This window comes from Vibrio sp. TRT 1302 (assembly GCF_050113875.1).
GTDB lineage: Bacteria > Pseudomonadota > Gammaproteobacteria > Enterobacterales > Vibrionaceae > Vibrio.
The window spans coordinates 1-57,518 of sequence record NZ_JBNJOF010000013.1; the positions used below are offsets into that span (position 1 = coordinate 1).

The 57,518-nt window shown below is 43.4% G+C and carries 56 protein-coding genes, 1 tRNA gene, 1 other RNA gene and 2 pseudogenes (1 of these 60 running past the window's edge); 35 read left to right on the forward strand and 25 right to left on the reverse strand.

Annotation, left to right across the window (positions count from 1 at the left end; all coding sequences use genetic code 11):
* From ACQEXP_RS14500 to ACQEXP_RS14570, 15 genes and pseudogenes are all read left to right on the forward strand, one after another.
* Positions 1-1,233 (forward strand): S-type pyocin domain-containing protein (locus tag ACQEXP_RS14500; protein ID WP_426970622.1); only part of this gene is annotated, 1,233 nt, incomplete at its 5' end.
* Complete coding sequence (locus tag ACQEXP_RS14505; RefSeq protein WP_426970624.1) at positions 1,234-1,491, forward strand: bacteriocin immunity protein; 258 nt, start codon at positions 1,234-1,236, stop codon at positions 1,489-1,491.
* A gap of 22 nt (positions 1,492-1,513) precedes the next feature.
* On the forward strand, positions 1,514-1,705 hold the full coding sequence (locus tag ACQEXP_RS14510; RefSeq protein ID WP_426970625.1) for a hypothetical protein: 192 nt from the start codon (positions 1,514-1,516) through the stop codon (positions 1,703-1,705).
* Entirely contained in the window at positions 1,702-1,956 is a 255-nt protein-coding gene (locus ACQEXP_RS14515) for a bacteriocin immunity protein (RefSeq protein WP_426970627.1), read from the forward strand. The genes ACQEXP_RS14510 and ACQEXP_RS14515 overlap by 4 nt, the downstream gene beginning before the upstream one ends.
* 60 nt (positions 1,957-2,016) lie before the next feature.
* A pseudogene (locus ACQEXP_RS14520) lies at positions 2,017-2,415 on the forward strand (S-type pyocin domain-containing protein); the annotation flags it as partial.
* Positions 2,416-3,286: 871 nt separating this feature from the next.
* Positions 3,287-3,673, forward strand: a complete 387-nt coding sequence (locus tag ACQEXP_RS14525; protein ID WP_426970629.1) for a hypothetical protein — start codon at positions 3,287-3,289, stop codon at positions 3,671-3,673.
* 55 nt (positions 3,674-3,728) lie between these two features.
* Positions 3,729-3,884: pseudogene (locus ACQEXP_RS14530) on the forward strand (hypothetical protein); the annotation flags it as partial.
* Positions 3,885-3,937: 53 nt separating this feature from the next.
* Positions 3,938-4,195, forward strand: coding sequence for a bacteriocin immunity protein (locus tag ACQEXP_RS14535; RefSeq protein ID WP_269378432.1), 258 nt, complete (start codon positions 3,938-3,940; stop codon positions 4,193-4,195).
* A 90-nt stretch (positions 4,196-4,285) separates the two neighbouring features.
* Positions 4,286-4,501: a DUF7683 domain-containing protein gene (locus tag ACQEXP_RS14540; RefSeq protein ID WP_426970631.1), complete on the forward strand. Its 216-nt coding sequence runs from the start codon at positions 4,286-4,288 to the stop codon at positions 4,499-4,501.
* 41 nt (positions 4,502-4,542) lie between these two features.
* A protein-coding gene (locus ACQEXP_RS14545; RefSeq protein ID WP_426970633.1) for an IS3 family transposase occupies positions 4,543-5,699 on the forward strand; the annotation gives its coding sequence in 2 pieces (ribosomal slippage) (positions 4,543-4,780 and positions 4,780-5,699; 1,158 coding nt in all).
* 467 nt (positions 5,700-6,166) lie between these two features.
* Entirely contained in the window at positions 6,167-7,051 is an 885-nt protein-coding gene (locus ACQEXP_RS14550; RefSeq protein ID WP_426970635.1) for a sce7726 family protein, read from the forward strand.
* Entirely contained in the window at positions 7,012-7,917 is a 906-nt protein-coding gene (locus tag ACQEXP_RS14555) for a sce7725 family protein (protein ID WP_426970637.1), read from the forward strand. Before ACQEXP_RS14550 ends, ACQEXP_RS14555 begins: the two co-directional genes overlap by 40 nt.
* Before the next feature lie 58 nt (positions 7,918-7,975).
* A complete protein-coding gene (locus tag ACQEXP_RS14560) occupies positions 7,976-8,953 on the forward strand; it encodes an RES family NAD+ phosphorylase (protein WP_426970638.1) in 978 nt (325 codons plus the stop codon).
* Positions 8,954-9,062: 109 nt separating this feature from the next.
* Positions 9,063-10,745, forward strand: a complete 1,683-nt coding sequence (locus tag ACQEXP_RS14565) for an AAA family ATPase (protein ID WP_426970640.1) — start codon at positions 9,063-9,065, stop codon at positions 10,743-10,745.
* Complete coding sequence (locus tag ACQEXP_RS14570; protein ID WP_426970642.1) at positions 10,745-11,635, forward strand: hypothetical protein; 891 nt, start codon at positions 10,745-10,747, stop codon at positions 11,633-11,635. Before ACQEXP_RS14565 ends, ACQEXP_RS14570 begins: the two co-directional genes overlap by 1 nt.
* 177 nt (positions 11,636-11,812) lie before the next feature.
* Here the strand turns inward: ACQEXP_RS14570 and ACQEXP_RS14575 are convergent, their stop codons facing one another.
* The 5 genes from ACQEXP_RS14575 to smpB form a co-directional block, all read right to left on the reverse strand.
* On the reverse strand, positions 11,813-12,937 hold the full coding sequence (locus tag ACQEXP_RS14575; RefSeq protein WP_426970643.1) for a site-specific integrase: 1,125 nt from the start codon (positions 12,935-12,937) through the stop codon (positions 11,813-11,815).
* Between the two features lie 278 nt (positions 12,938-13,215).
* The gene (locus tag ACQEXP_RS14580; RefSeq protein ID WP_426970645.1) at positions 13,216-13,833 is read right to left on the reverse strand and encodes a site-specific integrase; all 618 of its coding nucleotides are present in this window, start codon (positions 13,831-13,833) and stop codon (positions 13,216-13,218) included.
* 142 nt (positions 13,834-13,975) lie between these two features.
* Complete coding sequence (locus ACQEXP_RS14585; RefSeq protein WP_426970647.1) at positions 13,976-14,506, reverse strand: DUF6538 domain-containing protein; 531 nt, start codon at positions 14,504-14,506, stop codon at positions 13,976-13,978.
* A gap of 96 nt (positions 14,507-14,602) precedes the next feature.
* Positions 14,603-14,969: a transfer-messenger RNA gene (ssrA, locus tag ACQEXP_RS14590) on the reverse strand.
* 66 nt (positions 14,970-15,035) lie between these two features.
* Positions 15,036-15,521 (reverse strand): SsrA-binding protein SmpB, encoded by a 486-nt coding sequence (gene smpB / locus ACQEXP_RS14595; RefSeq protein ID WP_269378159.1) that lies wholly within the window; start codon positions 15,519-15,521, stop codon positions 15,036-15,038.
* 118 nt (positions 15,522-15,639) lie between these two features.
* Between smpB and ACQEXP_RS14600 the strand changes: the two genes are divergently transcribed.
* Positions 15,640-16,083: an SRPBCC family protein gene (locus ACQEXP_RS14600; protein ID WP_269378160.1), complete on the forward strand. Its 444-nt coding sequence runs from the start codon at positions 15,640-15,642 to the stop codon at positions 16,081-16,083.
* Entirely contained in the window at positions 16,073-16,426 is a 354-nt protein-coding gene (locus tag ACQEXP_RS14605) for an RnfH family protein (protein ID WP_269378161.1), read from the forward strand. The genes ACQEXP_RS14600 and ACQEXP_RS14605 overlap by 11 nt, the downstream gene beginning before the upstream one ends.
* Before the next feature lie 176 nt (positions 16,427-16,602).
* Here ACQEXP_RS14605 and bamE read toward each other — a convergent pair whose 3' ends face one another.
* The 3 genes from bamE to nadK all read right to left on the reverse strand — a co-directional run bounded on the left by bamE (position 16,603) and on the right by nadK (position 19,909).
* Positions 16,603-16,962: an outer membrane protein assembly factor BamE gene (bamE, locus tag ACQEXP_RS14610; protein ID WP_138971746.1), complete on the reverse strand. Its 360-nt coding sequence runs from the start codon at positions 16,960-16,962 to the stop codon at positions 16,603-16,605.
* A gap of 175 nt (positions 16,963-17,137) precedes the next feature.
* On the reverse strand, positions 17,138-18,802 hold the full coding sequence (gene recN, locus ACQEXP_RS14615; RefSeq protein WP_426970650.1) for a DNA repair protein RecN: 1,665 nt from the start codon (positions 18,800-18,802) through the stop codon (positions 17,138-17,140).
* A 222-nt stretch (positions 18,803-19,024) separates the two neighbouring features.
* Complete coding sequence (nadK, locus tag ACQEXP_RS14620; protein WP_269378163.1) at positions 19,025-19,909, reverse strand: NAD(+) kinase; 885 nt, start codon at positions 19,907-19,909, stop codon at positions 19,025-19,027.
* Positions 19,910-20,053: 144 nt separating this feature from the next.
* On the opposite strand from nadK, the gene grpE reads away from it, so the two are divergent.
* The 4 genes from grpE to dnaJ all read left to right on the forward strand — a co-directional run bounded on the left by grpE (position 20,054) and on the right by dnaJ (position 25,690).
* Entirely contained in the window at positions 20,054-20,653 is a 600-nt protein-coding gene (grpE, locus tag ACQEXP_RS14625) for a nucleotide exchange factor GrpE (protein WP_269378164.1), read from the forward strand.
* 286 nt (positions 20,654-20,939) lie between these two features.
* Positions 20,940-22,217, forward strand: coding sequence for a dicarboxylate/amino acid:cation symporter (locus ACQEXP_RS14630; protein ID WP_426970743.1), 1,278 nt, complete (start codon positions 20,940-20,942; stop codon positions 22,215-22,217).
* Between the two features lie 223 nt (positions 22,218-22,440).
* Entirely contained in the window at positions 22,441-24,351 is a 1,911-nt protein-coding gene (gene dnaK, locus ACQEXP_RS14635) for a molecular chaperone DnaK (RefSeq protein WP_269378165.1), read from the forward strand.
* Between the two features lie 196 nt (positions 24,352-24,547).
* On the forward strand, positions 24,548-25,690 hold the full coding sequence (gene dnaJ, locus ACQEXP_RS14640) for a molecular chaperone DnaJ (protein WP_269378166.1): 1,143 nt from the start codon (positions 24,548-24,550) through the stop codon (positions 25,688-25,690).
* A gap of 43 nt (positions 25,691-25,733) precedes the next feature.
* On the opposite strand, the gene ACQEXP_RS14645 is transcribed toward dnaJ, so the two are convergent.
* The gene (locus tag ACQEXP_RS14645; protein WP_426970651.1) at positions 25,734-26,156 is read right to left on the reverse strand and encodes a type IV pilin protein; all 423 of its coding nucleotides are present in this window, start codon (positions 26,154-26,156) and stop codon (positions 25,734-25,736) included.
* 96 nt (positions 26,157-26,252) lie between these two features.
* On the opposite strand from ACQEXP_RS14645, the gene ACQEXP_RS14650 reads away from it, so the two are divergent.
* The 6 genes from ACQEXP_RS14650 to tadA all read left to right on the forward strand — a co-directional run bounded on the left by ACQEXP_RS14650 (position 26,253) and on the right by tadA (position 30,784).
* Positions 26,253-26,774, forward strand: a complete 522-nt coding sequence (locus ACQEXP_RS14650; RefSeq protein WP_426970653.1) for a GspH/FimT family protein — start codon at positions 26,253-26,255, stop codon at positions 26,772-26,774.
* Positions 26,761-27,399 (forward strand): PilW family protein, encoded by a 639-nt coding sequence (locus ACQEXP_RS14655; RefSeq protein WP_426970655.1) that lies wholly within the window; start codon positions 26,761-26,763, stop codon positions 27,397-27,399. Before ACQEXP_RS14650 ends, ACQEXP_RS14655 begins: the two co-directional genes overlap by 14 nt.
* Positions 27,399-27,857 carry a hypothetical protein gene (locus tag ACQEXP_RS14660; protein WP_426970657.1) on the forward strand — a complete coding sequence of 153 codons (459 nt, stop codon included), beginning with the start codon at positions 27,399-27,401 and terminating at the stop codon, positions 27,855-27,857. Before ACQEXP_RS14655 ends, ACQEXP_RS14660 begins: the two co-directional genes overlap by 1 nt.
* Positions 27,847-28,227, forward strand: coding sequence for a type IV pilus modification PilV family protein (locus ACQEXP_RS14665; protein WP_426970659.1), 381 nt, complete (start codon positions 27,847-27,849; stop codon positions 28,225-28,227). Before ACQEXP_RS14660 ends, ACQEXP_RS14665 begins: the two co-directional genes overlap by 11 nt.
* A gap of 290 nt (positions 28,228-28,517) precedes the next feature.
* Positions 28,518-30,077, forward strand: a complete 1,560-nt coding sequence (locus ACQEXP_RS14670; RefSeq protein ID WP_269378172.1) for an AbgT family transporter — start codon at positions 28,518-28,520, stop codon at positions 30,075-30,077.
* A gap of 167 nt (positions 30,078-30,244) precedes the next feature.
* The gene (tadA, locus tag ACQEXP_RS14675; RefSeq protein ID WP_426970661.1) at positions 30,245-30,784 is read left to right on the forward strand and encodes a tRNA adenosine(34) deaminase TadA; all 540 of its coding nucleotides are present in this window, start codon (positions 30,245-30,247) and stop codon (positions 30,782-30,784) included.
* 54 nt (positions 30,785-30,838) lie between these two features.
* Here the strand turns inward: tadA and ACQEXP_RS14680 are convergent, their stop codons facing one another.
* Together ACQEXP_RS14680 and mltF are read right to left on the reverse strand one after the other, a co-directional pair.
* On the reverse strand, positions 30,839-30,976 hold the full coding sequence (locus ACQEXP_RS14680; protein WP_269378174.1) for a hypothetical protein: 138 nt from the start codon (positions 30,974-30,976) through the stop codon (positions 30,839-30,841).
* Between the two features lie 212 nt (positions 30,977-31,188).
* Positions 31,189-32,739, reverse strand: a complete 1,551-nt coding sequence (gene mltF, locus ACQEXP_RS14685; RefSeq protein ID WP_426970663.1) for a membrane-bound lytic murein transglycosylase MltF — start codon at positions 32,737-32,739, stop codon at positions 31,189-31,191.
* Positions 32,740-33,048: 309 nt separating this feature from the next.
* On the opposite strand from mltF, the gene purL reads away from it, so the two are divergent.
* Positions 33,049-36,945, forward strand: a complete 3,897-nt coding sequence (purL, locus tag ACQEXP_RS14690) for a phosphoribosylformylglycinamidine synthase (RefSeq protein WP_426970665.1) — start codon at positions 33,049-33,051, stop codon at positions 36,943-36,945.
* 222 nt (positions 36,946-37,167) lie between these two features.
* The gene (locus tag ACQEXP_RS14695) at positions 37,168-37,482 is read left to right on the forward strand and encodes a DUF3622 domain-containing protein (protein ID WP_138971760.1); all 315 of its coding nucleotides are present in this window, start codon (positions 37,168-37,170) and stop codon (positions 37,480-37,482) included.
* A 62-nt stretch (positions 37,483-37,544) separates the two neighbouring features.
* Here ACQEXP_RS14695 and ACQEXP_RS14700 read toward each other — a convergent pair whose 3' ends face one another.
* The 3 genes from ACQEXP_RS14700 to ACQEXP_RS14710 all read right to left on the reverse strand — a co-directional run bounded on the left by ACQEXP_RS14700 (position 37,545) and on the right by ACQEXP_RS14710 (position 38,715).
* Entirely contained in the window at positions 37,545-37,736 is a 192-nt protein-coding gene (locus tag ACQEXP_RS14700; protein WP_269378177.1) for a DUF4250 domain-containing protein, read from the reverse strand.
* Positions 37,736-37,942 carry a YaeP family protein gene (locus tag ACQEXP_RS14705; RefSeq protein WP_269378178.1) on the reverse strand — a complete coding sequence of 69 codons (207 nt, stop codon included), beginning with the start codon at positions 37,940-37,942 and terminating at the stop codon, positions 37,736-37,738. Before ACQEXP_RS14705 ends, ACQEXP_RS14700 begins: the two co-directional genes overlap by 1 nt.
* A 119-nt stretch (positions 37,943-38,061) precedes the next feature.
* Positions 38,062-38,715: a tellurite resistance TerB family protein gene (locus ACQEXP_RS14710; RefSeq protein WP_426970669.1), complete on the reverse strand. Its 654-nt coding sequence runs from the start codon at positions 38,713-38,715 to the stop codon at positions 38,062-38,064.
* A 267-nt stretch (positions 38,716-38,982) separates the two neighbouring features.
* On the opposite strand from ACQEXP_RS14710, the gene ACQEXP_RS14715 reads away from it, so the two are divergent.
* Entirely contained in the window at positions 38,983-39,282 is a 300-nt protein-coding gene (locus ACQEXP_RS14715; protein WP_426970671.1) for a hypothetical protein, read from the forward strand.
* A gap of 2 nt (positions 39,283-39,284) precedes the next feature.
* Positions 39,285-39,656: a hypothetical protein gene (locus ACQEXP_RS14720; RefSeq protein WP_426970672.1), complete on the forward strand. Its 372-nt coding sequence runs from the start codon at positions 39,285-39,287 to the stop codon at positions 39,654-39,656.
* Between the two features lie 140 nt (positions 39,657-39,796).
* Here the strand turns inward: ACQEXP_RS14720 and purN are convergent, their stop codons facing one another.
* Both purN and purM read right to left on the reverse strand, forming a co-directional pair.
* Complete coding sequence (purN, locus tag ACQEXP_RS14725) at positions 39,797-40,438, reverse strand: phosphoribosylglycinamide formyltransferase (protein WP_331417701.1); 642 nt, start codon at positions 40,436-40,438, stop codon at positions 39,797-39,799.
* 24 nt (positions 40,439-40,462) lie between these two features.
* Entirely contained in the window at positions 40,463-41,503 is a 1,041-nt protein-coding gene (purM, locus tag ACQEXP_RS14730) for a phosphoribosylformylglycinamidine cyclo-ligase (RefSeq protein WP_426970674.1), read from the reverse strand.
* A gap of 176 nt (positions 41,504-41,679) precedes the next feature.
* Between purM and upp the strand changes: the two genes are divergently transcribed.
* On the forward strand, positions 41,680-42,306 hold the full coding sequence (upp, locus tag ACQEXP_RS14735; RefSeq protein ID WP_269378182.1) for a uracil phosphoribosyltransferase: 627 nt from the start codon (positions 41,680-41,682) through the stop codon (positions 42,304-42,306).
* 141 nt (positions 42,307-42,447) lie between these two features.
* On the opposite strand, the gene rluF is transcribed toward upp, so the two are convergent.
* From rluF to ACQEXP_RS14750, 3 genes are all read right to left on the reverse strand, one after another.
* The gene (gene rluF / locus ACQEXP_RS14740) at positions 42,448-43,473 is read right to left on the reverse strand and encodes a 23S rRNA pseudouridine(2604) synthase RluF (RefSeq protein WP_426970676.1); all 1,026 of its coding nucleotides are present in this window, start codon (positions 43,471-43,473) and stop codon (positions 42,448-42,450) included.
* 95 nt (positions 43,474-43,568) lie between these two features.
* Entirely contained in the window at positions 43,569-44,150 is a 582-nt protein-coding gene (smrA, locus tag ACQEXP_RS14745; protein ID WP_138971768.1) for a DNA endonuclease SmrA, read from the reverse strand.
* 159 nt (positions 44,151-44,309) lie between these two features.
* Positions 44,310-44,450 carry a DUF3149 domain-containing protein gene (locus ACQEXP_RS14750; RefSeq protein WP_011078358.1) on the reverse strand — a complete coding sequence of 47 codons (141 nt, stop codon included), beginning with the start codon at positions 44,448-44,450 and terminating at the stop codon, positions 44,310-44,312.
* 265 nt (positions 44,451-44,715) lie between these two features.
* Between ACQEXP_RS14750 and ACQEXP_RS14755 the strand changes: the two genes are divergently transcribed.
* Positions 44,716-44,792, forward strand: a tRNA-Pro gene (locus ACQEXP_RS14755).
* Positions 44,793-44,857: 65 nt separating this feature from the next.
* Here the strand turns inward: ACQEXP_RS14755 and ACQEXP_RS14760 are convergent.
* Complete coding sequence (locus ACQEXP_RS14760) at positions 44,858-45,724, reverse strand: TraB/GumN family protein (protein WP_426970678.1); 867 nt, start codon at positions 45,722-45,724, stop codon at positions 44,858-44,860.
* A 402-nt stretch (positions 45,725-46,126) separates the two neighbouring features.
* On the opposite strand from ACQEXP_RS14760, the gene ACQEXP_RS14765 reads away from it, so the two are divergent.
* A complete protein-coding gene (locus ACQEXP_RS14765; protein WP_426970680.1) occupies positions 46,127-48,778 on the forward strand; it encodes a beta-N-acetylhexosaminidase in 2,652 nt (883 codons plus the stop codon).
* A 67-nt stretch (positions 48,779-48,845) separates the two neighbouring features.
* Here the strand turns inward: ACQEXP_RS14765 and ACQEXP_RS14770 are convergent, their stop codons facing one another.
* The 5 genes from ACQEXP_RS14770 to nagA form a co-directional block, all read right to left on the reverse strand.
* A complete protein-coding gene (locus ACQEXP_RS14770) occupies positions 48,846-50,237 on the reverse strand; it encodes a peptide MFS transporter (RefSeq protein WP_269378187.1) in 1,392 nt (463 codons plus the stop codon).
* 293 nt (positions 50,238-50,530) lie between these two features.
* Complete coding sequence (gene asnB / locus ACQEXP_RS14775) at positions 50,531-52,195, reverse strand: asparagine synthase B (protein WP_269378188.1); 1,665 nt, start codon at positions 52,193-52,195, stop codon at positions 50,531-50,533.
* Positions 52,196-52,407: 212 nt separating this feature from the next.
* Positions 52,408-53,994, reverse strand: a complete 1,587-nt coding sequence (locus tag ACQEXP_RS14780) for a cation:proton antiporter family protein (protein ID WP_269378189.1) — start codon at positions 53,992-53,994, stop codon at positions 52,408-52,410.
* 86 nt (positions 53,995-54,080) lie between these two features.
* Positions 54,081-55,295: a DNA-binding transcriptional regulator NagC gene (nagC, locus tag ACQEXP_RS14785; protein ID WP_138971774.1), complete on the reverse strand. Its 1,215-nt coding sequence runs from the start codon at positions 55,293-55,295 to the stop codon at positions 54,081-54,083.
* A gap of 2 nt (positions 55,296-55,297) precedes the next feature.
* A complete protein-coding gene (nagA, locus tag ACQEXP_RS14790) occupies positions 55,298-56,434 on the reverse strand; it encodes an N-acetylglucosamine-6-phosphate deacetylase (RefSeq protein ID WP_426970682.1) in 1,137 nt (378 codons plus the stop codon).
* A 481-nt stretch (positions 56,435-56,915) separates the two neighbouring features.
* Here nagA and nagE point away from each other — a divergent pair, with 481 nt between their 5' ends.
* On the forward strand, positions 56,916-57,518 hold the 5' portion of the coding sequence (nagE, locus tag ACQEXP_RS14795; protein ID WP_269378191.1) for an N-acetylglucosamine-specific PTS transporter subunit IIBC. It continues 972 nt past the right edge of the window; 603 of the gene's 1,575 nt are visible here — the first part of the coding sequence; it begins with the start codon at positions 56,916-56,918; the stop codon falls past the right edge of the window.

Consider the following 57,518-nt stretch of genomic DNA (forward strand, 5'->3'; position numbering starts at 1 on the left):
CCGCGAAGCATTCAAAAAGAGCCTGTTTACGAGATACCACCGGAGAGCCCAAAGCGATTTAATCAACCTTTAAACACTTTCTATAACTACACAGAGCGATGTTTAGTTGATACCTCAATCGCATCGATCAACCGTCCAGAGTTGATTGAAAAAGACATACCCGTCGTAAATCTGAAAATAGTGTCTACCGAATCGAAGGCAACCGATTATGGCAAACTGGCATTTTTAGCGTTGCCAGCGAGTACGACCAGTTCTAACCTTGGGATTATCAGTACCAACACCACTTCTACGCTAGGGCAATGGAGTATCACAGGTGAGGCACTCAGCAGCTTTGCCCGCGTCGGTGGCGGTTTAGTTGCTGCTTTGTGGCCTTCTCAGCTTGGCGATGGAACGATAGATGGCAACTCTGAGCTTGCCACGGGTGACACAGTTACGATGCGTGTTCGCTTCAATATGTACACCGATAAAAATGGCAAGCAACAAATCGTTGGTATCAAAACGGGTGAAGGAAGCGCATACGGTGATCGTGTGGCGAAACGTGAGGCTGTGCAGCAAGGTCAACACTTTATTGCTGAGTTGGATAACGGTATCACTATTACGTGGACACCTGACGGCTCAACGGATGTACTCACACCTGATACCGTCTTCCCTGAGAATGACCAACTGGATGTTCACAATATCTGGGTTCGCCCAATTGAAGAGCATGAACAAGAAATTGGCACGGTTCTCTACCCTGAGGACGATCTAGTCGAATATATTGTGACTTTCCCTGCGGATGCGGGGTTGTCTCCACTTTACCTAGTATTCCAAAAAACGGCGCGTGATGAATCTGGGGTTGTAACTGGTACAGGTAAAGACGTTGAGTGGGTCGATGGTTATTGGCTTGGGGAAGCTGCGAATGCCGGTCAAGGGCAGTATATTCCAACAAAAATTGCGGATGCGCTAAGAGGAAAAGAGTTTAATAGGTTTGCTGATTTACAAACTGCTATATGGAAAGAGGTATCCAATTATCCTGATTTATTGGAACAGTTTTCTAAAACTAATCAAAACGAGATCCTAAAAGGAAATGCACCATTTGTCATACCAAAACATAAATGGGGAAAACTTGACCGCTATGCACTACACCATAAGAAGGAGATTCAACATGGCGGAGAGGTTTATAATATTGACAACCTAGGTGTAGTAACGCCACGACTACACTGGGGCGAAATACATAGAAAGGGAGATAAATAGTTGAAAAGTAAGTTGATTGATTATGCTGAAAGAGAGTTTCTTCAACTCATTCAGAACACTCATAATGGAGTTGCAACGGATCAAGAAGTTGAAGAGCTAGTTAGTTTTTTAGACACTACTGAGCATCCTGAAGGTTCTGCGTTGTTAACTCACCCTAAAATGGTTGGGATAGAGGATACTCCAGAGGCAATGATTGCTGAGTTAAAACGTTGGTATACCCAAAAAGGGCAACAATGCTTCAAAGACCAACATAGATGACAGAGAAGATTCACCAGAAGCAGTGATTGAAGAATTGAAACGTTGGTACAAAGAACAAGGAAGGCCGTGTTTTAACGACTCAATTGGAGGGCGCAAGTCTTTTGAATTGCATCATAAAGAAGAAATACAACATGGTGGTAAAGTTTATCATGTTGATAATATAGGAGTTGTTACACCAAGGCACCATATTGATATCCATAAGGGGCTCAAATGAGTAAAAATACAATAGTAGATTACACCGAAGTTGAATTTTTAGATTTATTGAAGAAAATAACTAAAGCTGACGCGCCAAGTGAGAAAGCTCTTGATGAGCTAGTTGACCATTTTGAAGTGATCACTCAGCATCCTGATGGTTCAGACCTGATTTATTACCCTGAGAACCCGGAAGATGGAACACCAGAGAATATTGTTAGAATTGTCAAAGAATGGCGTTTGTCGCAGGGCTTACCTTGCTTTAAGAGTTAAGTCGTTTTTTAACAGATAACATATACCTTCAAATTGGCGCTCGATGGCAACTCTTAGCTTGCTAAGAGTGACACCACTACGATGCGTGCCCGTTTCAATATGTACAGCGATAAAAATGGCAAGCAACAAATCGTTGGTATAAAAACGGGAGAAGGAAGCGCATACGGTGATCGTGTGGCGAAACGTGAGGCTGTGCAGCAAGGTCAACACTTTATTGCTGAGTTGGATAACGGTATCACTATTACGTGGACACCTGACGGCTCAACGGATGTACTCACACCTGATACCGTCTTCCCTGAGAATGACCAACTGGATGTTCACAATATCTGGGTTCGCCCAATTGAAGAGCATGAACAAGAAATTGGCACGGTTCTCTACCCTGAGGACGATTTAGCCGAATATATTGTGACCTTCCCTGCGGATGCGCGGATGCCTCCTCTGTATTTAGTTTTCAATAAACCTAAGGTAAAGCCATTGGAATTAGGAACTTACGGTGATCTAGCGCCTAGAAGTAAAAAAGATGGTATGGATATTGACCATATTCCATCTCAGGCTGCTTTAAGAAGAGCAACAGACAGTGCATTGCAGGGGCAAGCTCTTACTAAAGAGGAAGAACGTACGTTAATTAATACTGCTGCAATTGCTATACCTCAGGAGGTTCATCGAAAGTGTAGTGAAACATACGGTGGTAGAAATCAGGCAGATAAGCAGAAAATTGATGCAATGGATATAAAGTCGGCGGTTGACTCTAATTTTGACGCTATTAAAGAGTGTTTGAACAATGAAGGCTATAGTGATGAAGATATAGAAAAGGCCAGAACTCAAATACATGAAATTAATATTAAAAATGGTTGGCATAAAATGAGTGCGTACAAAAAATTTCTCGGAAAAAAATACAATGAATTACTCAAACAGGCGAACTTTTTAGCTTTGATTAGTGGTAATTTTCCAGAAGTATTGAACTCTAATAGTGATGCATTTTACATATGTGTTCGCTCATCTGGTATCGAGTTTAGGTTTGATCGCCAAACTTATGAGCTAACTACTGTTGTTGTGACTAACTCAGCTTTTTATGAGGATGAGCTTTATTTGGTAGCAAACCGTTTTCAGGTAAGAAATGTTCTTGGTTTACCGTCAAATGAACGGCCTGAGAAAAATATCCCTGTTCTTGGGAGAGTCGGCGCAATGGATGAGTATACAGATGAGAGAGGGGTTTCTACACAAGTAGTGTATAGAGTAGGGTCTGATGATATTGAAAGGGTACATTATCAAAAAAGGAGTATATGCCCGTAATCATTGAACTATCTGAATATATTGAAGAAGAGTTACTATGAGTTGGTATGAGATTATTGCAATTATTTTAGGTATGACTTTTGGTGGATATTTAGTTCTTTGGTCTATCCCTGGTGTAATTATGCTCTCTATGGTTTCATTAGGTGATATTGAAAAAATTGTATTTATTGATAAGCAGTTAGCCAAGGATTTAGATAAATATTACGACGAACAAGGATATATGAAATGGAACTATCAAATGTCCTACGCAATTGGCACTCGATTGATGGGTTACTGGCTTGCTTACCCATTTATCAGACACAGAGTGACCACTAAATCTAAAAAATTCAGACTGTTTATGTGGGTTAATTGTATTGGCATATGGATCTTCTTTATCACTCCATGCTTTACTCTATTGGTGAAATGGCTGGAGAATATAGGTTAATCATTCACTGAAGCTGCATATGGATTTACAAAATGTCATATAGAAAGAAGTCGCCAATAGTCCAGAGTTATTTGAGCAATTTGATAAACGGAATAAAAGCCAAATAACTATAGGAAAAACCCCCATTTCAGCACGTCAATTTCATAAGGGCGCTCGAAAACGTTATGAAATACATCATGTAGAAAAATTCAACATGGTGGAGAAGTTATAACATTGACAATTTAAGAATAAATACAGTCAAAATCCATATAAGGATTTACTTAAATGAAAAATAGTTTACAGGAATACACCGAATCAGAATTCTTAGCTCTTCTAGTTAAATCAGAAGACATTGATTTCGGAGACAAAGAATTGGAAGAGCTTGTTGGTTTTTTTAACGAAAAAATAGATCATCCAAATGGAAGTGAGCTAATCACACATCCAACTATGTTAGGAATAGAAGATTCATCAGAGGCAATTATTGGAGAGTTAAAACGTTGGTTCAAAGAACAAGGAAAGCCGTGTTTTAAAGACTCAATGTAATGATTCGAAAGGGGGGGGGGAAGGAGAACCGTGGCGGTTCACAGGGAAACAGACGAAGGATGCAGAACCTTCACGAAAGGTAGAAAAGTAATGAAAGTTTTAGTTGAAGCGTTTGACAAAAAAAGTGAGCTTTTGATATCGGAAATCAAAGTGCAAAGTTCATATGTTGATCAGGTCTCAAAAGTACTAGATTTAAGTGACGATGATCTCCGGTTTCTATTAGTTGGTGCTGGTGGATTTGATATCTCGATCGATCAAGTTAAGGCAATTGAGACAATAATTGGTGAATCGCCACTGATTTCCTAGACGCCTTTTAGTTAGATAAACTAGCTAAAAAAGAGGTGTCCATGAGCCATAAACGTTACCCTGAACAATTCAAAATCGAAGCAGTGAAACAAGTCACTGTTGCCGGCCATTCTGTTGCTGATGTTGCTCAGCGTTTAGGTACCACCACACACAGTCTTTACGCCTGGATTAAGCGCTATGGTCCTGACGCTGAGGAACACCTTCAGCAGTCTGCTGAGTCCGCAGAAATTCGACGATTACAAAAAGAGCTTAAGCGTGTTACTGAAGAACGTGACCTGTTAAAAAAAGCCGCGGCGTACTTCGCAAGCCACCCCGAGTAAGATACGCCTTTATCCAAGAACATCATCACGGTCACTCTGTGCGACATCTGTGTCAGTTGTTTGATGTTCATCCGAGCGGGTATTACGCGTGGAGGAGCTGCGCAAAGTCGAAGAGACAACGTGACAATGAACGACTTACAGGCCAACTCAAACAATGTTGGCTTGAGTCTGGTGGCGTCTATGGATACCGCAAACTCCATCGAGATCTGCGTGATCTTGGCGAGCAATGCGGTATTAATCGTGTGCATCGCCTGATGCAGCGAGCAGGACTGCGAGCGCAAGTTGGCTATCGAAAACCGAGAGCTCCTAGTGGTGAACAACACGTTGTTACGCCAAATCGTTTAGAACGGCAATTCGATCCATTAGCGCCCAACATGGCTTGGGTAACGGATATTACGTACATCAAAACGCATGAAGGCTGGCTCTATCTTGGCGCTGTAATGGACTTGTTCTCACGACGAATAATTGGTTGGTCAATGGGCAGTCGTATCACCAAAGAGCTTGCGTTAGATGCTTTACTAATGGCGGTATGGCGTCGTAAACCTGCTGGCAAAGTATTGGTTCATTCAGATCAAGGCAGCCAATACACGAGCCATGATTGGAGTGAGTTTCTAAGCGCTCATGGTTTGGAGGGTAGCATGAGCCGTCGAGGCAACTGCCATGATAACGCAGTAGCAGAGAGTTTCTTTCAACTGCTGAAACGTGAACGAATTAAGCGAAAAATCTATGCGACCAGAGACGACGCAAAGATGGATGTGTTTAATTATATAGATATGTTTTACAACCCGAAACGACAGCATAGTTCCAATGATGGGCTATCACCGTTAGAGTATGAACGTCAGTATTTTAATGAGGCTAAAAGTCGTCTACAGAAGTAGTGGCGATTCAATAGGTGCACATACAGCATGTCTATTTTGGATAGTTCGGATAGCTCAGTAGAGCAACTGGACAAAACGGTCCCCACGCTGGAAAACATAGATCTTCTGATGTCATTAAAGCATCAAAAAGCGAGAGAAATCGCTACTGTTATTGCTAGTAAGATTGAGAAAAGTCTTGAACCGTTTCATCTATAGTCATTGCAGGTGCTAGGCGACCCAAATGCAACTCTAAATAGAGTTGCATTTTTTGTTTAAGTGTCGGTTCTCTCGTAAGTAATGCTATTTGGCGTTAAGTCCCTTACTTTACCTAGACGTACTTAGTTCATTCAATTTTCGGGCTATTTAATCTTGAAATCGAGACTAACTACACATACATGGGTGACAACTTGCAAAAATACAAAGTGATTGAGCTATCGTATTAAATGAGTATATTAACCCCCGAAACTTTCCCATTGGAGCTAACATCAATGTCTTTAAGCGCTCGAGAAGCCGCTAAGCTGTTTAATAGTAATAGGTTATCTGCACTTGCGGATGGAGACCTATCATTTGTTGAACGTGTAGGCTCTGACTTTTTGGGAGGCGATGTCAGTCAGATGGATATTCTTTCCATTTATGAGAACGTTTATTGTCGACTGAGCAAAGAGTATCGTTCTGAGTACTACTTCAAGAACATTATCGCAAAGAGGAGGTTGCTTGGTAAACACTCACTTAATACAGCTACTATGTTGTCGGAGTTTAGGGTTGGAAAAAGCAAAGCCGACTGTGTAATTGTTAATGGAAAAACAACATGCTACGAGATAAAAACTGAGTACGATAATCTAAGTCGATTAGATGAACAGTTGAACGACTACCTCAAGTTATTTGATGAAGTTTTTGTTGTATGCTCCGGCAAAAACTTAAGTAATGTTCTGGCCAATACCGATGAGCGAGTAGGGGTGCTTGAGCTTACCCAAAAAAGTTTCTTAAGTGAGAAACGTCCTGCAACTCCAAGAGAAAAGCCAATAGACATAGATGTGCTTATTAAATCTCTACGCAAAGAAGAGTACATAGAGCTGGTGAGAAAAACAGTAGGAGAAACACCTAATGTTCCTAACAGCCGATTGATGAGTACCTGCACTTCCTTGTTAAAAACTATAGATTCGTCAAACATTGCAACTTGTTTCATTGAAGTGTTGAAGGAAAAGCGTTTAAATGATGCTAATTTAATCAATGCGTTACCTGATTATTTGATTAATGCAGCTATCAGTTATCAATTTTCAAGTGTTCAAGCTGAGGCTCTAAAGCAAATATTTGGTGCTAACAAGGAGCTTATATGTACTTACCCTACCTCAGAGGAAAACAATTTGAATTGATAGCTGTTCGAGAACTTGCTCAGATTGTATCGAGCAATGTTTTTAAACCTATCATTGAGCCAGTTAGAGATAACCTAACCCCTCTTTTCAGAACGCTAGAACAACTAGATAAAGCAGAGATCACACCAATCATAGTGATCAACCCAACGGTTGGAGATTTAACAGAATCATCTTCTAGCTTGCTTCAAGAGTTAAGTGGAAAAAATTACCTTCCTTGTATTGTTGTTAGAAATGGTGACATTGAGCAAGCTCGTAAACTTATTCGTCTTGTTACTGGAAAGTTTGTTGTGCAGATTTGTGATGGCATTGATCATGACGCACTTGAACTGGCTAGAGATGCTGAACTAACGATTGTTGATGAGGGCGATGCGCTTGTTGCGACAGCCGCGTTAGAAAAAGTTGTTTTGCTTCGAGATTCATTCAAGAAACAGAAGCGAAATGCTGACTATGGTAAAGAATCTTCTTTTCCCTCTCCTCACAAGGCTCTTAAGTTTTCTCCTCCTCATAATGTGATTGGCTTTAGTGACTATACGGTCATAGGAAGTGAATATTCTGAATCAGGTGGCCCTGCGTATGTTGTCACTATCCATTTGTCATATATTGACTACGATCGATTTGATAGCATATTTGTGAGACATTACTCGTCTGAAGACGATGGTACTCCTACTAACCCTGCTGGTAAGTTCATCGAAGCTTTAAATAAGTTAATAGCGGATTATGAAGGTGGGATTTTTTATGAATCATCTGCTATTGAAGAGTATAAAAAGCTACATGCCAATGAGCACTTTCCGGGGCTAGGTCAGGTTAAAAAGCTCTCCATTAAACATCATGTAGAAACTGTTTGCACTTACCTTGAAGGTGAATAACGTGCAGCGTTATTGTTGTTCCGAGTGTTTTAGTGACGTCGCAGTAAAAGAACTTATTGTGAGAGAAGCTCAGTTCGGAGATTGCTACTTTTGCAATGCCGAACAAGTTTCAGTCATTCAACCCAATATGTTAAACGGGTTATTTGAATTGGCATTAAGCTGTGTCCATGAAGCAGATACGGGAGCACACTTATCTAAAGTTTATTGTGATGAGCTTAAGATAGTATCAGAGCGAGTTAACAAACCAATTGAGTTGCTAGACTCAATATTGGGTGAGAGTTTAACTGCTAAAAGCTATGAACTCGTTGAATCTCTTTTGGAGTATAAAGAGCAGTGGGGAGAATTTAAAAAACATCTGATCAACGAGAATCGTTTTTTCCCTAAGAGTTCACTTTACGGTCAGATTTTTACTAGTGGGGAAAATCATCCTTCCCCTGAAGCTCTTGCGTTTTTGAATGCAGTAGATTCTCTATCACGAGATAAGCACAAAGGCTCAGAGTTTTACAGAGCTCGTATATCTGGAACACCTTTGTCTGCAGATGATATGGGATCCCCTCCTAAAGAACTTGCAACGGCAGGTCGTGCCAACCCTGTTGGGATTCCTTACTTGTATCTATCGGAAGATGAAGCAACTTGTTTTCGTGAGATTAGGCCGAGTAATGGGGCGACAATTTATTTATCAAAAGTAATAGCTAAAAGTGACTTAAAGTTAATAGACCTCACTAACCCTAAGCACCGAGTAGCTCTACTGAAATTCGAAGAAAGTGAAATTAACTCTGTCCTGAAGTGCCTCCACCTACTTGAAGAGTTTGCGATGGAGCTTTCTGTACCTGTATTGCCAGAAAAATCCCATTTAGACTATATCCCCACGCAGTTTATTTGTGAGTTTTTGAGAACTATCAAAGTCTATGATGGTTTGATTTTTAATAGTTCATATGGGGATGGAAAAAATATTGTTCTTTTTTCTGATGAGAAGGTATATATAGCTAATCCAACTGTAAAAACAGTTTGTTCAGTAGATGTTAAGGTCAAATAGGCATTTCATTAGTAAACACTATAATTGATGATTTTCAATGATCTAAAATAGTTGTTATTGAATGTCGTGTCTTATTTTAAAATTATGCATCTATAGGAGTTTTATAGATATGAAAGTGTACTTGTCAAATAGTCTTGATATAGGTGAATATAATGGTTTTCATTTGCTTCAAGATCATATTGGTACGAGCTTTACCGTTCCTTGGAATGACTATGATTTTATTGTTAAATTTAATCTTTATTATGTTGGTGCTGGACAAAAGTATAAAATAGGCACACTCAGGTTTTTAATAGATGGCGAGATGAATACACGTGAAGCTTTACTATCTCGAAGTGAGGAAGGAGGGGGTGATATAATTGATATTACTTCCACTCTTGATAGTATTTCCGGTGTGTCAATTGGTATTAAAATTGACTATTATAAAAAGCTAAGAACTAGCTTAGGCGGACATCGTGGTAGAATAGAATATATTTTAAATAAGTTAAAAGATGCAAGCTTTAATTATCAAAATATAGACAAATATTCTTTGTTTGAAGGATATGAATCGACAATAATGAGAGAAGGTCCTACGGTACAAAGCATATTGCACAAGGGGTATTCGATAGCTGTTGGTACCTATTCTAGAAAGGATAGAGTCTGTTTTTCTATTAAGTCCAATGATTATAATATCGAGCCAGTCGAATTTGACTTCAATAACTCAAAAGATATTGGTAGAACTAATATTAATTTGATTATTGGTGAAAATGGCTCAGGGAAAACACAAGTTTTAAGCACACTGTCGGACCTAGTATCTGGTTTGAAGGATAGTAATGAACAGCTTCCATTTTTTCACAAGCTAATTGTTTCGGCGTACTCTCCTTTCGAGAATTTTTTAACAAGAAATGAATTGTTGGATAAAATCGATGAAAGTAAAGGTGTAGCAGAAAACGACGATGATGATTATACTGAGCGTCGTAATCTTTCTGTTAATAAATACTCATATATAGGATTCAAAAATAACGAAGGGATCTTTGACCTTAACTGGCCAAAACATGTAAGTATAAGTTCCATTATTAATATAATGGAGTTAGACTGGGATGATTATTGGCTAAATGATAGAAAAAGTCGATTTAAGATACTTCTAGAAACATTGTCTCTTTCTATTAATTTTGATGATATTGCTGTTAAATGCCATGACAAAGAGAATGAATATTATTTCAAGTTTAAAGAAGAAAATGCTCTAGGGTATCGTTCGCATGAGAAGTTTTTTTTAAGAGAAGAGGGTCTAATATTTCTAAAAGATGATGAACCTTTAAACCTTAGTTCCGGGCAAGAAATATTTTCTTATATGATTCCGGCGATTGTTGCAGAAATTGAAGAAGAAAGTCTTCTTATACTTGATGAGCCTGAATTATACCTTCATCCAACTTTAGAAGTGGGTATAATTAATATGCTAAAGAGCCTTCTTACCCGTACAAAGTCTTACGCTGTGATTGCAACACACTCTTCTTTATTAGCTCGTGAAGTATCAAAAGACGGTATTGCTATACTTAGGAGAAAACCTAAAGGTAATACAACCTTCTCACGCCCTAACATGCAAACGTATGGTGAAACTCTAGAGGTTATTATTGGAGAGGCATTTGATGATTATTACTATCCTAAACCATTCCAGAATGAAATAGACAAGTTAAAGTCAAATAGTAATGTCGATGATTTTCTTTCTAAATACTCTAAATACTTAGGTGATGAGGCAATAGTTTATGCTTTATCTAGTAAGTCAGATGATGAAGAAATTGAGATTAGAGGTCGTTAATGAAGTATTTAGCGTATCTAAGGAAAAATAATGGAAATCAGATTCTTTCTTTAGTGCTTAATGAGTCTAAAAAGGACGGAATAGAAGAAGTAAAAAAGGTAAAGGATAGAATTACTATAGCTTATGATAATTATAATGGATTTATATCTAGAGGGCGTATTGAGCCAGAAAAGCTTACTTTAAAGAAAGAAAAGAAATTTCTAGTTAACTTTTATAGTCCGACACCTGTTTGTATTTCTAATTATCTTGACAAAAGAAGACATCATCATGGTTTACTAGAGTGTCCCTTTTGTGGATATCCATTCTCACCAGATACTTTAGATCATTTTCTACCTAAGAATGATTGGCCAGAATTTTCAATACTTCTCAATAATCTAGTGCCTCAATGTAGAAATTGTGCTCCCATAAAAGGTGATGACTATTATTGTAAGGATAACAAGGACGCAATGTTTTTGCATCCTATGTATTATAAATCTTTATCAGAAGTTAACTTTGTTATTGATGTTGAGTTTGATGATTCTAGTAATATGTTCGATTTTGATATCTATATTACTTTACCTGAAAATCTTCGTAAAAATAAATACATATGCTCAAGAATATCATCTCACTTTAAAGCCTTGAAAATTAAGTCAAGAGTTGTTTCCTATTGTCATTCTGAGGTCAAGCATTGGGAAAATCTACTCAGAAGTAAGTATTTCGATCTTAATAAATCTCTTGAGGCTACAATTAATGAGAGGGTTGCTTCAGATATACATAAGAACTGGAAGACAGCTTTATATATTGGCATTAAATCGAATGATAAAGCAATGGAGTATTTGCATAGTCTCCGCCCTGAAGTAAAAACCACTACTAGTTTCCCCAAAAAATCATTGGTTAGAATGGATATCTAGATCGTATATTGATTTTATTTTTTTGGGGTTGATTAGATATATATGGCTGTAAAATTATGGTCTTATAATTGCTGGTTGTAAAATGAGGACGGTGGTTAATAGTTCAATAATGTATGTTGAGGATAATTACTTCTTGGAGTATGTACAGCATACTCCAAGACCGTCGACAGGAAGTTTTTAGGTGTAGTTCTTTATAGAACTGGCGTGAGACGAGCTGATTTTTTCGATTATAGGAGCAAGTAATTTGGTATTATACTGTTTTCCATATAAATCGAGAGACAGGGAATTATGCTCATGTCCTACAAGTGCTTCTATAATCTCTTTTGGTGTTTGTAACTGTTTAAGCTCGTTAATGAATGTATGTCTAAATGAATGAGCATCATATCCCTTACCAAGCCCAATTTTTGCTCTTCTCCTAGCAAACCATTTAGAGACATTATGTGAATAGTAGCCATTAACAAGAGGAAGCTCTTCAAACAACTTTTTATTACGACAAGAGACAACAAAGTTTAAAAAGCCCTTGTTAATCAGATCGCTATGAATCGGAACTGTACGGTTTGAAGACGAGTTCTTTGTACTTTTATCTTCACCATTATCTCTGATAAGTATGCATGGAACATCATCTACAATAGCAATATCACTACTGGATAGCTGGCATAGTTCATTTAGACGAGCTCCTGTATACCTCAGCAATAGGGGGATCCAGTAGTAATAAGGATGCACATACTTGTGCTTGGTGTAATCCTCCATGCTAAATACTCGTTTAAGGTGTTCGTCTTCCAAAGCGTAACGTTGATCTTCATGGCTAGGTGGAAAAGTAGGCAACTTATAAAAAGCATTTTCGGTCACGTAACCATGTACTTTGGCCCAGTTCATAAAAGTTGAAAACTTTTCAATACTGCCTTTAATCGTTCTATTTGAAATGGCCGGTTTTGGGATAGATAAGGCCATATTTTTATGAATGATCTCGTAGCCTTTAAGTGAGCGAAATTCATCATATTTATTCGCGTTTTTTGGGAAGTAGGCCAGAGCATCCCTTACTTGCTCAGCAGATACTCTATCAATTTCTTCTAAATCAGTGAAGCCAATAAGGTCTAAGATGCGTGAAACAATCTTATGATCTTGGTCTATCATCTTCTTTTTGGTCTTACCGAATGCTAGTCGTGACTTTCTATATAAGTCATTTATCTCATAGCTAGTCTTATCTTTACGCTTTTTTGCACTTTTGGGTTTTGGCGGAGTTAGATCGGGTATTTTGGGTGCCTCTTGGCGGTTTCTAGCCTCAATATCTAAACTTTTCACAACATCTTCCAAGTTATTTCAATGATGAAATGGATACTAATCTGCGTTTTAGGCAGGTTCAAATTCGTGTGAAATTGCTTTTGAGGCTGTTTCTGGGCACTAATGTACATACAGATGAGATAAACCTTCTCTGATACTAATACCCCGATATAGCAGGGTATTTCTAGTAGCTTAGGGAGCGTCTATCTTTACACACCTCAATTGAACTATTTTTTACAAGCAGCAGAGTCTTAAAATTCCTTTAATCTAGTTTAAATAATGTGAATTAAGTCTAATTCTTAACCTTTGATGTTCAAGCGATGATAGGGGAGGACCTTGTTTAAAGCTGAAACATCTAGTGCATTTATTGCTTGGGCAAGTATTTCGATGTTGTAACCCTTACCATAGCGATCATAGGTAATATTATTGAGAGAGTGCCCTAGTAGAGAGGATGCAACTTTATGGTCGACAAGTGCGTTCTTAAGCTCTGTCGCTACTGTATGCCTAAAGGAGTGAAAGTCATGCCCTCTTTCAAATCCAAGCTGTGTCTTGAACCGCCCATACCATTTAGAAGGGGCTGAGCCATACCCATCTCTTCCCAGCCGGAGTTCTGAAAAAAGTCTCCCATTGTTTCTTTCTTTTACAAATTCGAGAAAGCCTAAATTAATCAGACGATTATGTATTGGGACTAGCCGTTTACTTTCTGCATTTTTTAGCTTCTGGTCTTGTTTGTCTGCAGCAATGGAAATACACCATATGTCGTTGATACGCACGATATCATCTGCATATAGCTGACATAGCTCGTTAAGCCGAGCACCAGTGAGTTTTGCTAGTAAAGGCAGCCAATAATAGTGAGGGTGTAAAGGTTGAGTTTCCGTGAATATACAGTGCTCAAAAACTGTCTTTAGTTGAGTCAATGAGTAAGCACTCTTTGCTTCAGAGTCTTTATTCGTCTTTCTAAACTTGATTCCTTTAAAAGGGTTAATGTCTGTGAACTCATTCGCTAAGCACCACTCGAAAAATGATGACGCTTTCTGAATGTAATCTTTGACACTTTCGTTACTTAAAGTTGGCTTTCCCTATACGTTTGTTAATATTGATTGCTTCGCGAGCTGTTAGCCCTCGGAACTCACGGTGCTTTCGGACATTTGTAGGGTAGAGTCTTAAAGCCTGTTTAACAGCCTCAGCTTCAGCTCTTCGTATGCTTTTCAAATTCGATTTATTTATGAGACTTAAAATCGTGGTGCACTGAGCCTTTAGGCTATCTGCGGTTTTTAGGGAGACGTGGTCTAGCTTATATAGGTAAAACTTTTCGAGTATTGAAAATGGGCATGTATCGGGCTTTGTCGCTTTCTTTTCTATGGCTGGTGACTTTGACACTGACCAAAGTTCATTCCGTGAGAGCTGGCCCATCACTTTCTTTCTAATGGATAGCTCTAACTCAAGGGCTAAAAGCTTAGCTTCGTGCTTACAAGATGTCTTAAGCGATCTTTTTATTTCAGATCTGTTTTCAAATAGAGGACGTTGTTGGCGAGGAAGCTGATATCGGAAATACCAGTTACCTGATTTTGATAAGGTCAAATATCGCATGTTTAGTACCAATTTTTAGTACAAACAGCTCAGATATTGATTGTTAAAATACAAAAAGGGCGATAACTCAAAGAGTTACCGCCCTTTCCAAACGTTTGGTGGAGCTGGCGGGAGTTGAACCCGCGTCCAAAAACCATTCATCATTGGTACTACATGCTTAGTCGATCTTTAAATTCACCAAGTACCTGCGAACCGACACGCCAGTAAGTGACTATCCTGAATTATAATTCGCCGTTCATCTCTCAGGCGGGAGAATCCGGGCTAGCGCGTTTGGGTTTGATCCCTCGTTGGTCCCCGTCTTACGTGCGGAAGCTAGGGCGAGAGAGCTCTGAGCAGGGTATTAAGCTGCTAGTGCGTAGTTTTCGTCGTTTGCGACTATTTTTTTGCGGCTTTTTACGTGGCCAACCGCCCCACGGCATGCACCTCAGACTGCAAAATTCCTGTCGAATCCTAAATCAGCCCCAAGTGTTCTTCGCATAGTACCAGAAAAGTGTTACCTGTCTAGACTTGTGCGTTTAAGTGCTCAATATTAGCGCAGTGAGCTCTTCATTACGCGCGCTTTTTCGCGTGCCCAATCTTTTTCTTTAAGATCATCACGTTTGTCGTGCAGTTTCTTACCTTTGGCGACACCAATCTTCATCTTGACCCAAGAACGTGACCAATAGAGTGAGAGTGCAGCCAGAGTCATACCTTCGCGGTTGATACGACCCATTAGGTTGTCGAGTTCACGACGACTAAGCAGCAGTTTACGAACGCGAGTAGGGTTAGCCACCACGTGAGTAGATGCTTGGTTTAACGGAGTAATAGTCATGCCACTAACAAAGGCTTCACCATCGCGCATAAACACGTAGCTTTCTGCGATGTTAGTTTTGCCCTGACGAAGTGACTTAACTTCCCAGCCTTGAAGCTCCATACCTGCTTCTATTTCATCGTCGATAAAATATTCGTGGCGAGCTTTCTTGTTGACAGCGATGGTATTGCTACCCGCTTTTTGTTTGGATTTTTTCTTTACCATAATGGGTGCATTATACGGCTAGGATTTGACTTAGGAAATCCCTTTATTTGCGCTTAGTGCAAATAAAAGTAAAATTGCACCATGCTTGAGGTTCAGGCGGATGTTATGAGGAGTCAATATGAAGCAAGTCAGCCGTTCTGCGTTGGTATCATTTAGTGCAGAACAGATGTTCGATCTGGTGAATGATGTGGCGAGTTACCCAGAATTTTTACCAGGGTGCTCGGGTTCACGTGTGATTGAATCGAGCTCAGACGCGATGGTCGCTTCTGTTGATGTTGCAAAAGCAGGGATTAGTAAAACGTTCACGACTTCTAACGAGTTAGTTAAGGGTGAGGCTATCATCATGAATTTGGTTGATGGGCCATTTAAAACGCTGAAAGGCGGCTGGTTTTTTACCCCTTTAGATGAAAAAGCGTGCAAAGTTGAATTGAAGCTGGAATTTGAGTTTTCAAGCAAGATGATTGAAATGGCCTTTGGTAAGGTGTTTAACGAGCTGACCAACAATATGGTTAATGCATTTACCAAGCGCGCAAAACAGGTTTACGTAGCTTATGAGTATTGAGTCAGACATGATTCATGTTGAGGTGGTATACGCACTACCTCATGAACAGCGTATATTCACGCTGGTGGTTAAAGAAGCGATGACAGTAGAAGAGATCATCGTGCAGTCAGGTGTGCTTGAGCTGTACCCAGAAATCGACTTAAGCAAGAACAAGGTCGGGGTGTTTAGTCGCAACGTTAAGTTGGACTCAACTGTTCAGGATAAAGATCGTATTGAGATTTATCGCCCGCTACTCGCTGATCCAAAAGAGATTCGTCGTAAAAGAGCTGAACAGGCGAAAGCGGCTGGAAGTGCTGACCCTGTTACTGGCGGTAAGAAAAATCCGCTAAGGAAAGAGGATTAGGGAAAACGAACGTCGTCCTGCGGCAAGTCGCTTTCAGCGGGACGCGTTTTCTAGAAAAGTTGATATTCCAACTCTCCAGTTTTCTACTGTGAGAGCCAATGCGTTCTTAAACGACTCCCCAAAAACAAAAAGGGTTGGCACTGACTGCCAACCCTTCAAAATTTTCCTGCTTTTTGCTAGTTGATGCTTTCGAAGAAGTCTGAGCTCGCAGGAAAGTCACCAGCAACGTCGACCAACTGACCGTTGTCATTGAAATTGACGATGAGATTTTTTTGTACTGAGTCGTTATGACCTTCGGTGTGGTGGTAGATGTAATACCATGTGTCTGGGTAGCCGTTCTCGACTAGCATTGGTGAGCCCATAACGTAGCGTACTTGTTCTTTGGTCATTCCAAACTTCAACTGTTCGACTGCACTTTGCTCAACATAGTTACCTTGGTTGATATCAATACGGTATACCAGCTTTTCGAGAAGGGAGCAGCCTGTCAGCATTGTCATAGCGAGTGGTACAGCGATAAGCCACTTTTTAAATTGCATACTTAAAATTCTTGTAACAGATAAAATTTAAACTCAGCCGATAATAAACAAGCTAAGCGCCAAAGTAAAAAGCTGTGAGCATTTTGAATTGTTTCAGACCATGATTTTTGAATTTGGTTGCAAACTAGAGCCAAAATTTATCAAAAAAGATAAATCTGGCTCTTTAGAGGAGGGGTTATGCAGCGATCAAGAGTTCTTTGGCATTGGCGAGTGTAGAGTCAGTAATTTCACTTCCTCCAAGTAGTCGAGCTAGTTCGGTAACGCGTTGTTCATCATCTAGGCGGCGCATTTGAGTTTCTGTTTTACCTGCTTTGGTTTGTTTAGCCACAAATAGCTGCTGATGACCACAACCTGCGACTTGAGGTAAGTGGGTAACACATAGCACTTGGGTTGATTCACCCAGTTTACGCAGCATTTTACCAACAACCGCAGCGGTTGGTCCGCTGATGCCAACGTCTACTTCATCAAAGATAAGGCTTGGTGTATCCACCTTTTGTGCGGTGATGACCTGAATAGCCAAAGAAATTCGTGACAGTTCGCCACCTGAAGCAACTTTGGCGATAGGTTGCATTGGCTGACCTGGGTTCGTTGATACAACAAAACAAACACTGTCCATACCCAGTGGCGATGGGTGAGTTCCTTCGCTGCTGACTTCAATCTGGAACTGGGCTTTTTCCATACTAAGTTCATGCATGCTAGCCGTGATCAGTTTGTTTAGCTCTTTAGCATAACGGTTACGCGATTTATTTAACTTCTCTGAAGAGATTAAAAATGACTGGTATTTATCGCTAACTTCTTGCTCAAGCTCTTCTAGACGCTCATCAGAACAATCTAATGCTTCAATCTGCGCTAGAAGGTCTTGATGGTGAGCGAACAGTTCTTCGGGCAATACATGATGTTTGCGAGCCATCGACATAACTTTAGAAAAACGTTCTTCAACGTAAGCCATACGTGCAGGGTCGACATCAATACAATCGAGGTAGTTTCGCAGCTCACTGTTCGCTTCTTCTAGCTGAATTATCGCTTCTGCAATCATATTTGGTAGCTCAGCCAGTTTTTCGTCCAGTTCCGCGAGTTGGATTAGGGAGTGATTGGCTGATTGCAAAATACCAAGCGCGTTAACTTCTTCACCTTCGTAAATAAGTTCGATAGCTTGCTGACAGGTTGAGGCAAGCTCGCCGCTGTTGGATAGGCGTTTGTGTTCTTGTTCGAGCTGTTCATATTCATCCTCGCCAAGAGAGAGTTCGTTTAGCTCTTTGATTTGGTATTCCAAGAGCTGTTTTTGCGCTAGGTTAGTGGCGCTGTTCTCTTTTAGTTGTTTGAGATTGTTGTCGGCTTGTCGCCATGCTTGGTATGCATTGCGTGTGCTTTTCAGTAGCGCAGTGTGACCTGCATACTGATCAAGCATTGCCATCTGATACTCGCTCTTCATCAATTGATGGTGTGCATGTTGACCATGGATGTTGATCAATAACTGGCCCAAAGATTTGAGTTGCGAAAGAGGAACTGGGCTGCCATTGATGAACGCACGCGAACGACCTTCTTTACTAATAATACGGCGTAAAATGCAGTCGCTACCGTCGAGAAGATCATTGTCTTCCAACCAGCGAGTTGCGTTGATATTGTTCTCTAGGGAGAAAGCAGCACTGACTTCTGTTTTCTCTTCTCCCTGACGTACCATGCCGGCTTCAGCGCGCCCCCCTAAACATAACCCGAGAGCATCTATAGCGATGGACTTACCTGCGCCCGTTTCGCCAGTGATGGTTGTCATTCCTTTGGATAGCTCTAGCTGTAGAGACTTAACAATTGCGAAATTATTAACACTTAGATGAGCCAGCATTTTATGTACCTGTTTAAATGAACAATACTGTATAAGAAAACAGTATATACTGTTTCTTTATACAGTAAAGATGCTGGTGAAAATTTTTGTGAGCAAGGGCGAACTTCGCTGCCGGATATCTAGGAAGGATTTGTTCCCTAGGAGATGCAATAAATCCCCCCCCCTCCTAAACAAAAAAGGGCTGACGCACTGCGCCAACCCTCCAATATTATTGCCAGTTATTTAAAACAGTCTGCTCGACCATCCTAGCTTGTTTCGTAACACATGATAGTAGCTATAGTCTTTCGGATGGATGAGTTTGAGAATATTAGGGCTTTGATAGATGTGTACTTCATCGCCAGGAGAGACTGGGAGTGAAACTTGACCATCACAGCCGACTTCTTGGGTTCCGCGGTTATCTGGTGCCACAACCAATTTGATTCGGCGGTTTCCGTCAACGACTAGTGGTCGGCTTGATAGTGTATGTGGGAACATCGGAACGAGTGAAATAGCATTCAAGCTTGGAGATAAGATTGGCCCGCCACCGGAAAGAGAATACGCCGTTGAACCGGTAGGGGTTGATACGATCAGACCGTCCGCTCGAAGTGAGAAGGCAAAGCTATCATCGATGTAGACTTCAAACTCAATCATATGTGCCACTTGGCCGGGGTGGAGTACAGCTTCATTCAGTGCTGCGTTGTGGCTTTTTACTTGACCGTGGCGATGGACTTCAGCTTCGAGTAAGAATCGTTGCTCTTCAATAAACTCACCAGCAAGCACTTTCTTTAGCGCCGCCTGGAAATCCTCTGGGTTGAGGTCGGTTAGGAAGCCGAGATTGCCGCGGTTTACTCCGATCACTGAGATATCGAATCGTGATAACACTCGTGCTGCGCCGAGCATGTTTCCGTCACCTCCGACTACAATGGCAAGGTCGGCAATGCGGCCAAGTTGTATCAGACTGGCGAAGTCATCTTTAGGAATATCGTCGAGAATCTCGCAAAGACGGTCATCGATATACACCTTATAACCCTCAGCTTGAAGCCAGGTATAGAGCTCTTTATGCGTTGCTATTGCTTGCTGATCTCTGGGTTTACCAATGATGGCGATCACTTCAAAAGGTTTTTTCATAGGTTTTCCGCACCAAATAGGCTTGATTCGACAATCTTCATCCCCATAATAATGGCAAGTTAGCTATTTATGCGAGTTTTTGTGTATTCCGATACGATAAACGTGAAGTGTTGGGTACCAATAAATATGAAGTCTGGAGATATCATGAGCAACGAAGAAAACAAGATCAAAGATGAAGAACTACAACAGCAAGCAGAGCAAGAAGCGGAAGTTGTAGGCACTGACGCTGATATCGAGTGGAACGAAGAGGAAGTAGAACTCGATGAGCAAGAAGCAAAGATCGCTCAACTAGAAGCTGCGTTGCTTTCGAGTGAAGCTAAAGTTAAAGAGCAGCAAGATAGCGTTCTTCGTGCTAAAGCTGAAGTTGAAAACATGCGTCGTCGCACTGAAACTGAGATCGATAAGGCTCGTAAGTACGCACTGAACAAGTTTGCGGAAGAGTTACTCCCTGTTATCGATAACCTAGAGCGTGCGATTCAAGCCGCAGATACTGAAAATGAAGTGATTAAACCACTTCTTGAAGGTGTTGAGCTGACGCATAAAACGTTTGTCGATACCGTTTCTAAGTTTGGTTTGAAAGAGATCAATCCTGAAGGCGAAACGTTCAACCCAGAACTGCATCAAGCGATGTCGATTCAAGAAAGTCCAGATCATGAATCAAACACCGTCATGTTTGTAATGCAGAAAGGTTATGAACTGAACGGTCGTGTAGTGCGCCCTGCAATGGTAATGGTTGCTAAGTAATTTCTGACCAACAAAACGACTTTTGTATCAAAAGAGAGGCTTAGCCTCTCTTTTTTTATGGTTAAAACCGGATTTCATACTGCCATTCAAGGTGTTGATTTAGTGAATTATTCTTAGATTAAAGTTTAACCGAAAATTAATTTCTGATTAGAAACTTGTAACATTATCGTAAACAAAAGCTTTATTTTGTAACTTCAGTGTGTATTATGTGCGAACTCCACCATGAAAAGTGGCGGAATAATCTATAAAAACATAATTAATAAACACAACATTCTGGAGATGGATGATGGATAAATCGCTTTCAAGCAAGATTTTTGTAGGCTTGTTTGCTGGTCTTCTGATCGGTACGGCAATCCAGTACTTATTTAGTGGAATTGCTATTTTTGATACTTACCTTCTTGGTGCTGCTGAAGGCGCTGGTGGTATGTTTGTATCGTTGATCAAATTACTTGTAGTGCCTTTAGTATATGTGTCAATCGTATGTGGTATTGTCGATCTAAAAGACATCACTGCATTTGGTCGTCTTGGTGGTAAAACTTTTGCTCTTTACATTATCAACACCATTATCGCGATCGCAGCGGCTCTAACCGTTGGTATGATTTTCCAACCAGGTGCTGATGCCAATCTAGCGGGTACTATCTCAGAGAGCGTTAAGCTAACGACAACTGAAACACCCGATATTTTCTCTCTAGTCGTCAACATTGTACCAAGCAACCCTGTACAGGCTTTTGCTAACGGTGACATGCTACAAATCATCTTTATGGCGATTCTGACTGGCCTTGCTATTCAAGCGCTTGATTCACGCGGTGGCCCTGCTATCCGTACTTTCAAGATGGCTAACGAAATCATGATGAAGCTTGTTGGTCTGGTTATGAGCCTAGCGCCATACGGTGTATTCGCTCTGATGATTCAACTAGGCGCGACTCTAGACGCAAACACGCTTATGTCTGTTGCTGGCTACGTAGCACTCGTTGTAACCATGCTAGTATTCTGGATCTTTATCTTCTACCCAATGGCGGTAGGCATCGCAACGGGTACGTCTCCAAAGGCATTCCTACGTGCGACGCGTGAGCAGATTCTGTTCTCACTATCAACAGCAAGCTCTAACGCTACGATTCCAGTAACAATGCGTACCCTAACTGAGAAACTAAACGTTTCTAAATCGGTTGCAGGTTTTGGTGTACCACTAGGTGCAACAATGAACATGTCTGGTGTATCTATTTACATCGCATTGGCAACTATCTTCGTCGCTAACGCATTTGGTCAGCCTATCAATACAGCAGATGTGTTTACTCTAGGTCTAACTATCTTGCTTCTATCGATTGGCGCGGGTGGTGTACCAGGTGGCGGTGTTGTTATGGTTGGTGTTCTACTTCACCAACTAGGTCTTCCACCAGAAGGTCTAGCTATTATCGCAGCGGTTGACCGTATCAACGATATGTTCTGTACGTCTTCAAACGTAGTAGGCGACACAGCGGTGAACACCATTGTTGCTAAAAGCGAAGGCGAAATCGGTAAAGATGAAATAGAAGCAGAAGCGAAACCAGTTCAAGCGAATGCTTAATTCTTAAAACCTTGATGTTAGAAAACGAGCTTTAGGGCTCGTTTTTTTTTTGCATTTTTTTTCACTTCTCCCTTGAAAAGAGATTTGGCGCCCTTATCTATTGGGCATAAGAGAAGCAAACATAATTATTTTTGTTTGTGAGCAAGGGTTGAAACCCGATTCTCAATCCCCCACATAGGGGATATAGCAAAACGAAAATAGAAATTTATTCGGAGATAGCCTGATGGGTAAAATCATTGGTATTGACTTAGGTACTACAAACTCATGTGTTGCTGTACTAGACGGCGACAAACCACGCGTAATCGAAAACGCAGAGGGTGAGCGTACCACAGCGTCAGTAATTGCATACACAGACGGTGAGACGCTAGTAGGTCAACCTGCTAAACGTCAAGCAGTTACTAACCCAGAAAACACGCTATTTGCAATCAAGCGTTTGATCGGTCGTCGTTTTGAAGACGAAGAAGTACAACGTGACATCGAAATCATGCCATACAAAATTGTTAAGGCTGACAACGGTGATGCTTGGGTAGAAGCGAAAGGCCAAAAAATGGCAGCTCCTCAAGTTTCTGCTGAAGTACTTAAGAAAATGAAGAAAACTGCTGAAGACTTCCTAGGTGAGGAAGTAACTGGCGCAGTTATCACAGTTCCTGCTTACTTTAACGATGCTCAGCGTCAAGCAACTAAAGATGCTGGCCGTATCGCAGGTCTAGAAGTTAAACGTATCATCAACGAACCAACTGCAGCAGCGCTAGCATACGGTCTTGATAAGTCAGGCGGCGACCGCACTATCGCGGTATACGACCTTGGTGGTGGTACATTCGATATCTCTATCATTGAGATTGACGAAGTAGAAGGCGAGAAAACGTTCGAAGTACTAGCAACTAACGGTGATACTCACCTTGGTGGTGAAGACTTTGATAACCGCATGATCAACTACCTAGTTGATGAGTTCAAGAAAGAGCAAGGTATCGATCTTAAGAAAGATCCTCTAGCAATGCAGCGTGTTAAAGAAGCGGCAGAAAAAGCGAAAATTGAGCTTTCTTCTACGACTCAAACTGACGTAAACCTACCTTACGTTACTGCTGATGCGACTGGTCCTAAGCACATGAACGTTAAAGTGACTCGTGCGAAACTAGAATCTCTAGTTGAAGACCTAGTTCAACGCTCACTTGAGCCGCTAAAAGTTGCTCTAGCAGATGCTGACCTATCAGTAAACGACATCACTGACGTTATCCTTGTTGGTGGTCAGACTCGTATGCCTATGGTTCAAGCTAAAGTTGCTGAGTTCTTCGGTAAAGAAGCGCGTCGCGACGTAAACCCTGACGAAGCAGTAGCAATGGGTGCTGCAGTTCAAGGTGGTGTACTTGCTGGTGAAGTGAAAGACGTACTTCTACTAGACGTTACTCCTCTGTCTCTAGGTATTGAGACAATGGGTGGTGTAATGACTAAACTTGTTGAGAAGAACACGACTATCCCAACGAAAGCGAACCAAGTTTTCTCTACAGCAGAAGACAACCAGAACGCGGTAACTATCCACGTTCTTCAAGGTGAGCGTAAGCAAGCGATGTACAACAAGTCTCTAGGTCAATTTAACCTAGAAGGTATTCAGCCTGCTCCGCGTGGTATGCCACAAATCGAAGTAACTTTCGACCTAGATGCGGATGGTATTCTTCACGTTTCAGCGAAAGACAAGCAGACTGGTAAAGAGCAGAAGATCACTATCCAAGCTTCTGGCGGTCTAAGCGACGAAGAAATCGAGAAAATGGTTCAAGAAGCCGAAGCTAACAAAGAAGCGGACAAAAAGTTCGAAGAATTAGCAAGTGCTCGTAACCAAGCTGACCAAATGATTCACGGTACTCGTAAGCAAGTAGAAGAAGCGGGTGACGCTCTACCAGCTGAAGAGAAAGAGAAGATTGAAGCAGCGATCTCTGAACTTGAAGATGCTCGTAAAGGCGAAGACAAAGAAGCGATTGACGCTAAAGTACAAGCGCTTATGGCTGCGGCTCAGAAGCTAATGGAAATTGCTCAACAGCAAGCACAAGCACAACAAGCGGGTGACGCTGGTGAACAGTCTAAGCAAGATGACGACGTAGTTGACGCAGAGTTCGAAGAAGTAAAAGAAGACAAGAAGTAATTCTTGAATCTGATTTAACTTGAATATGATGCGGGCGTTTGAGGAGACTCATACGCCCGTATGTTTGTAAATTATGTCCATCTAACTAAAAGTGTCTTTTTAGCGTGAAGTCGTTAAAATTCAGAGCCATTAGTTAGATCGATATAACACCAGGCGGTGTTGACCGTTTGCAGTAATAAATTTGGTGACGAAAAACATGTCAAAACGTGATTTTTACGAAGTATTAGGCGTAAGCCGCGATGCATCAGAGCGTGATATTAAAAAGGCGTATAAGCGTCTAGCTATGAAGTTCCACCCAGACCGCAATCAGGGTGACGAGAGCGCCGCAGATAAGTTTAAAGAAGTAAAAGAAGCGTATGAAATCCTGCTCGACCCACAAAAGAGAGCAGCCTACGACCAGTATGGTCATGCCGCGTTTGAACAAGGTGGTATGGGCGGCGGCGGCTTTGGTGGCGGCGGTGCAGATTTCGGTGACATCTTTGGTGATGTATTTGGTGACATCTTCGGTGGTGGTCGTCGTGGCGGCGGTCAGCAACGTGCGCAGCGTGGTGCAGATCTACGCTACAACATGGAGTTGTCGCTAGAAGAAGCGGTTCGTGGTGTCTCGAAAGAAATTGATGTACCTACGCTTGTTCACTGTGACTCTTGTGAAGGTAGCGGTGCGAAAAAAGGCACATCAGCAGAGACGTGTGGCACCTGTCACGGTCACGGCCAAGTGCAAATGCGCCAAGGTTTCTTCGCGGTTCAGCAGACCTGTCCAACCTGTCACGGTAAAGGTAAGATCATCAAAGACCCATGTAATGTGTGTCATGGTCAAGGTCGTAAACAGAAGACGAAAACTCTTAATGTTAAGATTCCTGCTGGCGTGGACACAGGTGATCGCATCCGTCTTTCTGGTGAAGGTGAAGCGGGAGAAATGGGAGCACCAGCCGGTGACCTATACGTTCAGGTTCACGTGAAAGAGCACCATATTTTCGAGCGAGATGGTAACAACCTTTACTGCGAGGTTCCGGTTAGCTTTGCTATGGCTGCGCTAGGCGGAGAGGTTGAAGTCCCTACACTGGATGGTCGCGTTAATCTGAAAGTACCGTCAGAAACTCAAACCGGTCGTATGTTCCGTATGCGTGGTAAAGGTGTTAAGGGTGTTCGCGGTGGCGGCATTGGTGATCTTATCGTTAAGCTTGTCGTGGAAACGCCAGTTAACCTAAGTTCTCGTCAAAAAGAGCTGCTTAAAGAGTTTGAAGAATCATGTGGTGGTGAAGCTGCGACAAAGCACAAGCCTAAATCTGAAGGCTTCTTCAACGGAGTGAAAAAGTTCTTTGATGACCTAACCAGCTAATGGTTTGATTCAACTGTAAAAGCCTGCCTACGCGCAGGCTTTTTTATTGCCAGCATTTTATCGGGCTGTACTCTCCAGCCTGATTTAGGCTGAGGAATTGGTACCTTTCTCCACCGCATTCGTCGCTCGTCTGGGATTGAATGGGGTGGGCTTTTATGGTGTAGCGGTTTTCTGTCGCTGATATCGAGAAAGAAAACTGACGGACATTGGTTTTACACCAAGCACAGTCGCCGTCTGACAGCACATTTTCCGCGGCCAATGCGTAACTTCCCCGGTACTGACGCTCCAGTTCGAGCTGAATTTTCGCTAAGTCGCTAATGGCTGCAGCGCGATGCGCCTTGAGAATTTGACGCTGATAGCTTGGATAGAGAATAGCGGCAAAAATGGCCATCAGCATGACGACGACTAATAACTCGATCAATGTCATACCCGTTGGTCTAATGTTGCTCGTTTTTGAATACGTCATTTGAATCTGCTTCTAGCCTTATTATTTGTTTATTTTCATAATCTTATTGGCTGTTAAGGTCACTTCAAGAATGGTTGTGTGTAGACATTGATTTACATGATGAAGTGGAAAACGTCTCTCGGCTTTGCTCTGTTTGAGCTACTCATTTGGCTGATTTTAATCGCCTTGCTTATGTCAGCAGCAATTCCGAGTATGTTGCAGATGAGTCATGCGCTTCAGATGAAGCGTGCCGCGAATGAGCTCAAGGGTTTTATGATGCAGAGCCGTTCTGAGGCGATCGCAAGGAATCAAGATCTCTGGGCTCACATTACTGACCTTGGTTCTGAACAACAAGCTGGGTTATGGCGAATAACCTTGACGGATTCAGAGGTTGTCGACAGTGGGGAAACCATACTTTTAATCGACGGTCGCACATTTGCTTCGATAAAACTGAGTTGGAATTACACTAGCGACAGAATCCGATTTTATGGGGTACGCGGTCGAGTTGAGAACGGCAGTCTTGAAATCTTTGTGGAGGGGGAAAGCGATCATAAGCTGCGACTAAAGAGTTCATTTTTTGCCAATAGGGTGGTGGTTTGTGCTGAGGGAGCAGAGCATTTTGGTTATGCGGCTTGCTAGCCACAACACTCAGTACGGTTCGTCACTGATTGAAATACTGGTGGCGTCATTGATGGGCGTGATGACGTTGGGGGTCGTCGGCTCAATTCTTTTGGCAAGTCTTCAAATTACTGAGCATCGAGGTGAGCGTTTACTTCTGGTCGACAGTATAGAAAGTGTCATGTTGCACATTAAGCAGGATACAAGACGTGCAGGATTCAATGATGCACGAGGCGTATCGGTTAGGCTTGTTGGAAGTACCAAAACGATCTATGTGAGTCCTGCTAGTCAACAGCTTGGTTATGTCTATCGAGCCGCTTCTTCCGTTGAAGGACCATTTCGCAATGTATTTTTTAAGTATTACGTTTCAACCACTTCGTCAGTTGGTCAGCTGAAAATATGCGAGAAGCATACGTCTGCACCTTTAGACATCGCTTCAGCGGCTGAATCAGGTTTACTCGGTAACTGCTATAACCTCTTCGATCCCAAACTTATCTCTGTCTCTGAATTCGAAGTCTCAACGGAAGTCATTAGTGAACACGCAAGGGCTAGTCAGCTTGTTTCTGTTCGCTTAGCGGGTCAGTTAACTCAAACGCCGGAGGTAAATTACTCCTCTCAGATAACCGTGCGAGTAAGGAACGATTAGTGAAGCAGAAAGGCATAGTGACATTGATCTTGAGTAGCGTATTACTAACAGCGGCTTTAGGCGTGTCTATGGGGCTTTTTAGAGGGGTATTTTTTCACATTAAACAGGCACAGAATCAGATTAAGTTAAGTCAAACTCACTGGTTAGTTGAAGGGGGGATAGAGTGTGCCTTTGCCCGAATAAAGCGACAACCGAATGTGCTAGTTCTAGTGTCGCCAGTAGAAAGAGAGGGGCTTTTCAATGATTGTCTGAGAGCGATGGAGTTAGATGAATTATTGGTTGAGCCGCTAGACAGCCAACGCTTTGTCATTCGTGCTGCAAGGCGAAATTATGGTATCAGCAGGCGTTTTTATTATGGTGAGCAATTCACTGATGAGACCATTCAGCCTGCGGCAACCCATTCGAACGAGGAAAACACCGTGATTCGCTGGCTAAATGGAGGTTGGAATGCGGAATAGGCAAACCGGTTTTAGCCTTATAGAAGTTCTTATCACTATGTTGCTAAGTGGAATGACATCATTGGCGTTGGTACAACTTCAGGTATACATAGAGCAGAGAGCCGAGTTTGCGGTGGATAGTGTAACAGCATTAAATATCGCTGAGCAGCAAGCCGAGCGGCTAAGAAGTCACGCTGTTTTTCTCGGTGTGGGTTCGTTAGCGAGCGGCACCGATTCCAGCTCACACTCAAAATTCCAATTGGCGTGGCAGATTCAGAGTATGTCGTGGCCATCGTCAGTAAACCTTAAACAAGTCGAAGTGTACGTTGAATGGAATGACCGACTAGGGCAGCCCCAAATGGTTACCCTGAAGACGATGTTTTCTGATTAACAACAAGCATGCCGCATCAGTTTCATATCAATGCCGTATCAGCGCTTATAACTCAAAATCGAGATCTATGTTTTACGTTTTGGTTTCAAAATTGTTTCATATCGTGATGGATATTTGTATTAGCTTTGTTGCACGTTAATGGTGTTTTTGCAAAATATGTCTCCAATTATGGAAAAACATACAGAATCTTGTGCTTTTAGTAAGGCTATTTTATAGAATGACAGTCGAATCATAGGCTGACAAAACAATTACAAGAAGCCTTAGGCAACAACATCAAATATGGAGTTACCATGAGTAACCAAGCAGTAAATAAGGCGCCATCCTCGAAGCCGAGTGGGATGGATCGCTTCTTAAACTTTATCGAACGCGCAGGTAACAAGATCCCAGATCCTGCCATTTTGTTTTTCTGGGCACTTGTTATTACTTGGGCTGCGTCAGCGTTGCTCTCCAACGTTACATTTGACCTGATCAATCCACGTTCGGGTGAAGCTCTTGCAATTAATAACCTTTTGACTGGCGAATCTTTAGCAAGCTTTCTCGCGAATATGGTGACAACCTTTACTGGTTTTGCACCGCTAGGCATCGTGTTAGTCGCGATGTTAGGTGTTGGTGTTGCTGACTCTTCTGGCTTTATTACAACTGGCCTTAAGAAGATGCTTAACTTCACTCCAGCGAAGTTGCTGACTCCAATGCTAATTCTGGTTGCGATCGTTTCGCACACAGCGGCAGATGCGGGCTACGTTCTGGTTATTCCACTAGGTGGTATCATCTTCCATGCGGCAGGTCGTCACCCTCTAGCGGGTATTGCGGCGGCGTTTGCGGGTGTATCAGGTGGCTTCTCAGCTAACTTCATTCCTTCAGGTATTGATCCGCTACTTGCTGGCTTTACACAGACAGCGGCTCAGGTTCTCGATCCAGAATATGTCGTAAACCCACTAGCAAACATCTTCTTTACTGGCCTATCTTCAGTGATCATTGTTGCTATCGGTTGGTACGTGACTGAGAAAATCATCGAACCTCGTCTAGCAAATACGCCTATCGATGAAGATGCGGAAAAAGCACCAGATCTTGGTTCTTTCTCAGAGCTAGAATCAAAAGCGTTCCGTTACGCTGGTTGGGCTATGATGGCGGGTATCGCGCTACTTATCGCTGCGATCATTCCTGAGAATTCAGCACTACGTTCTCCAGCGGGTGAGATTACGGCGTTCTCTGCACCGCTGATGAAATCGATTGTTCCGCTGATCTTTATTTTGTTTATCATCCCAGGCTACGTATATGGCCGTGTTTCAGGTACGTTCAAGACAAGTAACGACATCATTAAAGCGATGGCTGACACTATGTCTACAATGGGCGCGTACATTGTTATGTCGTTCTTCTGTGCACAGTTCCTATCGGCGTTCGCTCAGTCAAACATCGGTACTATGCTAGCGCTTTACGGTGCTCAAGGCCTGAAAGCCATGAACCTACCGGGTGAAGCAACAATCATTGGTATGATTCTACTGACTGCATCTGTAAACCTACTTATTGGTTCTGCGTCAGCGAAGTGGGCTCTGATTGGTCCAATCCTAGTTCCAATGCTAATGGCAGTAGGTATCTCTCCTGAGCTATCTCAAGCGGCATACCGTGTTGGTGACTCGGTGTCTAACATCATTTCACCTCTGATGGTATTCTTCCCGCTAGTTGTGGTTTACTGTCAACGTTACGTGAAGTCGACAGGTATCGGTACACTTGCATCGCTAATGATGCCATTCTCGATTGCAATGTTGATCGGTTGGTCAATCTTCCTCGTTGTCTACTGGATGCTAGGCATCCCTCTAGGTATCCAAGCACCATACACTTACAGCATGTAAGAACGCTGAGATTCCTTAGTAACGTTTAATAAAGCGCTGGTTGAAAGACTGGCGCTTTTTTCATTTCGGCGATAAACCAGACAAATAGAGAGTTCTCCTTTCAGATCACTAACTCTTTGAGTAAAATCACCAGCCCACAGCCGCTATGCTAGATTTTGGAGTTCTCTGTGTCAGATTCTCAATTTACCCCTCAAGATGAACGGTTTATGCGCCGCGCTATCGAGCTTGCTGAGCTTGCCGAAGCAAAGGGAGAAGTGCCAGTCGGTGCGGTCTTAGTCAAAGAGGGTAAAATTATTGCTGAAGGCTGGAATGAGTCAATTGGGCAGCATGATGCTACCGCGCACGCTGAGATGCAGACCATTCGTAAGGCGGGCCTTGTGTTGCAGAACTATCGATTACTCGATACCACACTGTATGTAACGTTAGAACCATGTCCTATGTGTGCAGGAGCGTTATTACATAGTCGAGTCAAGCGAATCGTTTTTGGTGCACCTGATCTTAAGGCCGGTGCGGCAGGAACGGTTCTCAACTTGTTTGAGCATCAAGCCGCTTATCATTATGCAGATGTTGAACAAGGGTTACTTGAAGAAGAGTGCCGGTCTCAGTTACAAGCGTTCTTTAAACGTCGACGCAAAGAGAAGAAACAGCAACGTCAGGCAATACGCTTAGAGCAGATGGACGAAACAAGCAGAGACAAAAAGGACTAAAGGAAAGCGGGTCATAAGCAAACATCTTGTTGTTAAGATGTTTGCTATGCGGGGTTATGCTGCAATAACTAATTGCATAAAGGCGCGGTGACGTGCAATCACCTTTTTCTTGTTGTTACTTAGCATGCGCTTACGGCGATTTGCAGCAACGGTCTTGTTAAGGCGTTTTGACTGCATTTTACGTCTAAGCATAAAACAACCTCCTGTTTTGGTTAATGTTTAATCAAACTCTCAAGTGCAGAGAAGCAATTGATTATGTGACGATAGACGTCTTATACATCGCAATTGTTACAATTCCAAGAAACTTCGCAAGTGATCTTGAACACGATATTATCTCTCAGTGAGTAAATAATGATTAAGTGCGCAGAATTTGACCAAAACTGCACACTTAAACATGGGGGCGCCTACTGATTAGTTGATGGCTCGACGAGGGCTTCAGATTCCAATGTTTCGAACTCATCTTCAGCGCTTAGGTTCTCTTCAGACTCTTCCATTTCAGGCAGTTGGATAACCGCGAGATCATCAATGCTGACGTCGCCATTTTCAACCGTCTGCTGTTCGACGTGTCCAATGATGCTCTGGTAGTAGCGGCGAATATTCTCAACATAGCTGCGAGCTTCATCTCCACGAGCAAAACCGTAGCGAGTTTGGCTGTAGTATTTCTTCTGACGCAGCAGTGGCAGACGATCTTTTACGTCAGACCAAGCATCTGGGTTTCCACCTTGCGTTTTGGTTAGTCTACGTGCATCCATCATGTGACCATAACCCACGTTATAGGACGCCAGCGCAAACCAAATTTTTTCATGCTCATCGATCGAGTCTGGAATTCGAGCCACCATTCTGCGCAAGTACTCAACGCCCCCACGAACGGACTGCTCTGGGTCTAGGCGATTGTTTACACCCACACTTTTTGCAGTGGGGAGAGTCAACATCATCATGCCACGTACACCCGTTGGCGATTTAGCTTTAGGGTTCCAGTGTGACTCTTGATAAGCCAGGGCTGCTACAAGTCTCCAGTCAAACTCATCCGAATACTTTTTAAATAGTGGAGACCACTTCGGTAATTTGGAGTCTAGTGCACGAATGAAAGCACGTGTATCAACATAGTCAAAACTGCCAATGTGACCAATGTATTTCTCTTCAAGCGAAGCGAGATGACCCGATTGGTTAACCGCCCCAAAGAACTCTATGACCAAGCCGTATAAGCTCTCATCTTGAGAACGACGTAAGAACCAAGAGATGGGTTGATCTTCTGTCAGCTCAAAGGCGAGGGCAATATCTGGGTAGATTCGTTGTGAGAGCGAAATTTCTACCGAGTCCGCGACAGTAAAGCGCAGCTCTCCAGAGGAGACCTGCTTAAGTAGATCATTTACGTCGGCATTTGGGTCAATATCATAAGACAATTGTGGCTGTTCGGCCTGAATTGTCGCGAGTGTGCGGTTAAAATGAGAGTCGCTGACAATTCTCAGTACATCTTCACCACTGTTGGCTTCAATAAGCTCAGCCTGCTTCTCAAGCAACTGTTCAAGGTTTCTTGGGCGCCAGTTTCCTTTCTTGTATACAAGCTGTTGACTCACGTAGTAGTAGGCAGGCCCTGGGCGGAAGAGTTTTAGACGCTCTGGAGATTGGCTCAAGCCCGCTGCGATTATATCGATTTCACCATTTTTCAGTGCAGGGTATAGGCTTGATATTCTGTATGCCGGTTTCATTTCAAGCTGGACACCGAGTTCATTGGCAAACTCACGCGCAAGTTCGTAATCCAGTCCCGCAGGGCCATCGGGTCCGATAAAGTAAGAAAGTTGATTGTTGAGTGTGCCAACACGCAATACACCACGTTCTTTAATTAAGTCCAACTCACTCTTTGGTTCGGATTCTATTTGGCAACCAGAAAGCACCAAGGCGCTGAATAGCAACGCGCACACAGACTTAAGTTGGTTTAGATAATGCTTTTTCATTAACGACATTCTCATACATCTAGTAGGGCATTTATATCAAAGTGTCATGACAAGGCAAGATAATCAGTCAGGCTTCGGGATAACTGTTCTGGTAATGAGGAATTTTGGTGTATCTCAAATTTGACAAAAAAAATGACGCAAACGGTTGCTTTTGGTGTTACATCACAAAAATAATTGCTATATAATGCGCTCGCAACAGAGAGGTGCAATCGGCATAAGTTCGAAGTGAGATGTTCTAACTTACTGAATTTATTCCAATATCACCTCAGGTCAATAGACCTTAACCAATTGCATAAGAGACCTAAGCACATGAGAATTTTTCGTGGCTCCCCAGCTCTATCTGAATTTCGTGTTAACAAGCTTCTAGAGCTTTGTCGTGAACTAAGTCTGCCAGTAACTGGCATCTACGCAGAGTTCGCTCACTTTACAGCACTATCAGCTGATCTTGATGCGTCTGAAGTTGAGAAACTTGAAAAACTACTGACTTACGGTCCTACAATTGAAGAGCATGAGCCAGAAGGTTTACTTCTGCTTGTGACTCCTCGTCCTGGAACGATCTCTCCTTGGTCGTCAAAGTCGACGGATATCGCGAACAACTGTGGTCTGGACAAAGTGGTTCGCCTTGAGCGCGGTACGGCTTACTACATCGAATCATCAACCGAACTTACTGAACTTCAACTGGTTGAGCTAAAAGCTATCCTTCATGATCGCATGATGGAAGTCATTTTCACGGATTTCGACTCCGCACAAGCTTTGTTCCAAGTTGCTGAGCCTGCGCCAGTCGCGGATGTTGACCTACTTGCAGGTGGTCGTGATGCGCTTGAAAAAGCAAACGTTACCCTAGGCCTAGCTTTGGCCGATGACGAAATCGAATATCTCTATGATGCGTTCGTTAACAAACTTGAACGCAACCCAACTGACATCGAACTGATGATGTTTGCACAAGCAAACTCAGAGCACTGTCGCCATAAGATCTTTAATGCAGACTGGACTATCGACGGCGTCAAGCAAGAGAAGTCTTTGTTTAAAATGATCAAAAACACTTATGAAGTGACACCAGATAACGTGCTGTCGGCTTACAAAGATAATGCAGCGGTTATGGTGGGTTCTGATGTTGGTCGTTTCTTCCCTAATCCAGAAACACGTCAGTATGGCTACAACCATGAGAAAGCACACATTCTCATGAAGGTGGAAACACATAACCACCCAACGGCAATCTCTCCTTGGCCTGGTGCATCTACGGGCTCAGGTGGTGAAATCCGTGATGAAGGTGCAACCGGCATCGGTGGTAAACCAAAAGCAGGTTTAGTTGGTTTTACCACTTCTAACCTACGTATTCCAAACTTTGAGCAGCCTTGGGAAACCGACTTTGGCAAGCCGGGTCGTATCGTTAACGCTCTTGATATCATGCTAGAAGGTCCTCTAGGTGGTGCCGCGTTCAACAACGAATTTGGTCGTCCAAACCTACTTGGTTACTTCCGTACTTACGAAGAGAAAGTGAATTCTCACGCAGGTGAAGAGATCCGTGGATACCACAAGCCAATTATGATTGCTGGTGGTATGGGTAACATCCGTGAAGAGCACGTACAGAAGAAAGAAATCCCAGTAGGAGCAAGCCTAATTGTGCTTGGTGGTCCTGCAATGAATATCGGCCTTGGTGGCGGTGCTGCTTCTTCTATGGCATCTGGTCAATCAGCCGAAGATCTCGATTTCGCATCAGTTCAGCGTGAAAACCCAGAAATGGAGCGTCGTTGTCAGGAAGTTATCGACCGTTGTTGGCAGCTAGGTGAAGCAAACCCAATCGCATTTATTCACGATGTTGGTGCTGGCGGTATCTCAAACGCACTTCCAGAGCTTGTTGATGACGGTGAACGTGGTGGTATCTTCCAGCTACGTGACGTACCAAATGATGAACCGGGTATGAGCCCGTTAGAGATTTGGTGTAATGAATCCCAAGAGCGTTATGTATTAGCGGTTGCACCAGAAAATATGGCAGCATTTGATGCTATCTGTAAGCGTGAGCGCGCACCGTATGCTGTTGTTGGTATCGCGACAGAAGAACGTGAATTGAAGCTAGAAGATTCACACTTCGACAACACACCAATCGATATGCCGATGGATGTTCTTCTAGGTAAAACGCCGAAGATGCACCGTGACGCGAAAACGCTGAAAGTGAACAACCCTGCGATTGACCGTCAAGGTATTGAACTAAATGATGCGGTAGAGCGCGTTCTACGCTTACCAACAGTGGCTGAGAAAACGTTCCTTATCACGATTGGTGACCGCACCGTAACCGGTCTGGTGGCTCGTGACCAAATGGTGGGCCCATGGCAAGTTCCAGTCGCAAACTGCGCAGTAACAGCAGCAAGCTACGACACTTACCACGGTGAAGCAATGTCAATGGGTGAGCGCACTCCAGTTGCTCTACTAGATTTTGGTGCATCTGCTCGTCTAGCGGTAGGCGAAGCAATCACAAACATCGCTGCGACCAACATTGGCGACATCAAACATATTAAACTGTCTGCAAACTGGATGTCTCCAGCAGGTCACCCAGGTGAAGATGCGGGTCTTTACGAAGCGGTGAAAGCTGTTGGTGAAGAGCTATGTCCGGCGCTTGGACTGACTATCCCAGTTGGTAAAGACTCGATGTCAATGAAAACCAAGTGGGAAGAGAACGGTGAACAGAAAGAAGTGACGTCTCCGCTGTCTCTAATTATCACTGCATTCGCGCGTGTTGAGGATATTCGTAAGACGATTACACCTCAGCTTCGCACCGATAAAGGTGACACAAGCTTGGTACTTATCGACTTGGGTAACGGTAAGAATCGTCTAGGTGCAACAGCGCTTGCACAGGTGTACAAGCAGCTTGGTGACAAACCTGCTGATGTAGACAATGCAGCTCAACTTAAAGGTTTTTACGAGGGTATTCAGGCTCTTGTCGCAAATGACCAAGTTGTGGCTTACCACGATAAAGGCGACGGTGGTCTATTCGTTACTTTGGCCGAAATGGCGTTCGCAGGTCACTGTGGTATCAATGCTGACATCGCCGCCTTGGGTGACGATACGCTTGCGGTTCTGTTCAACGAAGAGCTTGGTGCCGTGATTCAGGTGAAAAATTCTGACCTAGACACAGTTCTTTCAACCTTGGCAGCAAATGGTCTAGAAACTTGTTCACATGTGATCGGTTCAGTTGATGCTTCTGATGAGCTTGTTATTAAGTCTGGTGATTCAGTCGTTCTTGAGCGTAATCGTACTGAACTGCGTACTATCTGGGCAGAAACTACCCATAAAATGCAGGCACTTCGTGACAATCCAGCGTGTGCGGATCAAGAGTTTGAAGCGAAGAAAGATAACTCAGACCCAGGTCTTAACGTTAAATTGAGCTTCGATGTCAAAGAAGATATTGCCGCTCCGTTCATTGCGACAGGTGCTAAGCCGAAAATGGCTATTCTGCGCGAGCAAGGCGTTAACTCTCATGTTGAAATGGCGGCAGCATTTGACCGTGCAGGTTTTGAAGCGACCGATATCCACATGAGCGATATCCTGACTGGTCAGGCTGTTCTGGACCAATACCAAGGTCTCGTTGCCTGTGGTGGTTTCTCTTACGGTGACGTATTGGGTGCAGGGGAAGGCTGGGCGAAGTCTATCTTGTTCAATGAACAAGCGCGCAATCAGTTTGAAGGTTTCTTCAACCGTGAAGATACCTTCTCGCTGGGGGTATGTAATGGCTGTCAGATGCTGTCTAACCTAAAAGAGCTGATCCCTGGTGCAGAACTATGGCCAAGATTCGTACGCAATGAATCTGAGCGTTTTGAAGCGCGCTTTAGTTTAGTCGAAGTTCAGAAGTCAGATTCTGTGTTCTTCGATGGTATGGCGGGTTCGCGTATGCCAATCGCTGTGTCTCATGGTGAAGGGCGTGTTGAAGTTCGTGGTGCGGAGCATCTAGCAGCGATTGAAGCGTCTGGTACTGTTGCTGTGCGTTACGTGGATAACCATGGCAATCCAACTCAGCAATACCCGAACAACCCGAATGGTTCTCCAAATGCGATTACAGGCCTGACAACAACGGATGGTCGTGTGACTATTATGATGCCTCACCCAGAGCGTGTGTTCCGTACAGTGGCAAACTCTTGGGCTCCTGAAGGTTGGGGTGAAAACGGTGCTTGGATGCGTATGTTCCAAAACGCACGTAAGAATGTGGGCTAATCACCAAAGGTGAGTCTGACCCAAAATGAAAAGCGCTGGTGAGAGACTGGCGCTTTTTTTTTGGGCTCGATCTCTTCAGCTCCCTCGTAAAAAACTTGCAGCGTTATGCGGACTTTTGTGCTCTAATACCGCGCTTACCAAGGGATGGTGTTAAACAGCTCAGCTTAGATGGAGTTATCAAGTTGACCGAATCCCTGATTAATCCCTTAGGAAATGAATTAAATGTCTAAAAATCCAAAATTTGCTATTCGCACTTCTGAAAAACGTAACGGTTGGACTGCTGAAATCACTCGCCAAGTGACTTCTCGTAAAACTGTCGTTTCTAAGCGTGAAATGGCTTTTGAAAGCCAAGAGCTTGCTCAAGCGTGGGCAGAGAAAGAACTTGCTGGTTTCGTTAAAAACCAAGCAGAGCGCAACGAACGTAAAGCGGTTCAACGTCAAGAGCGTTTAGAGCGTGAAGCACGCCTAGCTCGTGAAGCTGAAGAAAGAAAAGCACGTCGTTTAGCTCAACGCGCAGCTGATGCTGACGAAGAGTAAAGATTGCTTCTACATATAAAAAACCGCCAAACGGCGGTTTTTTTATCTCTGATCTAGCGCGTTTAGCGAAACTGACCTGCTTCCGGCAAAAAGTCAAAGCCAGCGGTTGATAATTTCGCTTCTAACGCGACTCTATCAATATCGAAAAACGCGGCGAGCTTATCTAAGTCGCCAGCAAAATCGTCACGCAGCTTCATGTTGATGATACTCATCAGCATAACTGGGTCCATTGACTCAAAGTTCGCTAAGTTCATTACTTATCCTCGAAATCTGAAATAAGTAAGTTTGCCGCAGCAAATGCTGCTTTTTCTCGAGTTTCCTTTGGTAAGGACTCATCAGCAGCGATATCATTTAACGCTCTAACTGCACATGAGATAGCTTGTGGGACATAAGCTTGATCTCCACTACCAATCTGGGCATAAAGCTCACGAATTAGATCACAACAGCCGTATACTTGCATGGACTTCACTCCAATAAATAGTCACTGCTGTCAAATATACACAGTCGCTCAAAGAAACTCAAAGCAGGTGCTTGTCCTAGCTCAAGGGTTACCATTAGCTGTCGAATATCTGTTCAATGTTATGTCCTGTTTAACTGTTGCTCTAACTGAAAGGTCACTTCTGGTGACAAGTTGAGTTGTTTAGCGAGTTCTTGGAGATAGGCCTTCTCCATAAAGTTTTGTTCATCAATCACGATCAGCGAAGCGAGATATATTTCAGATGCTTGCTGAGGTGAGCGTGCTAAACGCGCAATTTCAGTCGGATCGAGTGGCTTATTCAGCTCTGAATGAAGGAAATTTTGCAGTTGAAGATCTGCCCCCGCTTGTTTTAGTGTCAGCTCAATTCGTTCCATTTCTTGCTGATCGACATGACCATCGGCTTTCGCTGCTGCAATCATCGCAGTTAAGATCAGTTCGCTGTGGATGTTATCTTCAGCATTAAAGGTATCTTGCTGAGCATTGTGGTTTGGTATCGAGGCGTTTTTATCCTGATAGTCGTTATACACCTTGTACGCCAAAGCGCCTAACGCAGCGACACCGCCAATTTTAAGTGCATTTTTGCCGAGTTTTTTGCTCTTCTTTGAACCCATCAGAAGGGAAACCAAACCGCCGCCGACGGCGCCAGATCCCAGTGATTTTAAAGTGCCTGAACTGGATTGTTGTTTGATGTGTTGTTGGCCTTGTTTAACAAGGTCGGAGTTAAGTGCTTGATTGAGTAAACTTTTGAGATCCATCGCGTGCCTCCATTGGTTGTTAGCACCATAACAGGGGCAAGATGAATGGAAGATTAATATTAGTCGAGGGAATAAAAAAGACGAGCACGTGGCTCGTCTTTTTGTCTTTGGTTCAGCGGATTCCAAATTTGCGTGTTGGGAGTTCGAATTTCTCCACCCCTGCCACTTTCATTTCTGGATGATATTCACATCGTAATATATTGATATTTTACATGATGAACTTTTGTTTTATACGCTGCTGTTGCAAGTATGATGCAGGGTGAAATTATGGCAATTGCAGAATTTAGGCTTTTATATAGTGCTTTAGCGGCGATTTATGGTGAGGTGACGGGGAAGGTTGACTCGGAGCGGGTGTATCGAACTGTGGTCCCGTTAGTGTTAAATGCCATTGACGCTGGCGCAAAATATAACGATAAGGAAATTCAGGATGCAGTTGATGTACTTCATAAGTTGGCTCCTTACGGTATTAGAAGAATGCAATTCAAGCGTGACTATTTACAATCAATAGATGGGCTAAAACGCTTGCCTCGCAATCCAGATATGCTTTCTCCAGCTTATTGGTGGTAACTATGGGTAACAAGGTTATTTTTTATATTGTTATAACGCTGATGATTTTTAGTCGCGTAGCGCTTTTAACATTAACTGACGGGGCGTTGCTGCGTGAGCAATTTATACTAACAAACGTTTATTCAGTGGGTAGTGATGTAATTATTCTTCTAGGTTTATACCTCAGTGCATACAAAAAAAACGTGCCTTATATTTTTGCGCTAGTCATTGTGATTAATACAATCGTATTTGCGCTATACACCGTTAATGACATGCATAGTGTAGCTATGACAGAGAGTGAAAACATAGCTTTATGGGGTACTTGGTTTGTTTATTACTCCATGATATTAAAAAGCCTATTTTCGCTAGTTAAAAGGCAACCGTTAGTTAGCTAGAATAACAAAGGCCCAGTTAATCGAACTGGGCCTTCTAGATTGCGAATTCGTGTTTCTTGGTCTTTCTGGACGTGCTTAAACTTTTAACTGTCTATTTTAGGTCATTCTAAGTGGTTGCTTTGTTGTGATGTTAGGCGGTTTTACTCTTCCGCGTAGCCGTGAATGCTAAGTAGATTACCGTCTAGGTAAGCTTCTTTACCATCTTTCATGACCAAGCGCTCTTCGACTAACCACTTAACGACCATAGGATAGATTCGGTGTTCTTGTGTTTGAACGCGCTCAGTCAATGTGTCTACGGTATCTTCATCGAAGATGGGTACTTTCGCTTGTAGAATCACAGGACCGCCATCCAGCTGTTCTGTAACAAAATGAACGCTAGTACCGTGTTCTTCATCGCCTGCGTGAATTGCACGTTGGTAAGTGTTCAACCCAGGGTATTTAGGCAGTAATGAAGGGTGGATGTTGATCATTCGACCCATGTAGTGGCGAACAAACTCGCCACTAAGGATTCGCATGTAGCCAGCAAGTACGATGACATCAGGTTTGTACTCATCGATTTGCTTCATTAACTCATGGTCGAAAGCATCACGGGTATCGAAGCTTTTTGGATCAAGAAAATGAGCCCCAGCCTCAGCCATTTTCGCACGTTCTAACGCGTACGCATCGGCCTTGTTTGAAAACACGGCTGTGACACGGCCACCAGTAATACTGGTATTACAAGCGTCAATGATTGCTTGTAAGTTTGAACCGTTTCCTGATACTAAAACAACGATACTTTTCATACTTGATTGAACTCTACTTGAATACTAGTTAATTTCTACTTGCTCTTCGCCTGATGCTGCGTTGGCAATCTCACCGATGATCCAAGCGTTTTCGCCTTCAGCTTTTAGCAGTTCAACTGCCGCGCTTGCTTGGTCTTGAGGTAGAGCAACAATAAGGCCCACGCCACAGTTAAATGTGCGGTACATTTCGTGAGTGGTTACGTTGCCTTTTTCTTGTAGCCATTTAAAAATAACTGGCCATTCCCAACTGCTACCATCTACAACGGCTTTGGTACCTTCTGGCAGTACGCGAGGAATGTTTTCCCAGAAACCACCACCTGTAATGTGAGAAATCGCATGGATGTCGTGTTTCTCAATCATTTTTAGTGCTGATTTGATGTAAATCTTGGTCGGCTCTAATAGGTGCTCACCGATTGTGCGGCCAGCTAGCTCTTCGCTTTTGTCTGCGCCAGATACTTCAAGGATCTTACGGATTAGTGAGTAACCGTTTGAGTGAGGGCCACTTGAACCAACGGCAATCAGGGCATCACCAGCGGCGACTTTAGTACCATCAATTACGTCTTCTTTTTCTACAACGCCAACACAGAAACCTGCAACGTCGTAGTCTTCACCTTCGTACATGCCCGGCATTTCTGCGGTTTCGCCACCAATAAGAGCACAACCCGCTTGAACACAGCCATCAGCAATACCTGAGACAACGTCAGCCGCAGTGTCTACGTCAAGCTTACCCGTTGCATAGTAGTCTAGGAAAAATAGTGGCTCAGCACCTTGAACGATAAGGTCGTTCACACACATAGCAACAAGATCGATGCCGATTGTGTCATGCTTTTTCATATCCAAAGCAAGGCGCAGTTTTGTACCCACACCATCTGTACCAGATACTAGAACTGGTTGCTTATATTTAGTTGGTAGTTCACACAATGCGCCAAAACCACCAATTCCACCCATTACTTCTGGGCGACGTGTACGTTTTACAGCACCTTTAATACGGTCAACAAGCGCGTTGCCTGCATCAATATCTACGCCAGCGTCTTTATAGCTAAGAGATGTGTTATCAGCACTCACAGGGAAGTCCTCGGTTTTAAGTTGGATATGAAAACGGCGCTATTCTAACAGTGGATAAACCTATATAGCAAACGTTTGCGCAAGTTTTTTCTTTTGCGCTATGACAAGAAATTGAGAACGAAATCGTTTATAATCTGGAGGTTTGTTTAAATTTTACCTGATATCCGGAGATGGAAATGAAAGTTGTTGAAGTAAAACACCCTCTTGTGAAGCACAAACTTGGTCTAATGAGAGAAGGTGATATCAGCACTAAGCGCTTTCGTGAGCTAGCGACAGAAGTTGGAAGCCTATTAACTTATGAAGCGACAGCGGATTTTGAAACGGAAAAAGTAACCATTGAAGGTTGGAACGGTCCAGTTGAAGTGGACCAAATCAAAGGTAAAAAAGTAACAGTAGTGCCAATCCTACGTGCAGGTCTAGGCATGATGGATGGCGTTCTTGAGCATATGCCAAGTGCACGTATCAGTGTTGTTGGTATCTACCGTGATGAAGAGACACTAGAGCCAGTACCGTACTTTAACAAGCTAGCGTCTAACATGGATGAGCGTATTGCTCTTATTGTTGACCCAATGCTAGCAACTGGCGGTTCTATGATCGCAACGATTGACCTTATAAAAGAGAAAGGTTGTAAAGCTATCAAGGTGCTTGTTCTTGTCGCGGCTCCTGAAGGTATCGAAGCGCTAGAAAAAGCACACCCAGACGTAGAGCTTTACACTGCGGCAATCGACCAAAAGCTAAATGACAAAGGCTACATCGTCCCTGGTCTTGGTGATGCGGGTGACAAGATCTTCGGCACACAATAATCGAAGATTTTAATGATTGCGAAAGAGAGCCATCAGGCTCTCTTTTTTTTGGTCGTAATCTAGAGAATTCAGGGCTGAGCCCTATGGATAACGAGTGTGTCTATGTGAGTAATTCTACTCGCTAGCGAATCGTCTCGAGTCTTACTTCTTCAAACTCAACGTGCCGCCTTGTGGCTTAGCTGGGCGCTGCGCTTTTTCTGAAGTGGGTTTGTAGAAAGTCTTTTTAGCAGGCTTGCCTTTCGATTCTGCTTGTTGGTCACTATTGCGACCTTTCTTAGAGTTTGGAGCATGGCGGAACTCTTCAGCGTTGCGACCTTTAAAGGTACGTTGCTTTTGGTTGCGACGTGCTTTCGACTCTTGATTCTCTTCACGGCTGTCAAATAGTTTCGCGTCAGTTGCTCGACGAATGCGTTTACCTTTCGCGTCGATCTTAGACGCTTCTTCTGTGCCACTTGAGTCTTCACACATAGCAAGAATTTCAGAGACTTCTGCATCGGTTAGGTAGCGCCATTGTCCATTGGGAATACCATCAAGCGAAATGTTCATGATGCGGACGCGGCGAAGTTTAAAGACTTCGTAGCCGAGTGCTTCACACATACGACGTATTTGACGGTTAAGGCCCTGAGTTAACACGATACGGAATGAGTATTTAGTCTCTTTTACAACTTTACAAGGCAAGGTTACGGTATCAAGAATGTTGACGCCGGAAGACATCTTGTTAATGAAGTCATCACTGATTGGCTTATCGACACGAACAACATACTCCTTCTCGTGGTTGTTACCCGCACGGAGGATCTTATTAACGATGTCACCATCATTGGTTAGGAAGATAAGACCGTCAGAAGGCTTGTCGAGACGACCAATTGGGAAAATACGTTTTTTATGGCCGACAAAGTCGACAATGTTGCCAGGTATATCGCGTTCGGTGGTACAAGTAATACCCGTTGGCTTATTCAGAGCGATATAAATAGGTTTGTCGACTGTGGCTGAAATTGGTTTGTCATCAACACGAACGTCGTCACCTGATTGAACCTTAGTTCCCATTTCAGGTACGAGACCATTAATTGTTACGCGGCCTTGTTCAATCAGTCGGTCTGCTTCTCTTCGTGAACAGAATCCCGTCTCACTGATGAATTTATTCAGGCGTTTACCAGTATCTTGTGTCATGTTGTTCTCCTAACGTTTCACAACGGCGGTTAATAAAATGTGCTGATCAAAATATCAACACAGAGAGGGCGCGCATTCTAGCACCGAGCGACAAGTTAACCCAGACGTTTTTGATGTCGTTCGCGCGTTTCTATTTTTTTCTCAGCGCTTTTCCTGAGGAGAACATAAACTGCACCAGTCCCGCCATGAAAGCGTTGAGCACTATGAACACACTGAACTTCTTTGATTTGTTTTAACCACTGAGCAACGAAACTCTTCATTAGAGCTGGTGGATTTGAACGTTCCCCTTTGCCGTGAACAATGACAACGGTACGGATATCCATACGCATACATTGTTTTAGGAACTTAACCACTTCATCCCGAGCTTGTTCTAGTGTTCTTTTATGCAAGTCTAATCTAGCCTGAATAGGATATTTGGCTAGACGCAGCTTTTTATACACGCCATCTTGGACACCATCACGTTTGAACTCGATGACGTCGTCGGGCTTGATCATTTCCGCGTGGTCGATAGACAAATATTCAGGATCATCTTCAGTCAGCCAAATTGCGGCTTCGCGTTTGGCGAGTTGAGCATCCGTTACTTGATGGTGTTTTTTATGTTCGGTTGTATCTTGCTTGAGAGGTTTTACATCCCCCATCATTTGTTGAAACAAACCGAATTCATCGTCTTGAGACATCACGAGATCTCAGCATGGGAAATTAATAACAATATTATACCCAACAGGCGAAGGGAGTGGTCAAGATTTTGTAGCGAGGAAATAAAAAACCGAAGCAGACAATGTATCTACTTCGGTGCATAGCGAATTATCTATTCCGAGAAATAGGGCTAAGCGATTCTAGTGAGGAGATTTGTCGTTCATCACTTTGTAGACGATGAAACCGCCATAGAATAGCATTAGACCTAAGGCTCCAAAGATAACAATCATTGAAGATAGTCCTACCGCATTACCAAATAGGAGATCAAGCCAAAAGTCCATAGTTCCTCCGTTGAATACAAAATGAGATGACAGGGCTTAAGGTAAACCTAGGTTAAATATGCAACACTGATCTGGATCAATTGTTGTTATTAGGTTGCTATTTTGTTTGTCTTGATGTGTTTTTGCTCACACTTTGTCGCCCGTCGATGATGTTTTAGTCAAACGAACTTAATTTTTCAAAAAGTTAGCTAAAATGGCTTGCGTATGTGCTGAGAATCCGTAATATACGCTTCCGTTGACGGGCAATAAGCCTGAAGAGACAACTCGGTGAATAGCGCAGCTTGGTAGCGCATCTGGTTTGGGACCAGAGGGTCGGGGGTTCGAATCCCTCTTCACCGACCACATTTAGAAAGCCGTAGCAGAAATGCTACGGCTTTTGTCGTTTAAGGGTGGGCGGAATAAGCTCATTAGTACTTAAATTCACATTGAGCTTTGGTGCTTTGCGACAACTGAGATATTTTGAAGCCATTATCTTTGAGTAATTGCAGGACGCTTTGCTCACCGAGTAAGTGCAGCGTGCCGACCACAACGACATAACTTCCTTTATTGTCAGGAAGCCAGTTTGGATTCGATAGTTTCTCTGCCCAGTCTAAATTTCTATCGGTCAACAATGAAGATTCGAGTTGCTCGGACATTTCGGTCAGTGTCGCAAATTCATTGAGCTTATCTAAATCACCTGCCTTCCAGCTGTCTATTAGACAGTGGGTAGAATCTTCCGAATGATCAAATTCCTCGATTGCACTGATTAGCATCTCTTTACCAGCTTGGTCTTGCCCAGTAAGAACATCAATCTGGAACTGCAAAGACTCGAGACCGATAACGGGTATTTTCCATAGCGTCGCTTTGTTGGCTAAACGTATATCAACGCCATCGGTTGCTGAGTAACCAAGATACTCTATTTGTTTGAGTTGGATTGCCAAGGCGACGGCCCAAGGTGGTGATAGGAGTAGTTCATTACCATTAAGTTGTAGGAGAGTCGCAATACCCAATAGCTCATCTTGCTGCTGTTTTGTTAAAACATCCTTAGCCACTAAATCGATTGGAGGGTACTGAATCCCACTGGTTTGACGGATATCGGTTTCAACAATTAATCCCTTGCTGGCCTTTAGCTGTTTAAAGATTTTCTCGGGCAAGGGATACATGCTCTCATCGCCTACATGTACGGAACCTATGATGGTATAGGTCAATGGGCCTTTTTGAGCTTTCCAGTATAAAGGCTCAGCGTTAACGCTAATTGAAGCAACCAGTAAACTCAGAACCATCAGTATTTTCATTTCAGCTCCTAACACCATGCGGAAAAATCGTTAAATTGCGTCTTTTTTGACGTAGTTTAGCGAGAGAAAAATGCGTGTTAATTCACGTTTTTATATTTCCCGCTGTTGTTAATTTTAAGATAGAAACGGCATATTGTGATCTTAATTCACCTCTCATAGTAAGCTTTCCCTAGATAATGTGATTTTCCTCTCAGTAATCTCGTTAAAATAAGTCTGTCGATTTTGACGTTTCGTTTAAATGTTTGTTTTTGTTAGGTTTTAAATGCTCATTAAATCTAAATTTTGAGCTTGGTCACTTTTGTAAATTATTAATTTCACGATGCGAAATAACTAGAGATATGTTGAGTTCATCTTGATTAAGAGCCGTCATTTTGAGCTCGATATTTTTCTGGGGTAAGTAAGATGTTTAAACAAAATCTGATTGCAGCGTCAGTATTGGTAACATTGGCTGGTTGTGCATCATTTCAATCAACAGAACAACGCGTGGTGAATTCACTGGCGGAGAATCTTGATGTTCAATATCAAGTACTCACTAACCACGGTGCAAATGAAGGTCTTGCATGTCAGGATTTAGGTGCGGAATGGGCATCATGTAATCAAGTCAATATGACATTGGTGAATCAAGGTGAAGCGATCGACTCAAAAGAGTGGGCTATCTATTTCCACAGCATTCGTCTAATTCTCGATGTAAACAACGAACAGTTCAAAATCACACGAGTGACAGGTGACTTACATAAGCTGGAGCCGACAGATAAATTTGATGGTTTTTCTGCTGGGGAAACCATCGTCCTTCCTCTGATCGGCGAATACTGGCAGTTATTCGAAACGGATTTCATGCCAGGCGCATTCGTTGCAGCACCTAATGCTGAACCTAAAATGATCGCTTCTCTTAATACGGAAGATGTCGCGTCGTTTGTTACTGGGCTTGAAGGGAATAACCTAAAACGAACACCGGATGACAACAACGTTTTTGCTAACGCGGTGTCTCGCTTCGAGAAGAACCAAGATCTAAACGTTCAAGACGTATCGACTACCTTGTTACCAACACCTATGCATGTAGAAGCGGGTGATGGTTTGGTCAGTATTGAGGGCGGCATTGCGCTACCAACGGGCGCATTTGAACCGGCTCAATTCGCCGCCATTCAAGAGCGTGCGGAACTGTTAGGTGTTGATGTCGGTGGAGCTTTACCAGTAAGCGTCACGCTTGTTCCTGCGGACTTTTCGAATGAAATGGCGAAATCCGGTGCGTATGAAATGGTCATTAGCGGCAAAGGTATTGCGATTAAAGCGTTTGACCAAGCGGGTGCATTCTACGCAGTGCAATCTATTTTTGGTCTGATAGACAGCCAAAACCCTGATCACTTACCACAACTGTCTATTAAAGATGCTCCACGTTTCGACTACCGAGGCGTGATGGTGGATGTTGCGCGTAACTTCCACTCTAAAGAGGCGATTCTAGCCACTCTAGACCAGATGGCTGCGTATAAGATGAACAAACTCCATCTTCACCTCACTGATGATGAAGGTTGGCGTATAGAAATCCCGGGTCTGCCTGAGCTGACTGAGATCGGATCAAACCGTTGTTTTGATGAACAAGAGAAAAGCTGTTTACTGCCTCAGCTAGGCTCTGGCGCAACAACGGACAACTTTGGTTCTGGTTACTTCAGCAAAGCAGACTACGTGGAAATCTTGAAATACGCGCAGGCGCGTAATATTGAAGTGATCCCAGAAATTGATATGCCAGCTCACGCTCGTGCCGCCGTGGTTTCTATGGAAGCTCGCTACGACCGTCTCATGGCAGAAGGGAATGAAGCATTAGCAAACGAATATCGTCTGATGGATCCACAAGACACTTCAAACGTTACCACGGTACAGTTCTACAACAAACAGAGCTTTATCAACCCATGTATGGAATCGTCTACTCGTTTTGTCGACAAAGTGATTTCTGAGGTTGCAGCGATGCACGCTGAAGCGGGTGCTCCGTTAACAACATGGCACTTCGGTGGCGATGAAGCAAAAAATATTAAGCTGGGCGCTGGATTCCAAGATGTGAATGCGCAAGACAAAGTGAGCTGGAAAGGTTCGATCGATCTTTCTCAGCAGGACAAACCATTTGCACGTTCACCACAATGTCAGACATTAATCGAAGATGGCACGGTCAGTGATTATGGACATTTACCGAGCTACTTTGCTGAGCAGGTATCAAAAATTGTTGCAGAGAAGGGTATTCCAAGCTTCCAAGCATGGCAAGATGGCTTGAAATACAGTGAAGGTGCAGAGGCGTTTGCAACACAAAACAAACGCGTTAATTTCTGGGACGTTCTTTACTGGGGTGGTACATCATCTGTTTATGAGTGGTCTAAGAAAGGTTACGACGTCATCGTTTCAAACCCAGATTACGTTTATATGGACATGCCTTATGAGGTAGATCCTAAAGAACGCGGGTACTACTGGGCGACACGCGCTACAGACACTCGCAAGATGTTTGGCTTTGCACCAGAGAACATGCCGCAGAACGCAGAAACATCTCTAGATCGTGATGGCAATGGTTTTACTGGTAAAGGTGAGGTTGAAGCGAAGCCATTCTACGGTCTATCTGCACAGCTTTGGTCTGAGACGGTTCGTAATGATGAGCAGTACGAATACATGGTATTCCCACGCGTCCTCGCGGCAGCGGAACGCGCATGGCATCGCGCTGGCTGGGAGAATGACTACAAAGTAGGAGTAGAATACTCTCAGAATACCAATCTCGTCGATAAAGCCGCGTTAAACCAAGACTACAACCGCTTTGCGAACGTACTTGGCCAACGTGAACTGGCGAAACTTGAAAAATCGGGTATCGACTATCGTTTACCTGTACCTGGTGCGAAATTGGAAAATGGTCAACTTACAATGAATGTTCAGTTTCCAGGGGTTGAGCTTCAATACTCTATTGATGGCGAGACGTGGATGACTTATTCAGACCAAGACCGCCCGATGGTAGCAGGGGAAGTATTCATCCGTTCAGTATCAGCAACGGGTGAGAAAGCGAGCCGTGTTACTCGTGTGAAATAGCTCTGCATTGTCAGATAAGCAAACGCCCAGCCTAAAAGGCTGGGCGTTTATTATTAAGATAAGCGAGTTACGCGACTTGAGCTTGTTGCTCTTCGACCTGCTCCGCGTTGCTAATAGGTGTTTCTGCACCGTGCATCCAACGAACGAGCGTATTTGAGAACAGAAGTAAGACAACACCAGAGATCGTTGCTGCCACAGCGATGCCTCCGAAAATCGGCAGCGCACCTAGCTCGCCTACGTGTGAACCGATCAAACCGGCGACATAGTTGGCAATGGCATTGAAGCCGAACCACGCACCCATCATTAGCGATGCAAGACGAAGAGGTGCTAGCTTAGTTACAAGTGACAGACCAATTGGTGATAGGCAAAGTTCGCCAAGAGTATGGAAGAAAAACGCACCTACTAGCCACATCATTGATGTCTTAACGCTAGTGTCACCGCCTTGCTCCATTACAGCGCCTACCATGCATAGGAAACCAAGTGCCAAGAAGAATAGCGCTAGCGCAAACTTCACTGGAGAATTTGGTTCTTTTGGCCCCAGTTTTACCCATAGCGCAGCGAGTAGCGGAGCGAGGGTAATAATGAAGAATGGGTTAAGTGACTGGAACCAAGCCGCTGGAACTTCAAAACTGCCAATCATACGATCGGTATACTGCTGAGTGTAGATGTTCATCAATCCGCCAGCTTGTTCAAAGCCTGCCCAGAACACGATAACAAACAGACCCATTACTAGAATGACTTTTAAGCGATCAACTTCTTGTTTGGTTAACGGCTGTTTGGTCGCCGATTGTTTCTTTTCAAGATCACGAGCCGCTGCGGGCACAACGCCTATGTTGCCCAGCCAAGACTTAGCCAAAGTCATTTGCATGATTAAGCTGATGATCATACCTAGACCCGCGACCATAAATCCGGCCTTCCAACCAAATTCATTGGTGACAGAACCTGATACGACACCGGCAATCAGAGCACCTAGGTTGATGCCCATGTAGAAGATAGTAAATGCGCCATCGCGACGGTTATCACCTTCTTGGTAAAGATCACCAACCATAGTGGAAATGTTTGGCTTGAACAGACCATTACCAAGGATCAGTAACGCAAGGCCAAGATAGAAGCTGTGAGTGACGCTCAACCCAATCATATCGGCAGGCAGAGCGAGTGTGAACTGACCAACCGCCATCAAAGCACCACCAATCAGAATCGAACGGCGTTGACCTAAGTAGTTGTCGGCAAGATAGCCACCTATCATCGGTGTGATATAGACAAGTCCAGTATAGATGCCGTAGAGGTCTAGGGCATCTTTAGTCGACCAACCTAATCCACCGTTGATAGTAGTATCGGTCAAATAAAGAACTAAGATCGCGCGCATCGCGTAGTAAGAGAAACGCTCCCAAAGCTCAGTACCAAAAAGTAGGAACAAGCCTCTAGGATGTCCAAAAAATTGTTGATGTTGGTTTGTCATAAGTTTTACTAATTTGAGTTATTACAGTTTTTTATTTTTCTCTACATATACTCCTTAGACTTATTCTCTGCAAATGGCGTTCAGCTATGGTTTTTATTGAAATTGATTTTAAGTGTTTGAATTTAAATGTTTATTTTCCGAGTGGGTAAGGGGCTTGGCCGTGCCACAAACTTAGTTTCCAAAACTGAGGTGTGTTTTCGAGATTGTTACATTTATGGAGAATGTGAATGGTTTGTTGGGGTATAAATAAAAAAGGCACCTAAATAGGTGCCTTTGGATAAGTCGTTGCTGGCTTAGTAAGCGTCGTTATGTACGCTCTTAACCGCACGTCCTGAAGGGTCAGCCATATTTTTGAATGACTCATCCCATTCAATCGCTTTCGCTGAAGAACAGGCTACCGATGGACCGCCAGGAACACATTCTGCTGCTGATGGCAGAGGGAACAACTCTTCAAAGATCTCACGGTATACGTAGCCTTCTTTAGTTGTTGGTGTGTTGTATGGGAAGCGGTAAGACGCTGTTTCCATTTGTTGGTCTGTGATTTTCGCTTCAGCCACTTCTTTTAGTGTGTCAATCCAGCTGTAGCCGACGCCATCTGAGAATTGCTCTTTCTGACGCCATGCGATTGAGTCTGGTAGGTAATGTTCGAAACACTCACGCAGGATGTGTTTTTCCATCTTACCATTGCCGCACATCTTGTCTGCTGGGTTGAGACGCATTGCGACATCAATGAACTCTTTGTCTAGGAAAGGTACACGACCTTCGACACCCCAAGCCGCAAGAGACTTGTTGGCACGAGCACAGTCAAACATGTTAAGTGCAAGCAGTTTACGTACTGTCTCTTCGTGGAACTCTTGAGCGTTTGGTGCTTTGTGGAAGTAGAGATAGCCACCAAAGATTTCATCCGCGCCTTCACCTGATAGCACCATCTTGATGCCCATCGCTTTGATCTTACGTCCCATCAAGAACATTGGTGTCGATGCACGAATCGTCGTCACGTCGTATGTCTCGATATGGTAAATCACGTCACGAATGGCATCTAGACCTTCTTGAATGGTGTAAGTCATTTCGTGGTGAACGGTACCAATTTTTTCAGCAACTTCACGTGCGGCTTTAAGATCTGGTGCGCCTTCTAAGCCAACCGCAAAGGAGTGTAGTTGAGGCCACCATGCTTCTGATTTCTCATCATCTTCGATACGCATAGCCGCAAAGCGTTTTGCTACCGCAGAAGTGATTGATGAGTCAAGGCCACCAGACAGTAGAACACCGTAAGGAACGTCGGTCATCAGTTGGCGTTTAACCGCTGCTTCCAACGCTTCTTTTAGTTCTTCTTTGCTGCTGCTGTTACCTTGAACTGCCGCGTACTCGTTCCAGTCACGAATGTAGTAACGTTGTGGCTCTGAGTCTGTGCTGCTGTAGTAACTGCCTGGAGGGAATTCACTCACGGTTTTACATACAGGCACTAAGGCTTTCATTTCTGAAGCGACATAGTAGTTACCATGCTCGTCGTAGCCTTGGTAAAGAGGAATGATACCGATGTGGTCACGGCCAATCAGGTATTGATCTTTCTCTTCATCGTACAGTACGAATGCAAAGATACCGTTCAGTTCTTCAAGCAAATCGGCACCCATATCTTGGTACAGGGCTAAGATCACTTCACAGTCTGAATCTGTTTGGAAGTCGTACTTGCCTTCATAACGAGCGCGGATCTCTTTGTGGTTGTAGATTTCGCCGTTAACCGCAAGGATGTGTTTCTTGTCTGGACTGTATAGAGGCTGCGCACCACTGTTTAGACCTACGATTGCAAGGCGCTCATGCGCAAGAATGGCTTTTGGTGATGAGTAGATACCAGACCAGTCTGGGCCACGGTGGCGAAGCTTTTTAGACATTTCCAACGCGACTGGACGTAGCGCTTCTGCATCACTTTTGATGTCTAAAATACCAAAAATTGAACACATACAACTTCCCTTTAAATTTCATTTAATCTGTTAAGTTCAATTTGCCATTCTGATTAAAAAAATCAACCTTCAATGATAAAAAAAATCAATAAAAAGCCATTGTGTTAGATGGCGTTTAATTAAAGTGTATTTTTGGTGAATGATTTTCACTAAAGGTCGTTTTTTGTTCGCTGGGTGTAAAAAAGGCAGCGAAATTGCTGCCTTAGTTTTATTTATGGTTTAGAGAACGAGGGTTGTAATTGTTCACAAACATGACGGGCAAAACCGCTACCTGCCTCATTATAGATATTGAATGCCGCATCGACACCATCTTGAATGAGTGCGTCCAACTGATCGGGATACTCTGCAATCGCGGCAATTTGACCTTGGAAATTACGGCGCTTTAATTGTTCGAGTGCGATTTGATTACCTTGGTGGTGTGGCATAGCTAATAGCACCAGCTTAACATTTGCAGTGTCTAAGATGCGCTCCCAGAAGTCTGGGTCGGTCGCATCGCCTGCAATAACGTTTCGACCATGGCTTTTATGAACGTGTGCAGCGTCTTCACGTACTTCAATACCTAAACTGATTTTTCCATAACGTTTACGCAGTTCATCGTAAGCACCGGTACCAATTCGACCCATGCCGAGGATAAGTACTTGAGCGTGTCCGGGATTAATTAACTGGTCACGTGTGTTTAGCGTTTCTGCTGCGTGCTCGCGCAACCAACGACCAGAGCGTTGATACAATGCATGACCGTGACGGTTGATCGGGGCGGCTAAGACAAATGAAATTGAAACAGATATCGCTAAGGCAACGAGAATGTCACTGCTCATCCAGCCCATTTTATACGCCAGTCCCCCAACAATAAGACCGAATTCACTGAAGTTGAACAGGCTTAATGACGCCAATAGAGACGTACGGACACGGAACTTAAAGCCGTTAAGTACAAGAAAATAGAGGATGCCTTTGAGAGGCAGTAGCATCAAGAAGAGTAGCGCCAACGCAAGACCTGATAGCGTTGGTTGAGCTGAGAGCCCAATGTTGAGGAAGAAACAGACTAAGAACAGCTCCTTGAGGTTGAAAAGCGATTTAGATAGCTCTGACGCTTTTTTATGCCCAGCAAGCAGCATACCGAGGATCAGCGCGCCTAAATCTGGCTTCATTCCAACCAACTCAAATAACCCCGCGCCTGCGACGAGTGCAAAGAAGATTCCAAGTAGAACCAACATCTCACCATGGCCTACCCAGTCAAGCATCTTGTAAAATAGAGGTCTAAGAAGTGGTAACGCGAATAACCCAATCGCATACCACTCGGGGAGTTTACCCGTTGATGCCGTTAAGAAGACCACCGCAAAAATATCCTGCATAACTAAGATACCAATGGCGATGGTACCGTAGGTCGCGTTCATTTCCCCTTTCTCTTGTAGCGATTTCACTGCAAATACGGTACTTGAGAAAGAGAGCGCAAAGCCAAGTAGCAGCAGTTGGTCAATAGACATGGCCGCTAATGAACTTACGCCAAGAAACTTAAAGCAGAACAGAACAACGCTGAAAAGGGCAGTGGAGAGTAGGTTATGAACCGTTGCCCCTGCCCATATTTCTTTGGAGAGTAAGGTTTTAATGTCGAGCTTTAAGCCGATGGTAAAGAGAAGTAGCGTGACCCCTAAATCGGCCAAAGTGATGATGGTTTCATTAGATTGATAGCCAAATGCATGTAATGCAAAGCCTGCTAACAAAAAGCCGACCAGTGGAGGTAGGTTACATTTGAGCGCAATAAAGCCAGCTAGGAAAGCGGCTGAAATTAAAATGAGTTCCATATAGTTGCGATTTCGTCCTAAAAAAAAGGGCTACATATTCGTAGCCCGTTATTCTAACTCAATTAGTTGCTTACTGGTGCAGAAGATTAATCTTCTAACAATTTTTGTAACAAAACGCCATTTAACATCGCACGCTTAACCATAGCAAACGCACCTAAGGTCGGTTTCTTGTCGATTTGAGAGGCAACAATCGGTAATCCGCTATGGAACGTGGTCAAAGATTGATTTTCGACGTTACGGCGGATGGCTGGGAAGACGATCTCTTCACACTGAGTGATATCACCCGCGATCACGACTTTTTGTGGGTTGAATAAGTTAATGGTAATTGCAATTGCTTTACCAAGTTGATTACCCACGCGCACTAGACTCTGTTTTGCTAACTCATCACCTAGGTTGGCGTGTTCGCAGACATCAGATATACGGATAGTTTCAAGAGCAGTCAGACTGGACTCATAGCCTTGTTTAATCAGCTTGTTTACGCGCTCGACGATGGCAGGGTTAGCGGCAACCGTTTCAAGACAGCCAAAATTACCACATTGGCATTGCTCTCCCAGTGGATCGATCTGGATGTGACCAATCTCACCTACGTTACGGTTATAGCCAAGGAATACCTGACCGTTAACAATGATACCTGCACCTGTACCGCGGTGAACACTGACTAAGATTGAATCCTGACAATCTTTACTCGCACCAAAGTAATGCTCTGCCAATGCCATACCACGTACGTCGTTGCCGACAAAACATTGAACATGGAAAGTCTTTTCAATCACATCCGATAGCGCAAGGTTATCGATCGTGATGTTTGGCATGTATTCAACAACACCTGTCTCTGGATTCACCAGACCCGGTAGAATCACACCAATAGCGATCAATTGATTGATGCTTGTTTGATGGGTTTGAATAAAAGTCTTTAAGTGAGACAGCAAACCTTCAACCAATTCTTCCTCGGTTGTGTAGAAGAATTCGTTGTAGTCTGAAGCAAGCTCTTTGGCACCTAAATCATAAAGGCTGAATTGAATGTAATCTCGCCCTAGGCGAATCGCAACAGAGTGGAATGGCTCTACTTCTGTTGTGAGTGATATCGCGCGACGTCCACCTGTAGAAGCTTGTTGCGCGACCTCTTTGATTAGGCCGCGCTCGAGGAGTTGGCGGGTGATTTTTGTAACACTGGCAGGAGCCAGTTGACTGACGTCTGCAACTTGGATCCTAGAAATAGGGCCCTGCTGGTCAATCAGTCTATAAACTGCTGCACTATTTAGTTGTTTTACTAAATCTACGTTACCTATTTGTCCGCCATTCATTCTTAATTTTGCTCGTATTGTCCGTTAACAACCGTCGCTTGGACGTTGAAGTCACGGTCAAAAACAGTCAGGTTGGCAATCATACCTTTTTTCACAAGGCCAAGTTTGTCTGCCATACCGATTGCTTTTGCAGGATACAGAGTAGCCATACGCAGTGCTTCGTCCAGAGCGATACCGACGTGCTCAACAGTATTTTGTACTGCTTCAATCATAGTGAGTGCTGAGCCGCCTAGTGTGCCATTTTCATCAACACACTTACCATCTCGGTAATATACTTTCTTACCAACAAAAATAAAGTAATCCATGTCAGCGCCTGCAGGAGCTGTGGCATCGGTCACTAATACTAATTTTTCGCCCTTAATTTTGTGAGCGATTCGAATGTTTGCATAGTCGACATGGAAACCATCAGCAATGATACCTGCATAGACATCTGGCGTGTCGTAAATGGCACCGACGACACCTGGTTCACGACCAACCATAGGTGTCATCGCGTTGAATAGGTGTGTTGCGAAGGTAATACCTGCATCAAACCCGCGGCGTGCTTCAGCATACGTCGCATTGGTATGACCGATAGACACGACAATACCTGCTTGTTTAAGGCGCTCGATATGAGCCAAGTCGTTGTGTTCCGGCGCTAACGTGACTTTTGCAATGACGTCTGCGTTGTCACACATGAAGTCAATCATGTTGTTATCTGAAGGGCGAATGTAGTCGACGCTATGAATCCCTTTCTTCATGACGTTAAGGTACGGTCCTTCAAGATGCAGACCTAGAGACTGGTTCTGGTATTTAGCGTGGTATTCACGCGCTGCAGCAACCGCTTGACGCATATCTTCGTCAGAAGAGGTGATAAGTGTCGGGAGGAAGCTTGTACAGCCTGACTTTAGGTTAGCTTGATGCATGATTTGCATTGTTTCAGCAGTGATTTCGTCATTGAGCATCACACCGCCGCAGCCGTTTAACTGTAGATCAATAAAACCTGGGCTGACATTAGCACCATTAAGGTCGCGAGTTTCGATACCTTGAGGAAGCTCAGAAACAGGGCATACCGAATCAATAACATCGTTGTTAATGATTACAGCATGGTCAACGAGCACATCGCTGCCAGTATAGATTTTACAGTTAGTTAGCGCATACATAGTTAGCTAATCCTTATAGGTTAGATTCTTAATACTTTTAGGTGTCTAATTGAGCCCTTCTCGTCACAAGGTGGCACTTTATTCGTACGCTTCAATTAGATCGCAAAATATCTTTAGCAAACGGACAATTGGGTCTTCTAAATCACGTCAGTCACCGTGGTCGATGCTGGTGGAACATACGTGTCATATTGGCTCGATAAATGTAGGCGATGCCTTATATAACAGTAATCGTAGCTCTTATCTATAATGTAAGAATACCGCGAATATCGGGTAATGAATGCTATTTTTTTGGATTGTAAAATAAGTTTTATGATCTCGCTAGCAAAAACCTTGGATATTGGCTGTTTCTGGTGATTATGATCACAAATGATGAGGTTTTAATTTGCGGAGCAAAATTAATGTCATAAACTGAGCAGGACTAAATTGAGCGACTAAAAAAAGTGGCTCAGCCAAAAACAAAATCCTATAGGGGGAACTTAAGGTGAATATTCTTGGATATGCGCAAAAGTTAGGTAAAGCTCTTATGCTTCCTATCGCAACGCTTCCAGTTGCGGCGCTCTTACTACGTTTAGGTCAAGGCGACCTACTAGATATTCCATTCATGGCGCAAGCGGGTGGAGCAATCTTCAGTCAATTACCACTTCTATTTGGTCTTGGTATCGCAATTGGTCTATCTAAAGATGGTCAAGGCGCTGCTGGCCTAGCTGGTGCGGTTGCATACTTCGTGCTAACAGCAACAGCAACAACAATTAATGCTGACATCAACATGTCATTCTTCGGTGGTATCATCGGCGGTATCATTGCGGGTCACTCATACAACGCTTTCCATGCAACCCGTCTTCCTGAGTGGTTGGCATTCTTCTCTGGTAAACGTCTAGTACCTATCATGGCAGGTCTATTCGCTCTAGTTGCAGGTGCAATCGCAGGTGTTGTATGGCCAAGCATTCAAGGTGGTCTTGACGCTCTTGCTCACGCAGTTTCAACTTCTGGCGCAATTGGTCAGTTCGTTTACGGTACTCTTAACCGTGCGCTAATCCCTGTAGGTCTTCACCACGTTCTTAACTCATACTTCTGGTTCGGTATG

Coding starts and splice junctions, on each gene's coding strand:
- purL (WP_426970665.1), top strand. CDS start 33,049: ATGAGAATTTTTCGTGGCTCCCCAGCTCTATCTGAATTTCGTGTTAAC.
- rluF (WP_426970676.1), bottom strand. CDS start 43,473: ATGACACAAGATACTGGTAAACGCCTGAATAAATTCATCAGTGAGACG.
- dnaK (WP_269378165.1), top strand. CDS start 22,441: ATGGGTAAAATCATTGGTATTGACTTAGGTACTACAAACTCATGTGTT.
- ACQEXP_RS14555 (WP_426970637.1), top strand. CDS start 7,012: ATGTACTTACCCTACCTCAGAGGAAAACAATTTGAATTGATAGCTGTT.
- ACQEXP_RS14750 (WP_011078358.1), bottom strand. CDS start 44,450: ATGGACTTTTGGCTTGATCTCCTATTTGGTAATGCGGTAGGACTATCT.
- ACQEXP_RS14585 (WP_426970647.1), bottom strand. CDS start 14,506: ATGCGATATTTGACCTTATCAAAATCAGGTAACTGGTATTTCCGATAT.
- upp (WP_269378182.1), top strand. CDS start 41,680: ATGAAAGTTGTTGAAGTAAAACACCCTCTTGTGAAGCACAAACTTGGT.
- grpE (WP_269378164.1), top strand. CDS start 20,054: ATGAGCAACGAAGAAAACAAGATCAAAGATGAAGAACTACAACAGCAA.
- ACQEXP_RS14720 (WP_426970672.1), top strand. CDS start 39,285: ATGGGTAACAAGGTTATTTTTTATATTGTTATAACGCTGATGATTTTT.
- mltF (WP_426970663.1), bottom strand. CDS start 32,739: ATGAAAAAGCATTATCTAAACCAACTTAAGTCTGTGTGCGCGTTGCTA.
- ACQEXP_RS14670 (WP_269378172.1), top strand. CDS start 28,518: ATGAGTAACCAAGCAGTAAATAAGGCGCCATCCTCGAAGCCGAGTGGG.
- ACQEXP_RS14710 (WP_426970669.1), bottom strand. CDS start 38,715: ATGGATCTCAAAAGTTTACTCAATCAAGCACTTAACTCCGACCTTGTT.
- ACQEXP_RS14645 (WP_426970651.1), bottom strand. CDS start 26,156: ATGACGTATTCAAAAACGAGCAACATTAGACCAACGGGTATGACATTG.
- ACQEXP_RS14715 (WP_426970671.1), top strand. CDS start 38,983: ATGGCAATTGCAGAATTTAGGCTTTTATATAGTGCTTTAGCGGCGATT.
- ACQEXP_RS14650 (WP_426970653.1), top strand. CDS start 26,253: ATGATGAAGTGGAAAACGTCTCTCGGCTTTGCTCTGTTTGAGCTACTC.
- dnaJ (WP_269378166.1), top strand. CDS start 24,548: ATGTCAAAACGTGATTTTTACGAAGTATTAGGCGTAAGCCGCGATGCA.
- nagA (WP_426970682.1), bottom strand. CDS start 56,434: ATGTATGCGCTAACTAACTGTAAAATCTATACTGGCAGCGATGTGCTC.
- ACQEXP_RS14525 (WP_426970629.1), top strand. CDS start 3,287: ATGAGTTGGTATGAGATTATTGCAATTATTTTAGGTATGACTTTTGGT.
- ACQEXP_RS14550 (WP_426970635.1), top strand. CDS start 6,167: ATGTCTTTAAGCGCTCGAGAAGCCGCTAAGCTGTTTAATAGTAATAGG.
- ACQEXP_RS14570 (WP_426970642.1), top strand. CDS start 10,745: ATGAAGTATTTAGCGTATCTAAGGAAAAATAATGGAAATCAGATTCTT.
- asnB (WP_269378188.1), bottom strand. CDS start 52,195: ATGTGTTCAATTTTTGGTATTTTAGACATCAAAAGTGATGCAGAAGCG.
- nadK (WP_269378163.1), bottom strand. CDS start 19,909: ATGAAAAAACCTTTTGAAGTGATCGCCATCATTGGTAAACCCAGAGAT.
- ACQEXP_RS14680 (WP_269378174.1), bottom strand. CDS start 30,976: ATGCTTAGACGTAAAATGCAGTCAAAACGCCTTAACAAGACCGTTGCT.
- ACQEXP_RS14515 (WP_426970627.1), top strand. CDS start 1,702: ATGAGTAAAAATACAATAGTAGATTACACCGAAGTTGAATTTTTAGAT.
- ACQEXP_RS14780 (WP_269378189.1), bottom strand. CDS start 53,994: ATGGAACTCATTTTAATTTCAGCCGCTTTCCTAGCTGGCTTTATTGCG.
- ACQEXP_RS14655 (WP_426970655.1), top strand. CDS start 26,761: ATGCGGCTTGCTAGCCACAACACTCAGTACGGTTCGTCACTGATTGAA.
- ACQEXP_RS14765 (WP_426970680.1), top strand. CDS start 46,127: ATGTTTAAACAAAATCTGATTGCAGCGTCAGTATTGGTAACATTGGCT.
- purN (WP_331417701.1), bottom strand. CDS start 40,438: ATGAAAAGTATCGTTGTTTTAGTATCAGGAAACGGTTCAAACTTACAA.
- smrA (WP_138971768.1), bottom strand. CDS start 44,150: ATGTCTCAAGACGATGAATTCGGTTTGTTTCAACAAATGATGGGGGAT.
- ACQEXP_RS14565 (WP_426970640.1), top strand. CDS start 9,063: ATGAAAGTGTACTTGTCAAATAGTCTTGATATAGGTGAATATAATGGT.
- ACQEXP_RS14760 (WP_426970678.1), bottom strand. CDS start 45,724: ATGAAAATACTGATGGTTCTGAGTTTACTGGTTGCTTCAATTAGCGTT.
- nagC (WP_138971774.1), bottom strand. CDS start 55,295: ATGAATGGCGGACAAATAGGTAACGTAGATTTAGTAAAACAACTAAAT.
- ACQEXP_RS14665 (WP_426970659.1), top strand. CDS start 27,847: ATGCGGAATAGGCAAACCGGTTTTAGCCTTATAGAAGTTCTTATCACT.
- smpB (WP_269378159.1), bottom strand. CDS start 15,521: ATGGTAAAGAAAAAATCCAAACAAAAAGCGGGTAGCAATACCATCGCT.
- recN (WP_426970650.1), bottom strand. CDS start 18,802: ATGCTGGCTCATCTAAGTGTTAATAATTTCGCAATTGTTAAGTCTCTA.
- ACQEXP_RS14695 (WP_138971760.1), top strand. CDS start 37,168: ATGTCTAAAAATCCAAAATTTGCTATTCGCACTTCTGAAAAACGTAAC.
- ACQEXP_RS14600 (WP_269378160.1), top strand. CDS start 15,640: ATGAAGCAAGTCAGCCGTTCTGCGTTGGTATCATTTAGTGCAGAACAG.
- ACQEXP_RS14630 (WP_426970743.1), top strand. CDS start 20,940: ATGGATAAATCGCTTTCAAGCAAGATTTTTGTAGGCTTGTTTGCTGGT.
- ACQEXP_RS14700 (WP_269378177.1), bottom strand. CDS start 37,736: ATGAACTTAGCGAACTTTGAGTCAATGGACCCAGTTATGCTGATGAGT.
- bamE (WP_138971746.1), bottom strand. CDS start 16,962: ATGCAATTTAAAAAGTGGCTTATCGCTGTACCACTCGCTATGACAATG.
- ACQEXP_RS14770 (WP_269378187.1), bottom strand. CDS start 50,237: ATGACAAACCAACATCAACAATTTTTTGGACATCCTAGAGGCTTGTTC.
- ACQEXP_RS14705 (WP_269378178.1), bottom strand. CDS start 37,942: ATGCAAGTATACGGCTGTTGTGATCTAATTCGTGAGCTTTATGCCCAG.
- ACQEXP_RS14535 (WP_269378432.1), top strand. CDS start 3,938: ATGAAAAATAGTTTACAGGAATACACCGAATCAGAATTCTTAGCTCTT.
- ACQEXP_RS14540 (WP_426970631.1), top strand. CDS start 4,286: ATGAAAGTTTTAGTTGAAGCGTTTGACAAAAAAAGTGAGCTTTTGATA.
- ACQEXP_RS14605 (WP_269378161.1), top strand. CDS start 16,073: ATGAGTATTGAGTCAGACATGATTCATGTTGAGGTGGTATACGCACTA.